Source organism: Centipeda periodontii DSM 2778 (assembly GCF_000213975.1).
In the GTDB taxonomy this organism is placed as follows: Bacteria; Bacillota; Negativicutes; order Selenomonadales; family Selenomonadaceae; genus Centipeda; species Centipeda periodontii.
Genome location: NZ_GL892076.1, coordinates 1,331,923 through 1,377,267, shown reverse-complemented (window position 1 = coordinate 1,377,267; position 45,345 = coordinate 1,331,923). Strand labels below are relative to the sequence as shown.

Sequence of the window (45,345 nt, the reverse complement as noted above, 5' to 3'; positions counted from 1 at the left end):
CCCCCGCCAGAGCGGGGGAAGTGGCGAGCGCAGCGAGCCGATAGGGGCGTTCATGCAACAGCCCCATTGTATTGCGTATTACTGTACGCTCGTAAAGATATCCTTGAACTTGTCGAGCCATGCCTTCTTGTTCTTCTCGACCACCTGCTCCTCATCGTCGATGATCTTGATCTGATCCTTCGGCAGGAGTCCGACCGGCGCATCCACGTCGTCACGCACGGAGCGGCGGTGGAGCTGTGCCGTAATGATGCTCTGCGCCTCCTTGCTCGTGATGAAGTCGATGAACTTCTTCGCGTTCGCCATGTGCTTTGCATTCTTGATGATGTAGATACCGTCGGGCTTTGAGATGACGCCTTCCTTCATGTAGACGAGCTTCACGGGTGCGCCGTCCGCGACGTACTTCGCACCGCCCTCTTCAAACGTAAGACCCACGGCATACTCACCATCCGCAACGCCCTTGTAGACCGCAGACGAGCCGGAGAGCAGCTTGCCGTCGAGGTTGCGGCAGAACTTTTCCACATAGTCCCACCCCTTGTCGGGATCGCCGTTGCCCATTGCATAGAGCATGTTGATGAGGTGCTCGTAGGACGAGGAGGACTTCGACGGATCGGCAAATGCGATCTTTCCCTTGAGTGCAGGGTTCAGGAGATCCTCATAGCCCTCGACCTTCACATCGCCGAGGAGATTCGTATTGATCATGATGACGCTCGGGATGTCCGTGAAGCGCGTCATCGGTCCCTCGGTGTTCTTGAACGCTGCCTGAATGTGATCCTCGTTCACCGAGGTATAGTTCTCGAAGAGATCCGCCTTCGGCTTCATTGTGTTCAGCGAGCCGCCCCAGAAGATATCGCCGAGCGGGTTTGCCTTCTCGGACTCAACGCGCTTTAAGAGTTCGCCCGTGCCCGCCGCGATGACTTCGACCTTCACGCCACTCTGCTTCTCAAACTCCTCGACGAGGGGATTGATGAACGCCAACGGGTGCGGGCAGTAGATGACGAGCGAATTGTCGTCCGCTGCCGCCTGTTTTTCTCCCCCGCCGCAGCCGCTGAGGGCGCCGCCCAGCATCAGCGATGCGGCAAGGACGGCAAACATTTTCTTGAGTTTCATGAAAAGACCTCCTTTGAACAAAAAGACATCTATGCAAAAGGCATTTGCCTGAGAACACCTCGTCTACAATGTGACATCCTTGCTCCCCGACACGCGGAAGAAGATCACCATCGCGACGATCGTCGTGAGCGTGAGGATGGTCGAGAGTGCCGCCGCAGTGCCGTAGCTCGCGCGGATGACCTCGGTGTAGATCGCAACCGACATCGTCTTCGTTGCCCCCGTGAAGAGGATGACCGAGGAACTGAGTTCGTTGATCGCCGTGATCCACGAGAGGATCGCCCCACTCATGACACCGGGCAGCATCATGATCGCCGTCACCTTAAAGAAGGTCTTGAGGGGTGATGCGCCAAGACTGATCGACGCCTCCTCGATGCTCGGACTGATCTGGTAGAGGATCGCCGAGCTCGAGCGCAGCGTGTAGGGCAGACGCCGAATGACAAGCGAGATAATGATGATGAGCGCCGTTCCCGAAAGGAGGATCGGCTCATCATTGAACGCGAGCAGGAGCGTGATGCCAAGCACCGAACCGGGAATAATATACGGAAACATCGTGAGCGTGTCAATGATGTCCGTGAGCACGCTCTTGCGCCGTGTCGTGAGATATGCAACCGTCATGCCAAGGAAGACGATGGCGAGGATCGCAGCCGTACTGTAAAGGTAGGTGTTCGAAATCGCCGTACCGAGGCTGCTGAATATCGTCGTATAGCTATCGAGTGAATAGCCGCCCGTAAAGACCGCGCCGCGTGTTTCAAGAAACGATGTGTAGATAACGACGAGCTGCGGAATCATCGAGAGTGCAACGAGCAGGTAGATCAGGACGTGCATGAGTGTGTTCCCCGCGCCCTTCATCTCCTTCATCTCGATGGGACGCAGCGAGCTCATCGTAAAGGATTTGCGGCTCACAACGTATTTTTGCAGCAGGAAGATCGTCGAGGTGATGACGACCATGATCGCTGCCATCGCCGCCGCAAAGTTCGCCTGATCACCGACCTCATTGATGAACTCCGAGTAGATCATGACCGGCATGACGTTGAAGCCTTCGCCGATCAGCATCGGCGTGCCGAAGTCCGCCATCGCGTTCATAAAGACCATAAGCGCGCCCGCGAGAATCGTCGGCGTGATGAGCGGCACAATGACCGTCACCACCTTGCGGACACCGCTGCACCCGAGGCTTTCCGCCGCCTCGATCAGCGCCGCGTCGATGTTCTTCATCGCGCCTGCCGCATAGAGGTAGATGAATGGATAGAGCTTGAGCGTCAGGACGAGCAGGATGCCCGTGAACCCGTAAATTGACGGGAACTCATACTGAAACGTATTTTGAAGCCACTGCGTCAGGATGCCGCTGCGTCCGCCGATGAGGATCCACGAGTACGCGCCGATAAACGGCGGCGAGAGGAGCGAGATGATAATGCAGATCTCAAGTGCGCTCTTCCCACGCACACGATAGAGCGTCATGAAGTATGCGAGCGCCGTGCCGATCACGATTGCGAGCACGGTCACGCATGCCGTCACGCTGAAGCTGTTGATCATCGACTGGTAGTAGTATTTCCGCTCAAAGAAATGCGTGAAATGCGAGAGTGTGAACTCCCCCGTCACGGCATCCTGAAATGCCGAGGCAAAGAGCGAAAAGAGCGGATAGATGAGAAAGAGTCCGAAGACCGCAATGGAGAGAAGCGTGACGCCCGTCCAGAAATCCCAGCGCAGATTCTTACTCATAGCGCACCACATCCTTCAGGATATTACGCGAACCATCTGCCGTGAAGATATTCACCTTCCATACGTTCGGGCGTAGATGCACTGTGTCCCCGACCTCAAGATGCTGCGTCGCATGACCGAGATCCTGTGAGAACTCGAGCGACGCCTGATGCGGCAGAATCATTTCCTCATCGAAGTCGAGACTGTAGTTGATGTATTTGCCGAGGAAGACCTTCGTCTTCACCTTGCACGGCAGACCGTCGTCCTGAATCGAAAGCTCCTCGGGACGCACGGAGATCACGACCTCCATGCCGTCCTCCGCCTCCTCGCCAAGGTTCGCCATCATCATTTCATAGCCGTTTCGGAAGACGACAGCCGCCTCTCCGCCCGATTTTTTCACGCAGCCGTAGAAAAGGTTCGAGTGTCCGATAAATGTCGAAACAAAGATATTCCACGGACGTTCGTAGATCGTCTGCGGCTGCGCCGTCTGCTGGATCTCGCCCTTGTTCATGACTGCGATGCGGTCGGAGATCGAGAGCGCCTCCTCCTGATCGTGGGTAACATAGACCGTTGTGATGCCGACCTTCTTCTGCACCTCGCGGATCGCGGAGCGCATCTCGATGCGCAGTTTCGCGTCGAGGTTCGAGAGAGGTTCGTCCATCAGCAGCACACTCGGATGAATGACAATCGCACGCGCGAGTGCGACGCGCTGCTGCTGACCGCCCGAGAGGCGTTCGGGCAGACGATCCTGATAGTCCGTGATCTGCACCACATCGAGAATGCGGTCAACCTTCTCCTTCATCTCCGCCTTCGGCACATTGCGCAGCTTCAATCCATACTCCACATTCTGCCGCACCGTCAGATGCGGGAAGATCGCGTAGCTCTGGAACACCATGCCGATGTTCCGCTTGTGCGCGGGGATGTCATTGATCCGCTGCTCGTTGAAGAGGATGTCGCCCCCCTCAATGCTGTTGAATCCCGCGATCATGCGCAGGAGCGTCGTCTTGCCGCAGCCCGACGGTCCGAGCAGGGTAAAGAACTCACCGTTGCGGATATTCTCCGTCAGCCCCGGAATGATCGTGAGATCGCCGTACTTCTTCACGGCATTCTCGATGTGAATCGCTACGCTCATATGATCCCCTCCAAAGTCCATCTATTTCGGATAGCATCGAATCCTTTCGCACTATATTCGTCTGATTATTTATAGTATACGAAAAGAAACAGCAAAAGAATATCCACAAATCTATAAAATTATCCGAAAAACTGAACTGTGGAGGAAATAAAAAGACTGTTGTACGAAACATTTCAGGTTCATACAACAGTCTCAGTCTTTCGTTGTTCTCTGCACCCTTCGGGCTTGCTTCTCAGACAGGTCAGTAAGTGGCGAACGCAGGGAGCCGATGGGGGCACCCCATATCACAGGATCGCTTCTGCCGCCGCCATCACGCCGAGTGCGGCGTGCTCGAAGGTCAGCCCGCCCTGCAGGTAGATGCAGTACGGTTCACGCATGGGGCCATCTGCACTCAGCTCGATCGATGCGCCCTGCACGAACGTCCCCGCCGCCATGATAATCTGATCGGCATAGCCCGGCATATCCCACGGCTCGGGCGCGGCGAACGCATCCACAGGCGACATCGCCTGTATCGCGCGTGCGAACGCCTTCATGCGCTCCGCATCCCCGAGCACAATCGCCTGTATGATATCGCTGCGCGCATCCGTAAAGCGCGGGAATGTATGACATCCCAGCCCCTCGAAGATGCCTGCGGCGAACACCGCGCCCTTGAGTGCCTGTGCGACCACATGCGGCGCGAGGAAGAGCCCCTGAAAGAGCAGACGGTTCGAGATGAGGCTCGCGCCGAGCTCATCCCCCATCCCCGGCGCCGTCAGGCGATAGGACGCCATCTCCACGAGGTCGCTGCGTCCCGCGATGTAGCCGCCCGTCGGTGCAAGTCCGCCGCCCGGGTTCTTGATGAGCGAGCCCGCCATAATATCGACTGTGGGGATTTCCGTTGGCTCGACGATATCCACAAACTCGCCGTAGCAGTTGTCCACAAATACAACACAGCTTGGATTCGCCGCCTTGATGCGCGCGCTGACCGCACGGATGTCCTCGATACTGAGAGGCTCACGCTCACTGTATCCGCGCGAGCGCTGAACGAGCGCCACCTTTGTCCGTGCCGTCACGATGCGGTCGATGCCCGCCAGATCAACGCGCCCGTCCTGCATGGGCAGCTCATCGTAGAGCACGCCGAACTCCTTGAGTGAGCCGACGCTCTCGTGCGCCCAGCCGATGACCGTCTGCATCGTATCGTAGGGCGCTCCCATAATCGAGACAAGCCGATCGCCGGGACGTAGGATGCCGAACAGCACCGTTGCAAGCGCATGCGTCCCCGAAACGAACTGCGTCCGCACGAGTGCACGCTCCGCACCAAAGACACGCGCATAGAGCTCATCCAGCTTCTCACGTCCGAGATCGCTGTATGCATAGCCGGCGCTTACACCGAAGTGCGCATCCGAGACGCGGCATTCCCGCATCGCGTCCAAGACCTTCTTCGTGTTGATCTCAGCGGCTTCGTCCATACACGCAAACATCCCGCGCGCACGCTCAATTACAGACGCGCGCAACACGCCTAACTCATCGCTCTGCAAATCTTACGCCCTTTCCTGTTCGACATTCTTTTCCAACTCCGACTGCTCGCGCGCCGTGCGCAGATAGCGCACGAGATGCAGTTTCAGTCGCTGTTCCAGCTCCTCAAGATCCGCCGCATCAAACGAATAGCTCACATACGGCATATGGTTCACATGATACTCACCAAAAAATTCATTGCGATAACAGTTGTAGTAAATGCCAACGTCATTGCCCCGCGCAAAGTCCACATAGTCAATGATGAGAAAGGAGCCGTTTGTCAGCTCCGCAGGTGCGGCTGGACGAACAAAGAGTTCAAACCCCTCCAATGCCTCCGCCAGTTCCTGCCCGTACGCCCATGCTTCAAGACTCTCGCGCACCGGCAGGAGTTCCTGTGTTGCCAGCGCATCCACGTGCAGCTCTGTCATCACGCGCGGCAGGTTGCGTGTCAGCTCCTTGCCAAACGTTGCTATGTCCCCATAGATAAAGGACGGCAGGGCAAAGCTCACCACACCGATTTCAACACGCAGTTTGTACGATGTCGTCGGTGCATCGTAGAAACCGATGACGGCACGGTGCTCTGCCGCATGATCGTAGCGAAAGAAATCATACTGCGCCTCGTTCACGTGCCGCCCCTTTGAGAGGACAAAGCCCTCAATTTCGGCGGGAAGTTCGTCAAGCACCGTCCACTGGGCAAGCGCCTCGTCAATTTTCTCTGTAAAATCCTCAGCCATCGCCGTTTACTTACCCGTGCGCCCGCGCTTCGTCATCGGAATCCCCTTCGCACAGAGCGGACATGTCTCCGGCGTATAGGTTTCCACATTCATTGTGAGAAGCGCCGCACAGGGCACGTCACCGAATGTCGCCTTGCCTCCGCTGCGGTCAACAAGCATGGAGACCGCCACGGGGACAGCACCCGCCGCCTTGACGACATCGATCACTTCCTTGATCGATCCGCCCGTTGTCACAATGTCCTCGACGATGAGTACGCGCTCCCCCTCATGCAGCGAGAAGCCGCGCCGGAATGTCATTTTTCCATCCACACGCTCGGTGAAAATCGCGCGCGTCCCGAGTGCCTTGCCCGTCTCATGCGCGAGTAGGATGCCGCCCGTCACGGGACCGACCACCGTTTCGATCTCCGCGTCTTTGAACTTCTCCGCCATTGCCTCACAGAGCTGCTGCGTGTATTTCGGATGCTGGAGCACATTGAACTTCTCTACATAATGTGGGCTGTGCAGCCCCGATGTCAGCAAAAAATGACCGTCCATAATCGCACCCGTCTGAACGAGCAGTGCACGCACTTCCTCCTGCGTCATCATACGCTCTCCATCTCCTTCAAAACGTCCTCTGCCGCTGTACGCGGATCGGCTGCCGCATAGATCGCACGCCCCACGACAAGCTGTGATGCTCCCGCACGGATCGCCCCCGCCGGTGTCATCACGCGTCGCTGATCGTCATTGCTGACACCCGCAGGACGGATGCCCGGCGTCACGATGAGGAAATCCTCGCCGCACACACGGCGAATCTCCGCCGTCTCCGCAGGCGACGCCACCACGCCGTCGAGCCCCGCCTCCTGCGCGAGCCTTGCACGCCGCAGGACGGCATCCGCAATCGTGCCCGTATGTCCGAGTCCCGCCCAGTCGTCCGCGTCCATGCTCGTGAGCACCGTCACACCGATCAGCTTCGGACAGGGAATGCCCTCCGCCTCTGCCGCGCTGTGCAGTGCCTCGCTTGCCGTCTTCATCATGCGCAGGCCGCCCGCCGTATGGACATTCAGGATGTCGGGGCGCAGACGTAGCAGTGAACACAATCCATTTCCGACCGTATTCGGAATATCGTGGAGCTTGAGATCGAGAAACACCTTTTTCTCCCGCTCCTTCAGCCATGTGACGATACCTCCGCCAAGCGCATAGAAGAGCTCCATGCCCACCTTGTAGTAACTGACGCTGTCACCAAGACGCGCGACAAGCTGCTCTGCCGACGTACGCGTCGGCACATCGAGCGCCGCAATCAACCGATCATCTGCCACAATCTCACTCCTCTATGATGCGCAACCGCGCATCTCCGCAGCCGCATTGTTCCCGTACAAGGCGCACCGAAAGTCCCGTCGGGTAGCGCAGGACAGGCGCGGCCTCTGCCGTGATCGTCGAGAGCACAAGTTCGCCGCGTGCACCGTCCTCGCGTGAAACTTTCCCCGTCCCATCCACAACCTCGGCAAAGAACAGCCGCTCCTCGAGATGAACCCCATCATCCGCAGAACAACTGCACCCGATGAGCGCCCCCATTTCGGCAAGTGTAAAGATATGCGCAAAACGCGCGCTCATACGTTCTGCCACGACGCGTGAAGATGTCTGCGGTGCAATGTGATTTCCGACGGTAATCAGGCGATTCACACACAGATCACGCAACGTTTCTGCAAGCATGGGCAGCGCGTGCTCCCATGCGATCACGATGTCCGGGACTGCCGCACGCACGATCTGTGCCGCCGTGTCGGAGTCCCTGCACGGCAGGACTGCTGCACCGATGGTATCGAGCGCATATTGCAGATCGAGCATACGGCTGTCCGTAAAAGTCCCCGCAAGGAGCACCACGCTCGCACGGTTCACCCCACATGCAGAAAGCATCGACACAACTGTCTGAACCTGCCGCGCGATATCCCCCTGCGTATAGCAGTGGATCCTTCCGCACTCCGCGTCATCGCGCAGGATACTCATGCGCAGGATGCCCGAAAGCGGCAGTGTGAGCATGAAAAAAGGGGCATCCGCCCCCTCTTTCGCTGCACTCTCCCAATATGGCAGATGCGCCATCTCCGCAAATGACGAAATATCAGCGGCATGGATTCCCGCACGTTCAAACGCCGCACGGCAGAACGCCGACTTTTCTTCCGCCCATTTGATCTGGCGCAGGAGCAGCGAGAGACGTGCTTCCTCCGTGAGTACTGTCCCCGTCATGACTCAAGCGGCCTCTGATAGAAGAACGGCTGGAAGCTCGTATAGCCCATTTTGCGGAAGTTCAGAATCGACTCCGTCGCGCCGACAAAGAGAATGCCGCCGGGTTTGAGCGCCTCAAAGAAATGGCGATAAAGCTGATCCTTTGCCTCGTCCGTGAAGTAGATGACAACGTTGCGGCAGAGAATCAGGTCAAATCCCGTTTCGAACTTATCCTGCAGGAGATTGTGCCGCTTGAACTCGATCATGTTCTTAATCTCGGACTTCACGGCAAAATGATCGTTCTCCTCGTCAAAGTACCTGCGGCGGCGCTCAGGCGCCATGCACTTGATCTCATCCGCCGTGTAGACGCCGCGCTTCGCCTTTGCCAGAATCTCGACATCGAGATCGGATGCAAGGATGCGGTGGCGCGTCCCCGGCGTCATCTCCTTCATGATGATCGCAAGCGAATACGGCTCTGCCCCGATGGAGCAGCCTGCACTCCATATATTGAGCTTTGAGGAACGCTTCAGGAGATCGGGGATGACAGCTGTCTCAAGCTTGCTGAACTTCTCCGGCGTGCGGAAGAACTCCGATACATTGATTGTCAGATACTCAATGAACGCCGCAAAATCGTCCTTGTTCTCACAGACATGATCGAAATACTCGACGTAGCCCTTATACCCCGCACGCGTAATCAGATTGTTGATCCGCCGCTTCATCTGCGGCTCCTTATAGAGGTCGAGATCAATCTCCGTCTTTGCCTTCAGCTTCTTCTTAAACTGCTCCCAATCGCGGTCTTCTGCCATATATTATCCTCCCAAACACATTTCCCTACGGCGATGTCTCACTGGATCGTAAAGACCCGACAGGATTTCTTTACCGCGAGTTTCGGCAGGATCACATGCAAAATCCCCGCCTCATAGGACACGGACACCTCTGCCTCATCCACATCGTCAATGAGGAAGGAGCGCTCGAATACACCCGCCTTGCGCTCATGGCAGAGATACTTTGTTTCGGACTCCTCCGGCACGATACGCTCTGCCTTGATTTTGAGGCGCCCGTCCTCGTTGTACGAAACCTCAATGGCATCCTTCGTGAATCCGGGCAGCTCCGCAAACAGCTCATAGCAGTTTTCACAGTCGATCACATCGACGCGGAACGGGAAGAGCATCCCCCCCACCTTGTCGAATGGGTTAAACGAATGCTCCATTACGGTTTCAAGCGCTTTCCCGAGCATCTCCTGCCCCTTCTCGGCATTTTCTCTCAGATTGAACGGCAATGGACGAAACATAGCGACCACCTCCAACGCTCACAGTTATTATCTACGTTTTTATTATAGCAATAAAGGGCATTCTTTTCAATACACACAAGAAGAAGGAACTGCTGTACAAAGCTTTCACTTCGTACAGCAGCCCCTTAACATAGATTCAATTCATGAGAATACCCATCTCACATGTGCACAGCCGGTGTAACCCTGACGCTTGCCCTGCCAGCCCGTGAAGCGCGGGTCATACGAGAAGCGGATGTCCTTCGGTGCGAGAATTTTTCTGCTATTTGCGTCAAATAAAAAGGTGCTGTTGTACGAAACGAAAAACTTCGTACAACAACACCTTTTCGATTGCTAAGGAAGGAAATTACTTCAGCGCATCGCCGAGCTGTGCATTGACCGCGCGTGCTGCCTCTACGCTCTCTTCGAACTTCGCCTTCTCCTCGCCCTCGAGCTTCACATCGACAACCTTCTCGAAGCCGCCCTTGCCGAGCACGATGGGAACGCCGACGCAAAGTTCCTTCTCGCCATACTCACCCTCAAGGTAAACACAGCACGGAATAACCTTCTTTGCATCGAGGGCAATCGCTTCAACGAGCGTTGCCGCGGATGCACCCGGTGCATACCACGCGGACGTGCCGAGAAGTCCCGTCAGCGTTGCACCGCCGACCTTCGTCTTCTGAACGACATCGGCGAGCACTTCCTTCGAGAGAAGCTGCGTGACAGGGATGCCGCGGAGCGTTGCAATGCTGACGAGAGGAACCATCGTCTTGTCATTGTGTCCGCCGATAACCATGCCGTCGACATCGGACGGGGTTGCGGGATGTCCTGCAGCATTGAGCGCCTCGGAGAGATAATAACGGAAACGGCTGCTGTCGAGCATACCGCCCATGCCGATGACGCGATTGCGCGGCAGTCCCGTGGACTTCAGGGCGAGATAGGTCATTGCATCCATCGGGTTGGAGATGATGATGAAGATCGCGTTCGGGGAATACTTGAGCGCCTGCTCCACCACGCTCTTGACGATCTTAGCGTTGACGCCGACCAGTTCCTCACGCGTCATGCCGGGCTTGCGCGGCAGACCGGAGGTGACGACGACAACGTCGGAGTCCGCCGTAGCAGCATAGTCGTTCGTGACGCCCTTGACTGTAGTGTCAAAGTTCAGAGCGTGCGAGCACTGCATCATGTCCATCGCCTTGCCCTCGGAAACGCCCTCTTTGATATCGATGAGGACGACTTCCTGCGCAAACTTCTTGAGCGCGACGACATTTGCTACGGTAGCGCCTACGTTACCTGCACCAACAACAGTTACCTTCATAAGTACTTCCTCCTTAAAAACTCTCGTGTCACCCATCCCTAGCAATAAGTGACATGATTCGGAACAGGGTATACCAATAGTTCTTAACTATGGAATCATTATAACATTCTCATTCAGAAAAATCAATTAGATTTTGGAGAATTGTTAAAACCTTCGTGGAAAAATATATCCTGTTTATCTGGCATGGATTTGCCCCCAACTATCGCGCACATATAAAAAACTCAGCCGATTATTTCCATCGACTGAGTTCGATTACAATATGGTGGCGGCACAGAGATTTGAACTCCGGACACTGCGGGTATGAACCGCATGCTCTAGCCAACTGAGCTATGCCGCCGGTGGTGGGCAGGGATGGATTCGAACCATCGTAATCCGAAGATGACAGATTTACAGTCTGTTGCCTTTAACCACTCGGCCACCTACCCATGAACCTCGACAAGTATATGCGATAACGCACCCACTTGTCAAGGTGATTCTCAAAATCTTTCCTGCTGCTCCGCCAACGGCTTCATTGTCGGGAAAAGCAGCACGTCACGAATCGACGGGCTGTCGGTCAGCAGCATGACGAGGCGGTCGACACCGATGCCGAGGCCGCCCGTCGGCGGGAGTCCGTACTCGAGTGCCGTGATGAAGTCGCGATCCATGATATGCGCTTCGGCGTCCCCCGCTTCACGCTGCTCAAGCTGATCGAGGAAACGCTGCTCCTGATCGATGGGATCGTTCAGCTCCGTAAAGCCGTTCGCAAGCTCGCGCCCGTAGACGAAGAACTCAAAGCGATCCGTGATGCGCGGATCGTCCGCGTTGCGCTTTGCAAGCGGCGAGATCTCGGTCGGATGCCCCGTGATAAAGGTGGGCTGCATGAGCGAGTCTTCGACCTTTGCTTCGAATGCAGCGTTGAGGATGCCGCCGATGCCGTGGCGCTCCTCAAACGGAACGCCGATCTCACGCGCCATTGCACGCGCCTCATCGACACTCTGACAGGAGAGGAAGTCCTTCCCCGTCGCCTCGCGCACGGCGTCATTCATGCTGATTGTGCGGACATTGTTCAAGTCGATATCAACGCCCTGATATGTGATCTTCGTCGTGCCGAGTACATCCTCGGCGGCCTGACGCACGATCCCTTCCGTGATCGCCATGAGATCGCGATGGTCGGCAAACGCCTGATAGATCTCGATGGAGGTAAACTCCGGATTGTGGCGCACGTCCATGCCCTCGTTGCGGAAGATGCGTCCCATCTCATAGACGCGATCGAGGCCTCCGACGATAAGTCGCTTGAGGCTGAGCTCCGTCGCAATACGAAGATAGAGATCGATATCGAGTGCGTTGTGATGGGTGATGAACGGACGCGCTGCAGCACCACCCGCGAGTGTCGAGAGCACAGGAGTCTCCACCTCGAGGAAGTCACGCTCGTCCAAATAGCGGCGGATGGACTGAATGATCTTCGTCCGCTTGCGGAAGGTCTCGCGCACCTCGAGATTTACCATGAGATCGAGATAGCGCTGACGATAGCGCATGTCTACATCCTTGAGTCCGTGGAACTTCTCGGGCAGCGGACGCAGCGACTTCGAAAGCAGATCGAAGTCCTCCACGCGCACGGTGATCTCTCCGCGCCGCGTCTTGAAGACAACGCCGCGAATCCCGATGATATCACCGATGTCAAGGCGCTTGAACTCTTCCTTGTACTTCTGCTCGCCGAGAACATCCTGCTTAAAGTATATTTGTATGTTCCCCGTGCGATCATTGAGTGTAGAGAAGGAAGCTTTGCCATGCCCACGTATTGCCATCAGTCGTCCGGCAATACGTACTTCTTCCCCTTCTTCATCCTCGGCAAGATAATCGTACTTCTCCTTCAGAGGTGCCGCATAGTCCGTCACCTCGAACCGATGTCCGAATGGTGCAACGCCCATGGAACGGAAAGCATCCATCTTTTCGCGGCGGACGCGCATCATCTCATTGAGATCCTGCTCCGGCGCATTCGCTGTAGTTTCTCTTTCTTCAGCCATCCCTGCTCCTTACTTCTTAATATCCATGATCTTGTACTGAATCAAGCCTGCCGGTGCATTGACATTGACCACATGGTTGATCTTCTGTCCAAGCAGCGCCATGCCGAGGGGGGACTCGTTCGAAATCTTTCCCTCATCCGGATCAGCCTCTGTGGAGCCGACGATGAGGAATGTCTCCTCCTCGTCGAATTCCATATCCTTCACCGTTACACGGCTGCCCATGGTGACGGTCTTGCCGTCCCCTGCCTTGATGATGTCGGAGTTGCGAATCTTCGTCTCGAGCTCCTGAATCTCGCCCTCGAGAAATGCCTGCTCATTCTTCGCGTCATCATACTCGGAGTTCTCGGAGAGGTCACCGAGTGCGATGGCTGCCTTGAGGCGTTCGGCAACCTCGATGCGGCGAACACTTTTGAGATGGTTGAGCTTTTCGACGAGCTTATTATAGCCGTCCTCGGTCAGCATGACCTTCTTCTCTGTCATGAAATAATCCCCTTTATTCTAATTCTGCCGCGTTGACCGCTCCGACCAGCGCAGCTGTTTCTGCATCTTCCTGTCCTGCCCGGATCAACGAAAGCCGTTTCTGACGGCACATCTTCTTGAACTGGCATTCCCTTTTCTGTGCTTCCTCTTTTGTTGCAAAACCTTCCACATAGGCAAGTCGAACAGGTCTGCGCCCACGCGTGTATTTGGCCCCGTTTCCCTCATTGTGTACACGGAGACGCCGCCTCAGATCGTTCGTCCATCCGGCATAAAGACTTCCGTCCGCACACAACAAAAGGTATGCGTAGTTCATTCCGCTGCGTCTTTGATGGTAATTTTCTCAATCACAACATCGTGTACGGGGCGATCACCGTAACCTGTCTTTGTATGACCGATATCGCGCACCACGTCCATGCCCTCGATGACCTTGCCAAAGACCGCATGATGGTTGTCCAGCCACGGGGTCGCTGCAAGCGTGATGAAGAACTGGCTGCCGCCCGTATTGGGTCCCGCATTCGCCATCGACAGGATGCCCTCATCATCGTGCTTTAATGAGGGATCGAACTCATCCGGAATCGTGTAGCCGGGACCTCCTGTCCCATTGCCTTTCGGATCGCCGCCCTGAATCATGAAGCCGTCGATGACACGATGGAAGATCAGCCCGTCATAGAAGCCCTTTTCCACGAGATCAATGAAGTTCTTTGTCGTGACAGGGGCCTTATCCTCGAAAAGTTCCACCTCGAAGGTTCCCTTGTTTGTCGTAAATACTGCAATGCGGTTTGCCACAGATCTGCTCTCTCCTTTGTTTTGATCCTGATCCAAAAGCATGTTGAATGACATCCCGGCACTTCCGCTGTGCGCCATAAATAATACGGCAATGACAGCAACTGTAATCCCGAGTGCCAGAAGATAAAATTTCTTCCTCATTCTACCGAAAGCCCTCCTATATTTCAACTTATATTTCAACTTATATTTCAAAAACTATGCCGTTCACCCGCACGAGTCGGCGACCATACGGGAATCTCACGACCTGCCTCGAAGAATCCCGCAGACGGCTGCCATGCAGGATAACCGACAGAGTGCATGGAAACGAGCGCCTTGGGATTCGTTTCCGCGCAGAACACCTTGGCACCGCGCTCCATCGAGGGACCGAGACGTCCGTCCACGGGAAAGAACGCAAGGTCGAAGGAGCGTCCCGCAAGACGCTTCATCTGCTTACGAAACGCATTTTCTGCGAGCTTCCGATTCTCTGCGGTATCCCCCGTCCAATCCCACCAATTAAAATCACCGGCATGGAAGATCTGCTTCCCGCTTATCTCTACGAGAAAGGATGTCCCCTCATCCGTCGAGGCAAAGGATTTGACCGCGATGCAGTCATCCTGCCACGCGTCATAGAGTCCGATCCAGCTCACCTGCTCCGCCGGCATGCGTGCGGCTCCCGGATTCGACCGTATATCCTCACTCAGAAGATAGCGCTGCGTCTTTTCGGCATAGCGTGCGATCATCGGATTGAAGTGGTCAAAGTGCGCATGAGAAGCAAAAAAATAGAGATGCGTATAATCTTCCCTGCTTACTGTCTGCGGGAGCACGCCTGCAGGGTCATCGAATGCGTCAAAGACAAGCAGAACGTCATCCACACGGACGAGAAATCCACTGTTCAGTAAATAAGTTACCTCCATATTGGTTCATCTCCTTTCCTTATCTTCATCTTCATCGTAATTGTCGTCCGACGCCGAGGCATCGTTCTGGTTGATACGCCCGAATCCGCGCCCCATGACCTCATTGGCGGACATGATGATCACAAAGGCATGGGGATCGACGTTGTGCACAATGAATTTCAGTTTACCGACCTGTGTCGTTCCAACGGCAACAAAGACAACATTTCGTTCACGGCGCGTGTATGCCCCTTGTCCATGCAAAAATGTAACACCACGATGCATTTGATCGATGATGCTCTCGGCAATCTCCTTGTATTTATCCGAGATGATGAGAACTGCCTTGCGGTGGTTGAAGCCTGCAACGACCTTATCCACCACCGTCGCATTGATGAACATATAGATGAGCGTGAACATCGCCGGCGCCATGCCGAACAGAAATGCCGCGATGAGCATGATAAGGCAGTTCATTGAGAAGAGCACGCCGCCCATATGCAGGTCGTAGTATTTCCGAACGATGGCAGCGAGAATATCAAAACCGCCCGTACTCCCGTTCATGCGGAAGACAAGCCCATAGCCGAGCCCCGCGAACACGCCGCCGTATACCGTCGTGAGCATCATATCGCTCACGGGTGCGTAGGCATTCAGCGGCCGCGTCAAATCGAGGAAGAAGGAGAAGATCGCCGTACCGATGATGATGTCGACGGTATATGCCTTCCCCATCAGACGCCATGCCATAAAGAGCAGCGGGATATTATAGATGAATGTCTGCAGACCGATGGGCAGCCCGAAGATATAATAGACGATCATTGCAATGCCAGTTGCACCACCTGTGAGGAGATGCGCCGGAACGAGGAAAAGGTTGATCGCACAGCTTGCAATGAGGCAGCCGAGCGTGATTCCGGCATAGCGCATGACGCGGTGTCCGAGCACGCGCATATGCAGATCATGCGTCATTTAACATAGCCTCCCAGCTGCACCTTGTCATTTTTCGGAAGATCAGACACATCAATCTCCTTGGACGCAATAAAGCCGCTTTTCAGATCAAGTTCGACAAAGGTTTCATCATCGGAAAGCGCCATCTCATCGGCTTCCTCATCCGTGAGCGGAAGCATGGTAATGCGTGCGGACTGCAATGCTCCGTGTTCCGTTTCCAGATTCAGAATAAGGTGCTCATGCGGGTGCTCTGGATGGGAGAACACATAGCAGGTATTGCCGTCGAGAAATTGACGCTCGGTTTTTCCGTACACCTTCGTGAGATAGCTACCCGTAGAGCCGTAGTGCACGTCCTTGCGCAGGCGATACTTCTCTCCAATCAGGTTGATATCCACGACTTTTCCGCTCGTGACCGAGGTCGATACGACAATATCTCCATAGGTAAACGTCCTCAGATGGATCCCCCAGATCACCTGCTCGTTCTGAACATCGGGCTCCCCCCATTTCGCGCGAAGATCTTTCTCGGAATCCCCAAGCGCAATGTTCTGATAGGAAAAGTCCTCGGGTGTGATCTTGCCTGCCGCCTCTCCATTTGCTGCGAACAGAAAGGGAAGAAGGCACAGGAGCATCAATGTGCCGTAAAGAAAATATCTCTGCATATTCTCCGCCCCGTTTCATTAACATTAAAAGGTAAAGTTTCCGTTCTCCATAATGACAACCGACTCACCAGACGGCTTTTGCCCAATGACCGTAAGGTCTGCTGTACCGATCATAAAATCCTCATGAACAAGAGAATGATTGACGCCGTGCTGACGTAGTTCATCCTCTGTCATATCTTCACCGTTCTCTATGCATGTCGGATATGCTTTCCCGAGTGCGAGATGACAGGAGGCGTTTTCATCGAAGAGTGTATTGTAGAAGAGGATGCCGCTCTTCGAGATCGGCGAGTCGTGCGGCACGAGCGCCGCTTCTCCGAGGAAGGAGGCGCCCTCATCCGTATGGAGCAGTTCCTTCAGATGCTCCTCCCCCTGCTGTGCCTTGTACTCCACAACTTTCCCCTCATGAAAACGGAGCGTGAAACCGCTGATCAGGTTGCCATTGTAGTGCAACGGCTTCGAAGCGACGACCGTACCGTTCACGCCGTCCCGCTTCGGCAGGGTATATACCTCCTCTGTCGGGAGATTTGCGGCAAATACCGTGCCCGCCGCCGACTTCTCCGCACCGCCCATCCAGATATGTCCCTTTGGCAGTTCGATGCGAAGATCTGTGCCCAATCCGTTTTGATAGTGCAGTTCCGAAAACGCATGCGCATTGAGAAATGCCGTAGTCTTTTGCAGGCGCGCGATGTGCGTCTGCCATGCCGCAATCGGATCCCCCTCTGCGGAAACCCGCACAGCACTCAGAATCTGTGCCCAAAGCTGCTCCACTGCTTCTGCTTCCGAACAGTTTGGAAACACCTTATGCGCCCATGCAGCTGTCGGTACAGAAACGACACACCACGTATTCTTGTTGCTCATCAGACGCGCGCGATAATCCATGAGCGCTTTTCCGGCTGCCTGATTCGCCTCCGTGAGCCGCTTCGGGTCGATGTCCGAATAGAGATCGGGATCCGACGCCGCGATCGAGATAAACGCTGCGCCCCGCGCGGCGTGATCGTCATAGAAGAGCTTTCGCCATGCAGGAAACTCTTTGAAGCGTTCGCTTGCCGCCTTTTGAAAGCGAATATGGGCAAACTCCTCGTCATTCCAGTTGACGGCGACATCATACGCCCCCGCATCATAGCCTTCCGATGTAAGTGCGTGCACGAAGTCCGCGCAGGTGATGGGGGCATGGATGACGAGGGGCTGATCCTTCTGCAGGTTGACGCCGACGCGAATCACAAGGGCGGCATATTTTTTGAGTAAATCCGTATTCATTTCATACCTCGGTCGTATCAAAGATCAGAGTTACGGGACCGTCATTGACAGAAAGCACCTGCATGTCCGCACCGAACTCCCCTCGTTCGACGTGCACATCGTGCGCCTCGAGCCGCGCCATGAATTCCTCGTACAGCGGAATCGCATGCTCCGGCTTTGCTGCCTTGGAGAATCCCGGCCGCCGTTTTTTGAGGTCGGCAAACAGAGTGAACTGCGAGATGACAAGCACTTCGCCATCGACCTCGGCAAGGGCGCGGTTCATCTTGCCCGCCTCATCGGAGAAGACGCGCAGGTGGACGATTTTCTCCGCAAGACGTGCAGCATCCTCTGCCGTATCCTCGGGCGCAATGCCCAGCAGGATAAGATAGCCGACCTTAATTTGACCGTGCATCTCGCCGTCGATCTCTACGGATGCTTCTTTGACTCGTGTGACTACGGCACGCAAGGAATCCCCTCTTTCTATCCAATATGCGCTATTATAACATGCTTCTCGGTCGATGTCTTTCTCAAGAGGAGAAAAAAGACGTAAGGAGGCGTGTGAGCGCGAACTGATCACGCGCCCCCATCGTCTCGCGTGCGGAGTGCATTCCGAGGATAGGTGCACCGATGTCCATTGTCCGCATGGGGAGCTGTGTGGAGAGAATCGAGCCGAGCGTCGCACCGCCCGCCGCGTCCGAGTGATTCGTAAAGACCTGATAGGGAATATCTGCGTTCTCACAGAGCCCCGCAACAACGGCAAACGCCTCCGGATCTCCGGCGTAGGACTGATTCGCGGCGACCTTGAGTACGGTACCGCTGCCAAGCACGGGTTGATTCGACGGGTCTGCCTTTTCGGGCGCATTCGGGTGCAGGGCATGGGCAACATCCACCGAAAGGCAGAAACCATCCATGATCTTTCCGAGATATTCGTCGCGTGCAATCCCCAGCCCGTGACAGATGCGCTCAAGCACCATGGCAAGTGCCGTCGAGCCCGCCCCCTGCTTTGTGCGGCTCCCAACCTCTTCGTTGTCAAAGAGCGCTGCGACGCGTATGCCGTCCCCGTTCCAGTCATGAAGGGCGTCAACGCACGCCTTGACCGAGGAGAGGTTATCGAGGCGCGGCGCCGAGAGGAACACATCGTCATAGCCCAAGAGACAGCCGCGCTCACAGGGATAGGCATTCAGATCATAGGAGAGGATGTCCTCTGCCGAAACGCCGAGTTCCTCGGAGAGCATTGTGCGCAGTCTGCGCTCGTCATCCTCATCGCCGCCCTCGCTCTGAAAGAAGAGCGGCAGCAGATCCTTCTGCGGCTTCAGCTCCACCCCCTCGTTCACCTTGCGGTTCATGTGAATGGCGAGATTCGGTACAATCATGAGCGGGCGGCGAAAATCCACAAGCCTCAGGTTTGGCGTGAAAGGATCCTCATCGCGCATGGCAACTGCCCCCGCAAGCGACAGCGGACGATCCATCCATGTATTGCGGATGAGCCCGCCGTACACCTCAATATTCAGCTTCCCATATCCATGTTCCTTGAGCACGGGATTCGGCTTGACACGCAGACACGGGAAATCCGTATGCGCGCAGGCAATACGCAGGGGACCTTTTGCTGCATTTTCTCCAATCGCAATGAGAATCGTCCCGGTGTTATAGAGCGAAAACGAATACATCTTCCCTGCCTCAATCCGCTCTTTTCCATCCATGGGGACAGGACAGAGGATTTCGTTGCTCCTCTCCACCACATGATAGGGCGATGCCGCGCGATCAATAAAGCCGATCAGCTCCTCGGCACAGCGTCTTTCCTCAGATGTCATACTTACCTCGCATTCATGTGTGGGAAGCTCGGCTCAGATATTTCCCATGCGTTCCCGTAAACAGAAAAAGACCCGCCCATCGGCTGGTCTTTACAGGTCGAGTAAATGGTCGGGATGACAGGATTCGAACCTGCGGCCTCATCGTCCCGAACGATGCGCTCTACCAAGCTGAGCCACATCCCGACAACGATATGTATTCTATCAACTTTCCACATAAAAAGCAAGTGTTATTTTCCAATGCATTCTATAAGGGCCGCACGCAGTTCCTCCTCCGAATGCACCTCGACGCTCGGATGAATCGCTGCCGTCTCCGGCGCTCTCCGATGACGATGGTTGAACCAGATCGACTGCCAGCCCGCCGCCTCTGCACCGACAATATCGAGATCAAAGGCATCTCCGACATAGAGCAGATGCTCCGGCGCGAGATTCAGACGACGCTCCATCTCGCGAAAGATGCGTACATCGGGCTTGCGGAACGGATAATCTCCTGAGACGATGATTTGCTTCTCCGGTATCCACGGATCAACGTGGAGAGAATGGAGCTTGTTGCGCTGATGGCGGGATTCCCCATTCGTAATGACTCCAATGGAAACGCATTTTCGCAGTTCATTCAAAAGTGCCTGCATAGCGGGAGAAAGATGAATCTGATACTGGAGCTCCATATAGATTCGTTGGAACTCCAACGCTTGCTCATCTGTCACCTCGATGCCGCAATCGCGCAACGTCATGCGCACACGATAGATGTAGAGATCGTTCATCGACATCTTCCCCGTCTGCGAGTCTTCAAACCGCTCATCGCTGTAGTGACGGAAGGCGAGAAAGAGCTCCTGCATCGGCAGGTTATTATGCTGTGCTCCATAGAATTTATGATAGGCGCCGACGAATGGCTGTGCCATATCATAGAGAGTGTCATCGACATCAAATACTACGCCGCGAATATCCATAAGCTCCCCATTTCATATACCTTGCTACTCCTATTATAAGGGAAAGATATGTCCTCCGCAATTACTCCCCCAAAAAATTCTCCGCTGCAAAGGTACTGACCGATAGATGCTCCCCATCTGTGCGAAAGACGATGGCGCCGTCCCTGTCCGTGCGGAGCGTTCGTGCCCCCATATGCTCATATCGTTCCAGAACAGCGGGGCGCGGGTGTCCAAAGGAATTGTCCGCTCCGACACAGTAGACGGCATAGAGCGGATTCACTGCCCGAACGAAATCCTCACAGCTCGACGTATCTGAGCCGTGGTGCGGCACCTTGAGCACCGCCACATGAAGGTCCGTTCCGTGTGCGATCATTTGCTCCTCGTGTTCCTTTACGAGATCGCCGGTAAAGAGAAAGCTTGCATTCCCATAGCGGACGCGATAGACATTCGAAACCTCGTTCCCCGTCGTATGCTCCACACTGTCATAGGCGGGTGCATAGAGAACATCGACCGTCACTCCGTCTAACGTGAAGGACTCCCCCTCCACCGCTCTGCTCAGCTTCATCAGCAGTGGGTTGGCGTCACCGAGGCGCATACTCCGTGCATATGCCGCCGTTCCCTCATCGGCGGTATAGACATGCCTCACCGGCATGCGTGAGAGAATAGCCCCTGCTCCTGCCGTATGATCCTCGTGCGCGTGTGAGAGGAAGATATAGTCCACCTCGCGAATGCCGTAGTGCAGGAGGTATGGAACATCGACACGCGCGCCGATGTCAAAAGCGCCGTCGCGCGTTCCGCCCGTATCAAAGAGCATGGCATGACCGTGCGGCGTCACAATGAGAGCCGCATCTCCTTGTCCGACATCAATAAAATGCACTGCCATCTCACGCGGACGCATTGTCTGCCATGAGAAAAGAAAAATAAGGAGAAAAACAAAAACAATTATGATGTAATTCCGAAAAAAATAAATGAATTCCATTGCTTTTGCACGATATTCCTGCGGAATAAATACGATGGAGAGGATTGCATAGTAGCAAAGCCCCGCAGGCAGCCCCATTGACGGGAGCCAAATACTGGAAAGAGGCAGGGCTGCGATCGCCCGCGTCATCTCGAACGTAATTCCGAGGAGCAGGCTGTCAAAGGCAAATACAATCTGACCGAGGACGGGAACAAGAAATGCTGCAATCCCTCCGGCAAGCCCCAAAATGATGATGAGGTCGACCACAGGAACGACAATGAGATTGGAGAGAAGCGATGACAGTGATATTTGATTAAAATGCCATGCGAGGATGGGCAGAGTTGCCAGCTGTGCCCCCATCGTGATGGAAAGACTCGCCGCAACGACGCGCGGCAGACGTTCCATCCACGTGCGCAGGACAGGCGCGAGAAAGAGCAGCCCTGCCGTCGCCAGAAACGAGAGTTGAAAGCTGATATGAAAGAAGAGAAGCGGCGAAACGAGAAGCATCAAAAGCCCCGTCAGTATGAGCAGATATTGTGCGTCGCGCTCCCGCCCGAGAATCAGCCCCAGAAAAGCAACTGCGCCCATAATGCCGGAGCGCACAGCGGGCGGGACAAGACCCGCGAGAATCACGTAGACGATAATCGCAAGGATCACCGCAGCCGCCGAAATCCAGCGCGGCAGACGAAAGAAGAGCGCCATCCATGCAATGACGGCTGCAAGCAGGCTGATATGGGAACCGGATACGGAGAGAATGTGTACGATTCCCGTAGTCGTAAATGCCTCAAGCAGTTCCGGACGTATCCCTTCATATCCGCCAAAGAGCATGGCGAAGATTGCGGCAGCATCAGCGCGCGGCATAACCTCTGCCATGCGCTCGAAATAGTGGGCGCGCACCTGTGCCGCCCACCGGAGAAAAGCCTGCGCATAGGTCGGCTCTTCATTGGATTCAATCTCTATGCTGTTTTCGCGCGCGGAGAGTCTTGCTGTGATGCCCTCACAGCGCAGGAGATATCGCGTGTTGATCTGCCCCGGATTTTGATAGTATGTAGGGCGGCGAATTTTTCCCTCTGCCGTGATGCGATCCCCAATCTGCCCGACAGGCTCCTCCTCTGCAGAGTCTCGCCTCGTGTAGATATAGATTTTGCCGCTCCCCGCCTGTTCCTCACGCCCCTGTTCAATCCCGCGAATGGTAGCCGTATAGCGTATGTGTTGAATCCCGTCTGCATCCGTTGTCACTCTGGGCGCATCGGTCAGAACTCCGTGGATACGCGTATCTTGCCCCGTCATCTGTGAAATATCATGGGCAGGGAGCTCGTATGCGGCTGAAAAACGAAAGAGCCCCAACATGAAAAAAAGCCCCACAAAGGCGATCCATGTCCGTTCACTCTGTTTCAGAACAAGGATGCCGGAGGCAAGTGCAGCGGTGAGCAAGGGTGCAATCAGATATGGAAAATATGCTGTAAAGGACATATGCAACCATGCACCGCAGAGAATTCCAAGTCCGAACGCCGCGAGGAGACCGCCGAGGAACGAGAGCTGATACTGCCCCATCTTCATATGGTCACCTTGTCTTTCAGTTTTTCAAATTTGGCATTGCCGATGCCGCGCACTTTTTTGATGTCTTCGATATTCTGGAAGGCTCCGTTCGTTTCACGGTATTCGATAATGCGCGCGGACATCGCAGGTCCGATGCCGGGGAGTTCTTGAAGTTCCTTCTCACTCGCCGTATTGAGGTTGATCTGCCCCTCGGCGTTTTTTCCGGTCAACGCATTTTTCGGACGTTCGACATCACCGCCGATGCGCTCGGGCACACGAACCTGCATGCCGTCCTCAAGAAACGCCGCCATATTGATGCGGTCGATATCCGCCGTTTCGATCACGCCGCCCACGGCGTTGACCGCATCGGCGACGCGTTGTCCTTCCGTCAGCATGACCAACCCCGGCTTTTTCACCTCGCCCGTCACATAGACGACGATGGAGCGCGGCGCAGCTGCCTTCTCGGTCGTTCCCTGATCGAGTGCAATTGCCTGCTGCTCCGTATAGTAGCCATACATGGTTCCGCCGAGAACGGCAAGGGCAAGAATGAGCAAAATAAGGAGGGATTTTTTGAACATCGGCATATGACCAGCTCCCTCAAAAAATGGTCGCTATGAGCGGATGAATGCATTCCTTAATACACATTCCGTCCGCTGAAAATCTCGATCATCTCGCGTCTGAGACTCGTGCTGATGAGCAGACGCGTCTTTGGCGGTATCTCATCGACATCGGTATTGAAGAGATAGTTTTGCAGCTGTGGCTCCTTGATCAGCATACGCGTGTGAAAAAGGCTCGCCTGATAGAGGTTAATATCTACGGCATCGTACTCATCGAGAGTTTCCTGCTTGATAAACTCCTGAATGGAGGTCATCTTGCTGTCCATGAACAGCTTGCGCCCCTGTAGATCACGCGTAAAGCCACGCACGCGATAATCCATCGTGATGATATCCGAGTCGAACTGGCTGATGAGATAGTCGAGCGTCTGCAGCGGCGTGATCTCACCACAGGTCGCCACATCGATATCCACGCGGAACGTGGCAATGCTCGTATCGGGATGAAACTCGGGATAGGTGTGCACCGTTACATGGCTCTTATCGAGATGGGCGAGAATCGTCTCCGGTGCATGCGGCTTTGCGTTCACGGGTTTTTTGCTGCCGGAGACGACCGCCGCCTCCTCTGCAATCAGCATAGTGACGCTTGCCCCCTGCGGCTCATAGTCCTGCTTGGCAATGTTGAGAATCCGCGCGCCGATCATATCCGTTACCTGCGAGAGAATCTTCGTGAGTCGATCGGAATTGTATTGTTCATCAATGTATTTAATATAATCCTTCTGCTCACGTGCTGATTTCGCATAGCAAATATCATAGATATTAAAGCTCAACGCCTTAGTGAGGTTGTTAAACCCATATAATTTCAGCTTCCCATCCAATGCCGGAGTTCCTTCCTTTCTCACAGTGACGAGTTCGATCGTCATTAAACGCCTTATTTTTTGTTATTTATCGCGCGTTTATAGTTATTTATAGTTATTTATTTAATTTGTTTTCGGCGGATGTTTTTTCTTCCAGTCTTTGATCCAGTCAAGCCGTTCCCGAAAGCGTCCCTCCATCCCCTGCTCCGTCGGATGATAATAGGATCGACCGACAAGCGCGTCCGGCAGACACTGCATATTGGTGATATGCTCCTCCGTATCATGCGCATACTGATAGCCCTTGCCGTAATCCATATCCTTCATGAGCTTGGTCGGTGCATTGCGAATGACCAACGGCACGGGTTCTGCGAGCATCGTACGTGCATCCGCCGCGGCGGCGAGATATGCTGTTTCCATCGTGTTCGACTTCGGCGCAAGCGACAGATAGATGACCGCCTCGGTCAGGTGGACGTTGCACTCGGGGAACCCGATGTAGTGACATGCCTGATATGCTGCAACAGCGATCTGGAGCGCCCTTGGATCGGCAAGCCCCACATCCTCTGCCGCGAATCGCGTTACCCTCCGTGCTACATAGAGGGGATCCTCTCCTGCCTCGAGCATGCGCGCGAGCCAGTAGACCGCCGCATCCGGATCGGAGTTGCGCATCGATTTGTGCAGAGCAGAGATGAGATTGAAATGCTCCTCCCCGCTCTTGTCATAGAGGAGGGATTTGCGCGAGATACACTGCGCCAGATTCTCCTCGGTCACATAGATTTCTCCATCGCGCTCATCCGCATTCAGAACGAGCATCTCAAGCGTGGAGAGTGCGCTGCGCGCATCGCCGTTTGCAAAGGCAGCGACTGCCATCAGTCCGTCTTCGGAAAGATGGATGCGCTGACTGCCGAGCCCCCGCTCGGAGGAGATGGCGTGCTGAAGCAGACGCTTGATGTCCTCCGTATTGAGTCCCTGGAGTACAAAGACGCGGCAGCGTGACAAGAGTGCACTGTTGATCTCAAACGAGGGATTCTCCGTTGTCGCTCCGATCAGCACAATGCTCCCTTTCTCTACGAAGGGCAGAAAGGCGTCCTGCTGTGCCTTGTTGAAGCGATGGATTTCATCGACAAAGACAATGATGCGTTCGCCGTACATGCGGCGGCGATCCGCCTCCTGCATGACCGTACGGATGTCCTTGATCCCGCTCGTCACCGCAGAGAAATTGATGAATTTTGCCTGCGTCTGCGCTGCGATGATCTGGGCAAGCGTCGTCTTTCCGACACCGGGCGGTCCCCAGAAGATCATGGAGGTGATATGGTCGCTTTCGATGAGGCGGCGCAGCACCTTTCCCTTGCCGAGAAGATGTTCCTGCCCGACAAATTCCGCGAGCGACCGTGGACGAACACGCTCCGCGAGCGGCTGATATGCAGCACGTTCAAAGAGTCCGCCCTGTTCGTCCATCAGCATCGTACCTCCTCCCCATACGCATATTCTCTCACCATGGATTATCGCATAAAAAAGAGACTTAGGCAATTTCTTTTTTCTCATCCACACAAGAAAACGGGATTGCCGCACGAAAGCTTTTCTGTGCGGCGATCCCGTTTCGGTTTGAGTCGTTTATCTATCCGGTTGTATCTCGCTCACGTCCTTGAAGGTGATGGTCACTGTGTTCTTATAGGATAAAGCGTGAAACATCGTGATCGCCCGCAATATCAGCGAGACAGCGGTCGACATAGACAGTATCGATGACGACTTCCTTCTCTTCGAGATCGGGCGCATCGAAGGACAGTTCCTCAAGGAGTTTTTCGAGAAGCGTATAGAGGCGGCGCGCTCCGATGTCCTCGGTCTGCTCGTTGACCGTTTCCGCAAGCTCCGCGAGACGTCCGATGGCATCGTCCGCAAAGCGCAGAGAAACCCCCTCGACGCCAAGGAGCGCACTGTACTGTTTGATGAGCGCGTTTTTCGGCTCTGTGAGGATGCGCTCGAAGTCCTCTTTGACGAGCGACTTGAGTTCTACACGAATCGGGAAACGCCCCTGCAGCTCCGGAATGAGGTCGGAGGGCTTCGCCGTGTGAAACGCACCTGCCGCGATGAAGAGGATGTGATCGGTCTTGACGGGACCGTATTTCGTCATGACGGTAGATCCCTCGACAATCGGCAGGATGTCGCGCTGCACGCCCTCACGCGAGATGTCCGCCCCCGCGCTGCGCCCGTTGCTGACGGCAACCTTGTCAATCTCATCGAGGAATACAATGCCGCTGTACTCGGCGGTATGCACGGCTTCCTCGGCAACCACGTCCATATCGACGAGCTTGTCCGCCTCCTCGGCAGCAAAGATCTTGCGTGCCTGATCGACGGTCACCTTGCGCTTTTTGCGATGCTTCGGCACGAGCTTACCGATCATGGATTGGAGATTATCGCTCATCCCCTCAAGTGATGAACCGGCGAACATATTGCCTGCGGGACGCGCAGACTCCTCGACCTCGATCTCGATTACATCGCTTTCGAGTTCCCCATTTCGCAGGCGTTTCCGCACCCATTCACGCCCCGCCTGATACTTTGGCGGCTCCTCCGCCTCCGCTTTCTCCTCTTGATCGGAAGAGAAAATACTGCTGAGCGGGTTTGTGGATCTTTTTGCCGGGGGGACGAAAACATCGATAAGGCGTTCCTCTGCGTTCTCCTTCGCCTTCTCCTGCACTTCCTCGATCTTCTGTTGGCGCACCATGCGCACGGCGGTTTCGACGAGATCGCGCACGATGGACTCGACATCGCGCCCGACGTAGCCGACCTCCGTGAACTTCGTCGCCTCGACCTTGAGGAATGGTGCACGGACAAGGCGCGCAAGACGGCGCGCAATCTCAGTTTTGCCGACGCCGGTCGAGCCGATCATCAGGATGTTTTTCGGAATGACATCCTCACGCATCTCATCGTCCAGCTGGCGGCTGCGCCAGCGATTGCGGAGTGCGATGGCGACGGAGCGCTTTGCCTCATGCTGCCCCACAATGTATTTGTCCAGTTCGGCAACAATCTCGCGCGGCGTCTGTTCATTGACTCCGATCTGACTCATGATTCCAGTACCTCCACCGTAATGTTATGATTCGTATAGACGCAGATATCCGCCGCAATCGAGAGGGATTCCCTCGCAATCTCGGACGCATCCATTGTGCTATGCGCGACGAGGGCACGCGCCGCAGCAAGGGCGAAAAAGCCGCCCGAGCCAATCGCGGTGCAGTCCCCGTCCGGCTCGATGACCTCACCGTTGCCGGAAATCATAAGAATGCCGTCCTTGTCCGCAACGAGCAGCAGCGCCTCAAGCTTGCGCAGCACCTTGTCCGTGCGCCAGTCCTTTGCCAGTTCCACGGCGGCACGCTGGAGGTTTCCGCTATAGGATTCAAGTTTGACCTCGAATTTCTCGAACAGTGTAAATGCATCCGCAACAGAACCCGCAAACCCCGCGAGAATCTTGCCGTGATAGAGTCGGCGCACCTTGCGGGCATTCGCCTTCATGATGGCGCGCTCACCGAAGGTGACCTGTCCGTCGCCCGCGATGGCAACCTTATCTCCCTTTTTAACGGCAACAATGGTTGTTGCATGAAATGTCATACTGCGTGTACTCCTCTCATATGCTCCGCATGGAAAAGAGCAAGTTCGTCCAATGCGCGCTGTGCAAGCATGCGCTTTTTTTCGGGCTTGCGCGTACGTCTGGGAAGATTCTCGAGCGGAGGCAGAAGTCCGAAATTGATGTTCATGGGCTGAAAATGCGTTGGGTCACAGGATGTGATGTAGTGCGCGAGTGCTCCGTGGCATGTCTTAGTTGGAAACACGAGCGGTTCTCGTTCCACGGCGACGCATACGGCATTCATCCCTGCCATCAGCCCCGATGCCGCCGACTCCACATAGCCCTCGACGCCCGTCATCTGCCCCGCAAAGAAAAGCCGGTCATTTGTCTGAAGCTGGAAGGTTGGACGCAGATGACGCGGTGCGTTCATGAATGTATTCCGGTGCATCACGCCGTAGCGCAGAAACTCCGCGCTCATGAGCCCCGGAATCATCCTGAACACGCGCTGCTGCTCCGGCCATTTGAGCCGTGTCTGGAAGCCGACGATGTTGTAGATCGTCCCCTCCGCATTGTCCTGCCGCAGCTGGACGACGGCGTGGGGACGCTCTCCCGTCTCCGGATGCTCAAGCCCTACGGGCTTCAGCGGTCCATAGAGCAGGGTCGTCTTTCCGCGCAATGCCATGACTTCGACGGGCATACAGCCCTCGAAGAAGATCTCCTTTTCAAAGTCGTGCGCCTGTGCTGTTTCTGCCGTGGTCAGCGCCGTCCAAAAAGCATCATACTGTGCCTCGTCCATCGGGCAGTTGATGTACGCCGCCTCGCCCTTCCCATAGCGGGAGGCACGATACGCTGCACTCATATCAATGCTCGCCGCACTCACCAGCGGCGCTGCGGCATCGTAGAAATAGAGAGAATCATTGCCGAGGAGTCGTGAAATCTCATCGGAGAGCGCGCCATCGGTCAAGGGACCTGAGGCGATGATAACAACGGCATCATCCGTATTCGGAATCTCCGTAATCTCCTCATGATGAACACTGATATGCGGATGCCGCTCAATCTCCTCCGTGACATAGGCGCTGAACTTTTCGCGATCCACAGCGAGTGCCCCGCCCGCAGGAACGGCAGTCGCATCCGCGGCCCGCATAATGAGGGAGTCAAGACGCCGCATCTCCTCCTTGAGGACGCCGACGGCGTTCTCAAGCCCTGCACCGCGCAGAGAGTTGCTGCACACGAGCTCGGCAAAGCCATCTGTCTTATGTGCGGGTGATCTGCGTAGCGGGCGCATCTCAAAGAGCTCCACCTGTGCCCCCGCCTCGGCAGCCTGCCATGCCGCCTCGCTTCCGGCAAGTCCCGCACCAACGACAATGATCTTCATGTACGCGTTCCCTTACGGCGCGTTGTTTTCTTCTTCACGACAGGAGTTTTTTTCTCAGCTGCTGCCTCAGCGCTACCGTTTTCCTTTGCTGCCTGTGCTTGTGCACGTTCCTTCTGCCGTGCCAGCTCCTTTTCAATGGGGCTGCCAATGCGCGAGGAGCACGCTTCATTGCTGCAATAGAGAATGCTGCGCCCCGTGCGATAGCGGTGTTTCTGCATAAATGCGCCGCAGACCTTGCATTTCTCCTGCTGCGGTTCGTCCCACGTCGTATAGTCACAGTCTGGATAGCGATCGCACCCGAAGAAGGCTCGTCCGCGCCGACTCTTGCGCTCAACAATCTTGCCGCCGCATTTCGGACAGGCGACACCCGTATCGCGCAGAAGTGGCTTCGCATTGCGGCAGTCCGGAAAGCCCGGACACGCGAGGAATTTACCGAAGCGCCCCTGCTTGACGACCATCATGCGTCCGCACTTATCACAGGGGATATCTGTGACCTCGTCGGGAAGCTCGACCTCTCCGATAACATCCTCCGCCTTTTTGAGCGTCTCCTCGAACGGATCGTAGAACTTTCGGAGGAGTTCATTCTTGTTGAGCGTGCCGTCCGCAACCTCGTCGAGCTCCCCCTCGAGGTTTGCCGTGAACTTCACGTCCACAATGTCCTTGAAATACTCCTCGAGCATATCGGTCACAATGAAGCCGAGTTCGGTCGGACGGAACTGTTTCTCGCGCCGCTCCACATAGCCGCGCTTCTGGATGGTCTCGATGATCGGGGCATAGGTGCTCGGGCGACCGATGCCCATCTCCTCGAGCGTCTTGACAATCGATGCATCATTATAGCGCGGCGGCGGTTCCGTAAAATGCTGCTCCGGTTTGAGATCGGAGAGTACAAGCACATCCCCCGCCTCGAGTTCCGGCAGAAGGGTGTCCTTCTCCTTCTTTGCAATCTCCGCGCCCACATAGACGGCGGTATAGCCTTTGAACTTCAGCTTCGATCCGTGCGCACGCAGCCGATAGTCCCCCGCCGTAATCTGCGCCGCAATCGTATCATAGACAGCGGAAGACATCTGACTCGCCGCAAAGCGCTGCCAGATGAGTGTATAGAGGCGCAGCTGATCGCGGTTCAGATACTGCTCCACGTCGCTCGGTGTCCGCAGGATGCTCGTCGGACGGATTGCCTCGTGTGCGTCCTGCGCCTTCTTGCCCATCGCATAGATATTGGGGTGCGTCGGAACATAGTCCTTGCCATACTCCTCGCTGATAAAGCTCCGCGCTTCATCGATGGCGAGGTTCGAGATGCGCGTCGAGTCCGTTCTCATGTACGTGATGAGACCGGTCGCTCCATGTCGCCCGAGGACTACGCCCTCATAAAGCTGCTGGGCGATCATCATCGTGCGGCCCGAGGTAAACCCGAGTTTGCGCGCGGCATCCTGCTGGAGCGAGCTAGTCGTAAACGGCGGTGCCGCCTTCTTGCGGCGCTCGCTGCGCTTGACCTCCTTAACGGTGAAATCCTGCCGCGCAAGATCATCGGTCAGCTTTTTCGTCTCTGCCTCACTGTGCAGCGAGAGTTTCTTGCCGTGTGCATGGGTGACATCTGCCGTGAATGCGTTCTTTCCCTTTTTCAGCTTTGCCTCGACCGTCCAATACTCTTCGGACTGGAACGCCTCGATCTCGCGCTCACGGTCGCAGATCAGGCGCACGGTCACGGACTGCACGCGTCCCGCAGAGAGCCCCTTGCGCACCTTGCGCCAAAGGAGCGGAGAGAGCTTATAGCCGACAATGCGGTCGAGCATACGCCGTGCCTGCTGCGCATCGACCTGCTCCATGTGAATCGGGCGCGGGTGCTGCACCGCCTCCTCAATGGCAGGTTTTGTGATCTCATGGAAGACGATCCGACAGTCCTTCTCCGGATCGATATCGAGGATGTGTGCCAGATGCCAAGCGATCGCCTCCCCTTCGCGGTCAGGGTCGCTTGCGAGATAGATCTTGTCCGCATTTTTAGCTTCCTTTTTCAGGGCTCGGATAAGCTCCCCCTTGCCGCGTACATTGATGTACTTCGGAGCAAATTCATTTTCGACATCAATGCCGAACTGACTCTTCGGCAGATCGCGCAGATGCCCCATGGAGGCTCTCACGATATAGTTCTTCCCAAGATGGCGCTCAATGGTCTTTGCCTTCGCCGGCGACTCCACAATCACAAGAATTTTTTTGGTTGATTTCTTTGCTGTTGATGTTGCGTTTTTTGTGCGTTTCACTGATGCTTTCGTTTTGCGTGCAGATGATAGCGTAGCCAATCCATCAGTTCCTTTCAACACGCCGATAGGCGTGCGTTTCATTTTCTGTAATGATTCCCTTCAGCTGCATTTGAAGGAGCAGCAGCGGTATGCTTTCCGTAATATGCTCTGGCAAGCTGTCCATGATTTCATCCATGCTGAGCGCATGGTCAAAGGACAGCACCCGATAGATATGAGCCTCCTCCGGCGTCAGCTGTTCACGCACGGAGTGCTTCGGCGGCTCGACGAGATGCATCTCCTCCAGAATCTCCTGCGGAGACTCCACCAACCGCGCACCCGCACGGATGAGGTTGTGACAGCCGCAGCTCTGCGGTGAGTAGATACTCCCCGGGATCGCATACACGTCACGCCCCTCGCTGAGTGCCATCTCCGCCGTGATCAGAGAACCACTGCGTTTTGCCGCCTCGACCACGAGCGTCCCCTCAGAGAGCCCGCTGATGATGCGGTTGCGCGCGGGGAAAAAGGCGGGCAGCGGCTGCGTACCCGGCGCATACTCGGAGACGACAGCCCCACCTGATTCCACAATCTGTGTGAGCAGGCGTCGGTTCTCGGGCGGATAAGCAATATCGACACCACATCCGAGGACAGCAACCGTCCTGCCGCCGCGCAGCGCGCCGCGATGCGCACGCGTATCGATGCCGCGTGCCGCCCCGCTTACGATGGTGACACCCACCGCCGCAATCCGCTCGGAGAACTCCATCGCCGCCGCTTCCCCATAGGCGGTGAACTTGCGCGCACCGACCACACCGATCCGGCGTGCATCCGGAACAAGTGAACCGCGATAGTAGAGGACGAGCGGCGGATCAAAGATCTCACGCAGGATGATCGGATAGAGATCATCGTCGATCGTAATGAGCTCGATATCCTGTCGTATACAGCTCTCTGCGATTTCCTGCGGCAGATCGGGATGCATATGAATATGCCGCACGAGAGCCTCCACGAGAGCATCCGAAAGAGACCCGAGTGCTCTTAGATGTCCGACATCCATCGACCATATCGCACACGCGGAAGATACGGCTGCATATAGGCGGCGCATCCGCACGCTACCAATCTGCCGACATTGCAGGAGTGCTGCCAGATAATATCGATCCTCCATGATAATACGCTCCCCATATTACATAAATTCATAGCAGATTGCAACCGGTAGTAATAATTTTGTATTTAATGTAGAAATTTCAACGTGGGAATAATTTATCACCAAATACATAGTACAGCATGAGGAAGATAAGAAGACAAAGAAAGAGATCGGACATCGGTCTGCTCCTATAAAAAAAGAGGGGCTATGCCCCTCCCCAGATTCTGTATCATCACATAATGCGGCGTGCACCGATGTAGCACGCACCCCAGTAGCCGCCGTACAGATTGTCAATCGCGACACCACGACTCGACGAGGCATTGATAAAGTTGCCGTTGCCGAGATAGATGCCGACATGCGACGGACCGTATTCATACGTCGAGAAGAATACGAGATCGCCGGGCACCATCTCCGATGACGAAACCGGATAGCCCACATCGTACTGTGCATCTGCCGTGCGCGGGAGATAGATCCCCGCATTCGCAAAGACATAGCGCACAAAGCCGGAGCAGTCAAATCCGGCAGGTGTCGTGCCGCCGAAGGAGTATGGAACCCCGATGTACTGCATGGAGTCCGAGATCACGCGTCGGACAATATAATTGGAACCGCGGCTGACCTGTGGCATCGACTTTCCAAGAAGTGCCTGATACGTCGCGGCACCGACCATCCCGTCGACAGCAAGTCCCTGCGCCGCTTGGAATTCCTTCACCGCTTCTGCCGTTGCAGGACCGAAATCCCCGTCAGCGACAACGTCATAACCAAAACTGGACAGCTGTCCCTGGATCTCAGCAACATCTGTGCCCTGATCGCCAAGCTGGAATGACTCTGCACTCGCAACAGTTACGGAACAGAGAAGCATTGCGGATAATGCAAGAATCTTGATTTTCTTTCGCAAGCAAACACTTCCTTCCACCGATACTCAAGGAGTCCCTGAGTACATCAAAATGTTTCTTTACATAGCATTGGCTGTGAGAAACCAATAAGCCGAGTTCTGTTCCGCCATAGAGGCGGCGACAATCATTTATCTGGGACGCCCGTTGCCGGACGCCTCGAGCGACACTACCCGGAAGGTCGACGGGCCGTCTTAGCCCTTCCCTATTTGGTCTTGCTCCATGTGGGGTTTACCAAAGCCAGCCGGTCACCCGACTGCTGGTGCGCTCTTACCGCACCTTTCCACCCTTACCGATCAGAAATCGGCGGTTTAAATTTCTATAGCACTGTCCCTAAGGTCACCCTCGCCGGAGGTTATCCGGCACACTGCCCTGTGGAGCTCGGACTTTCCTCGCCCATGCAGATGGACGCGATTGTCTCGGTTTCTCATACCAACGAGGGGATTATACCACATATGGGGTATAGGTGTCAAAAGTCACCCTAGCCCTTGTTCTATATGGGATGAACAAGATACCTGCGAACAGAAAATCTCTTTTATAAGAAAATCTTTCATAAAATTTAAGCATATTCCCACGCTTTTGCAATAATCCCTTCGATATTGGAAATCTGATTCTCATGCAGATAGCGACCAAGACCATCACAGATCTTCATGGTGACCATTGGATCAATGAAGTTTGCCGTTCCGACCGCAACGGCAGAAGCACCCGCGAGGAAGAACTCCACGGCATCCTGCCACGAAGCGATCCCCCCCATCCCGATCACGGGAATCTGAACGACGTGCGCCACATCCCAGACCATACGCACGGCAACGGGTTTGACGGCAGGCCCCGAGAGTCCGCCCGTGCGGTTCCCGAGCACGGGACGACGGCGATTGATGTCAATCTGCATACCGATGAGCGTATTGATGAGCGAAATCACATCCGCCCCTGCCGCTTCTACGGCAAGTGCCATCTCCGTGATGCTCGTGACATTCGGCGAGAGTTTGGCGATGACCGGCTTCTCGGATACTGCCGAAACCGCGCGCACGACATCCGCTGCCGCACGCGGATCAGTTCCAAAGACAATACCGCCCTCCTTGACATTCGGGCAGGAAATGTTAATTTCAAGCGCGACAACACCATCGACATTGAGGCGCGTGGCAAGCTCCGCATAGTCCTCCACCGAGCCGCCGGAGATATTGACGATGACGTTCATGCCATACGGCTGAATGCGCGGCAGAATCTCCGTCAGGAAGTGATCTACGCCCGGATTTTCAAGCCCGATGCAGTTGAGCATCCCCTGCGGCGTCTCTGCAATGCGTACACCGTCGTTGCCGCGCCGTGGAGCAAGCGTCGTGCCCTTGACCATGACGCCGCCGAGGCGTGCCAGATCGACAAAGTCCGCGAACTCCTCGCCAAAGCCAAACGTCCCCGATGCCGTGAGCACGGGCGTCCGCATCTCAATGCCCGCAATATTTGTGCGGAGCAGATCGTCATACGGATACGTTGTATCATTATGAGGCATAGTACACCTCCGCAGCGGGGAAAACGGGACCATCCTTGCAGACCTTGCGCCGCCCGCTCTTCGTATCCACGGCGCAGGACAGGCAGGCGCCCAGTCCGCACGCCATGCGCTTCTCGAGCGAAACCTCACAGGGAATCCCGTACTCCGCTGCGATTGCCGCAACGCGTTCCATCATGACGGGCGGCCCGCAGACCGCAACGCCGTCATAGTCGCCCTCCGCGAGAAGTTTTGGTAAAAGCGTCGTCACAACCCCCTGCTCACCATAGGAACCGTCATCCGTCGTCACAAAGCATTCACGCACATGCGGACGGTAGATCTCCTCCCAGAAGACCTCCCCGCGCGTGCGTCCGCCCATCAGGACGGAAACATTCGGATGCTCTGCTGCAAAGAAGAGCAGCGGTGTGAGCCCCATGCCGCCGCCGACAAGAAGAGGATGCTTCAGCGATGTATCGAAACCGCGCCCCAGGGGACCGAGAACAGAAACAGATGTCCCCGTCCACATCGCAGCGAGCCCCTCCGTGCCGCGCCCGACCTCTCGATAGATCAGGCGTATCCAACCGGCTTCGCGCGAAACCTCTGCAACACCGAGGGGACGGCGCAGATAGCCCGCGTCTGCCGGCACGGAGATCTGCACGAACTGCCCCGGCAGAGCAGACCGCGCAATCAGAGGGGACGCAAGCGTCAGTATATCGACGCCCGCGATCGGGGCTTCATGCGAGAGAATCTGTGCCTCCTCGATTACCTTAGGCAAGGTCATCCCCTCCGCCGACATAATCCTGAATCGCAAGTGTATAGACCAGACGGCGATTGCGCATAAACTCAAGCACGCGCAGCACCTCCCATGCCGTATCGAGTGAGGTGAGGCAGGCAATGCCGTGTTCCACTGTAGCGCGGCGGATTTTGAAGCCGTCGCGCGCGGAGTGCTTGCCCTGCGTCAGCGTATTGATAACCATGTTGATCTTGCCGTTCTTAATCATCTCGATGATGTCCGAGCTGCGTTCATGCACCTTGCCGACAACCTCCACGTCGATACCGAGGGAGGCAATCGCCTTCGCCGTCCCTTCCGTCGCAACGATATCGAAGTTGAACTCGGAGAACGCCTTTGCGAGCTGCTTGAGCTCCTCCTTATCCTTGTTCGCGACCGTGAAGAGAAGGCAGCCCTTCGTCGGGATATTCAGCCCCGAGCCGACAATCGCCTTGTAAAGCGCACGCGCATAGTGATAGTCCAGGCCCATGACCTCGCCCGTCGACTTCATCTCGGGACCGAGGGAGATGTCGACATCCGTCATCTTTGCAAACGAGAACACGGGGGCCTTGACCGCAACGTAGGGACGCGGCGGAATGAGCCCAGAGTGGAAGCCGAGCTCCCTCAGCGCCCTCCCCATCGCGACCTGCGTTGCAATGCCGACCATGTTGACGTTCGTGATCTTGGAAAGGAACGGAACGGTGCGGCTCGAGCGCGGGTTGACCTCGATGATAAAGACCTCGTCACGCGCCACCACAAACTGAATGTTGAGCAGCCCCTTGACGTGGAGCGCAACGGCGAGGCGCTTTGTATAGTCGATGATGGTATAGATCACGCGTGCGGGCAGCGTCTGCGGAGGATAGACCGCAATGCTGTCGCCCGAGTGGATGCCGGCACGCTCGATGTGCTCCATGATACCGGGGATGACGACATCCACGCCGTCGGAGATGGCGTCGACCTCGACCTCCGTCCCCTGCATATAGCGGTCGACAAGCACGGGATGATCGGGCGTTACCTTGACCGCACGACTCATGTAGTCGCGCAGTTCCTCCTCGTTGTAGACAATCTCCATCGCGCGACCGCCAAGCACGTAGGAGGGGCGCACCATGACCGGATAGCCGATGCGTGCGGCACCTGCTACGGCATCCTCGAGATTGGTCACACTGATCCCTTCGGGGCGGGAGATGCCCGTCTGCGTCAGCACCTCGTCGAAGCGCTCACGATCTTCGGAGCGGTCGATGTCATTGACGGAGGTACCGTAGACACGGAGTCCGGCGCGCTCGAGTTCTGCCGCGAGATTGATCGCTGTCTGACCGCCGAACTGGACAATGACGCCGTCCGGCTTTTCCTTGTCCACAATGTTCAGTACATCCTCCACAGTCAGCGGCTCGAAATAGAGGCGGTCGGAGATATCAAAGTCCGTACTGACGGTCTCCGGGTTGTTGTTGATGATGATCGCTTCGATGCCCATCTCACGCAGTGCCCAGACCGAGTGCACGGAGCAGTAGTCGAACTCGACGCCCTGCCCGATGCGGATCGGTCCGGAGCCGAGTACAATCACCTTTTTCCGCTCGGAAACAGCAACCTCGTCCTCGGTTCCGCGGAACGTGGAGTAATAGTATGGCGTTATTGCCTCAAATTCTGCGGCACAGGTATCGACCATCTTGTAGCACGGCAGGATGTTGTGCGTGCGGCGCATCGTACGAATCTCATCGCGCGTCTTCTTTGTAAGCTCGGCGATGGATACATCCGCAAGTCCAACCCACTTTGCCGCCGCAAGCAGTTTCGGCGTGAGCGGTGAAGCCATAAGCTGATTCTCCACATCCGTGATGTGCTTGAGCTTATGGATAAACCACCTATCGACCTTCGTGATATCCGAAATTGCATCGACCGTCAGCTTGCCGCGCCGAAGTGCCTCGGCAATGACGAAGATGCGCTCATCGTTGACGAAGGAGAGCTGCTTCTCCACACGATTGTCGTCCCACTCGGCAAAGCGATCGATATAGAGGCGGTTCACGCCGATCTCAAGCGAGCGCACCGCCTTGAGGATGGCACCCTCAAAGCTGCGGTCAATCGACATAACCTCGCCCGTCGCCTTCATCTGTGTACCAAGAGTATGGTCTGCGTAAATAAATTTATCAAACGGCCAGCGTGGAAACTTCACAACGCAGTAGTCGATCGTCGGTTCAAAGCACGCCTTTGTCTTCTTCGTGACGGAGTTGACAATTTCATCGAGCGTGTAGCCGATCGCAATCTTCGAGGAAACCTTTGCGATCGGGTAGCCCGTCGCCTTCGACGCAAGTGCCGAGGAACGACTGACGCGAGGATTAACTTCGATGACATAGTATTTATCGCTCTTCGTATCGAGTGCATACTGGGCGTTGCAGCCGCCCTCAATACCCAGTTCGCGGATGATGCGAAGGCTCGCACTGCGCAGCATCTGATACTCATGATCCGTCAGCGTCTGTGCAGGCGCAACAACAATACTGTCACCCGTATGAACACCAACGGGATCAAAGTTCTCCATACTGCAAACGGTGATGCAGTTGTCATTGCCATCACGGATAACCTCGAATTCGATTTCCTTCCATCCCGCAACACTGCGTTCGATGAGCACCTGACCGATCATCGAGTAATTGAGCCCCTTGATGACAGTGGCGATGAGCTCTTCTTCATTCTCCGCAATACCGCCGCCCGTCCCGCCCATTGTATACGCAGGACGTACAATGACAGGATATCCGATGCTGTTTGCAAAGGATACAGCTGCGTGGACATCCTCAACGATCGTACTCTCCGGAATCGGTTCACCGAGCTTTTCCATCGTTTCCTTGAAGCGCTCACGATCCTCTGCCTTCTCGATTGCCTCGAGCGATGTGCCGAGGAGTTCCACACCGTGTGCTGCCAGAACGCCCTTCTCAGCAAGCTGAACGGCAAGGTTCAGCCCCGCCTGACCGCCGAGTGTCGCGAGCAGTCCATCCGGCTGTTCTTTGGAGATGATCTCCTCCAAGAATTCCACCGTCAGCGGTTCGATATAAACGCGGTCCGCAATATTTGCGTCTGTCATAATGGTCGCGGGATTGCTGTTGACGAGCACCACTTCGATGCCGTCCTCCTGGAGCGCCCGGCATGCCTGCGAACCGGCATAGTCAAACTCTGCTGCCTGTCCAATGATGATGGGACCGGAGCCGATGACCATGACCTTCTTCAAATTTTCCTTGCGCGCCATACGTCACTCCCCCTTCATCAGATTCCAGAACTCATCAAAGAGATACATATTGTCGTCCGGTCCCGGTGCAGCTTCCGGATGATACTGTACGGAGAAAATCGGCAGAGACGTGTGACGCAGACCTTCGATCGTATTGTCATTGACATTTATATGTGTAACAATAAGAGGCGTCCCCTCAAGGGAATCAGGATCAACAGCATAGCCGTGGTTCTGCGCAGAGATATGCACCTTGCCCGTCTTGAGATTCTTGACCGGCTGGTTGCCGCCGCGATGCCCGAACTTCATCTTGTACGTCTTTGCCCCGAACACAAGCGCGAGCAGCTGATGCCCAAGGCAGATGCCGAAGATGGGCTTCTTGCCGGAGAGCTTTCGAACTTCCTCCACAATCTCCGGCACATCCGTCGGATCCCCGGGACCATTTGAGAGAAATACACCGTCGGGATTGAGCGCAAGCACCGCCTCCGCACTCGTATGCGCAGGTACAACGGTCACCTTTGCACCTATGCGGTTGATGTTCTGCAGAATACTGCGCTTGACACCAAAATCCATCGCCACAATATGCGGCGCATCCGGCATATCGGTCTCTAGGGTATAGACCTCCGGCGTCGTGACAATCTCCACGACATTGCGTGGAAGCTCTTCACTTTGCAGTGCCGCAATCTCTCCCTCTGCCATATCCGCAGGAACAATGACGCCCTTCATCGTACCTGCGGAACGAATACGACGGGTAACCGCTCTTGTATCTACATTATAAAGACATGGAATATTGTTCTCTGTCAGAAAGTCGGTCAAACTCTCCTCAGACTGCCAATTATTCGGCGCATCACAGAGCTCACCGATCACGAATCCGCGCACGAAGGACTTGCGGGACTGCATGAACTTTTCAGCAACGCCATAGTTCCCGATCAGTGGATACGTCATCGTGAGAATCTGTCCGCAGAAGGAAGGATCAGTCAGACTCTCCTGATAGCCCGTCATCGTGGTCGTGAATACGACCTCACCCACGGCTTTCGCACCACTGTGGAGCAGTTCGCCCGTATAGACGCTGCCGTCCTCCAGTATCAGTTTTCCTTTCATACGACAATGACCCCATCCTTCATAACAATCTTGCCGTCGACAACGGTGAGCACCGCTTTTCCCTTGAGCTGCCGACCGTTGAATGGAGAATGTCTGCCTCGCGTATAGAACTGATTCACATCGACCGTCCAGACAAAATCAGGATCGATTACCGTGACATCGGCAGGTGCACCTTCTCCGAGTGTTCCCGCATTCAGCTTGAATACGCGCGCGGGTCCGTACGTCATGCGTTCGATCAGCATTTCCAGTGAAATCTTTCCCGTATGGACAAGATCGGTGAGAAGCACGCCGAGCGCCGTCTCAAGACCGGGGAATCCGCTGGGCGCATAGATGTATTCACGATCCTTCTCCTCGGGCGCGTGCGGCGAGTGGTCGGTGACGATCATATCGATCGTTCCGTCAAGCAGCCCCGCAACCATCGCTTCAATATCCTTTGCCGTACGTAGCGGCGGATTGACCTTTGTCGAACTGTCGCGCGGGTCGACACATTCGTCTGTCAGCGTCAGATGGTGCGGCGTAACCTCAGTCGTCGCGCGCACGCCGCGCGCCTTTGCCTCACGTACAAGCTGTACTGCACGTCCCGAGCTGATATGTGCGACGTGCACATGAGCACCCGCGTACTCTGCAAGCATGACATCGCGCGCAACAGCAATGTCCTCCGCCACAGTCGGACGCCCCTTGATACCGAGCATCGCGCTCCGATGGCCCTCATTCATCGCGCCGTCCTCGACGAGGGAGGGATCTTCCTCGTGATTGATGATCGCCTTATCAAAGGGAACAAGATAGTCATAGGCACTGAGCAGCACCTTTGCCGAGGGATCAAAATGCCCGTCATCCGAGAAGGCGACCGCCCCTGCCTCGACCATATCGCCGAGCTCCGCGAGTTCCTTCCCCTCCTGATTCTTCGTCACTGCGCCAATGATACAGATATGGATGACAGAAGCGTCCTCGGCGCGCTTTATGAGGCTTGTGACAAGTGCTGCATCATCCACCACAGGCCTTGTATTCGGCATCGTCGCAATCGTCGTATAGCCGCCCGCCGCACCTGCGCGCGAGCCGGAGGCAAAGTCCTCCTTCGCCTCCTGTCCCGGCTCCCGGAGATGCGTGTGCATATCGATAAAGCCGGGCGTCACAATCTTACCGGAGGCATCATATACTTCAGCGCCGTCTGCGCTCAAATCTTTGCCAACCTGACGAATTACGCCGTCCTCAATGAGAACATCACAGATTTCATTACGCTTTGCGGCGGGATCGATCACACGTCCGCCCTTGAGGAGCAATGCGCTCATTAGGCTTTCCCTCCCATCAGAACCAAGGTAAAGAGCGCCATGCGGATGGCAACTCCGTTTTTCACTTCCTCCTGAATCCGTGACTGCACACCGTAGGCAACGGACTCCGAGATCTCCCAGCCCTTGTTCATGGGACCGGGATGGAGAACGAGAGCATTATTCGCCAGCGCCAGACGCTCGTCATTCAGACCGTAGATGCGGGCATACTCGCGCGTCGATGGGAACATGCCGCCCTTCATGCGCTCGAGCTGGATGCGTAGCACCTCGATCACATCTGCCCCCTCGATCGCATCCTCGATGCGGTCATGGATGGTGATGCCCTCCTCCTCATGCAGAAAACGCGGCATGAGTGAGCGTGGGCCCGCGATATGTACGTCCATCCCCATCTTGCGCATGCCCTGAATATCCGAGCGCGCCACGCGGCTGTGTAGCACATCCCCGAGGATAGCGACCTTCAGCCCAGCGAGTTTCCCTTTGTTCTCCTCGATCGTATAGAGGTTGAGCAGCCCCTGCGACGGATGGGCATGTGCACCGTCCCCCCCATTGATGATAACCGGCGTAACGGCATCGGCAGCGTATGCGGCGGAGCCCTCCGCCTTGTGACGCATGACAATCGCGTCCACGCCCATCGCCTCGACCGTATAGAGCGTGTCGCGCAGGCTCTCGCCCTTTACAATACTCGATGTGCTCGCCGCGATATTCACGACATCCGCACCAAGATACTTGCCCGCAAGCTCGAACGATGTGCGCGTGCGCGTGCTCGGCTCGTAGAACAGAGTGACAATCGCCTTTCCCCTGAGTGCCGGCACCTTCTTAATGTCACGACCGATGATGTTCTTCATCTCGCGCGCCGTGTTCAGAACAAGACGTATCTCCTCCGCCGAAAAATCCTCGAGCGCAAGAACATCCCGTCCCTTGAGTGATATCTCCTGACTCATGTGCATCCCCTTTCAACAATAAAAAAGCTTTCTCATGCCAAAAGAAAGGCATAAGAAAGCTTCGCATTCTAAAATTGGATAGACCGATGACACTGTGTATTTCATTGAAAACTCCCTTAAGGCCTCACAGGACCTCTTAAAAGGTAATATGTTCAGAAGAGCCGATACAACTCTCCCTTTATATTCCACATTATAGCGTTTTCTTCTCAAAAAATCAACAGGGAACGATCATCTCATGTCAGGTCTTCCATGGATCGGGTATATCTGAACACAGCGAATACCACGATCCCTTTGAAAAAACACAATCATACAAATTCGGCGAGAATTACTTCTTTCATGTTATTGGAACATTATCTTGTAAAAGTCTATTGGTTTATGCTATCATCAACGTGCTTTAACGTTTTTCATATAAGGATAACCGTTTCAAGGAGGAGATCGAAGATGAGAAAGAAAGACCTCGCCCGAAAGATCACCGGCTGGATCACGCTCGGCATCTTTGCCGTACAGCCCTCACTGACCTTTGCTGCCGAGATCCTCCCGGACACCTCCGCCCCCATCGAACAGCAGCCGCAGGTTCTTGAGGCGGCAAACGGCGTTCCGCTTGTCCGGATCACAGAGCCCTCTGCGGGCGGCGTCTCCATGAACCTCTACGACTTTTTTAACGTGCCCGAACGCGGCGCGATCCTGAACAACAGCGATCATCTCTCCAATACGGAGCTTGCGGGCTACGTTCAGGGAAACCCGAACCTGATGAACGGCACGGCACAGATTATCGTCAATGAAGTTACAAGCACGAACCCGTCCGAACTGCACGGATTTTTGGAGGTCGCAGGAGACAGGGCCGGCATCGTCATCGCCAATCCGAACGGGATTTTGGCGGACGGTGCCGGCTTTTTGAATACGGCAAGAGTCACCCTCACAACCGGACGCACAGAGATGGATCCTGCGTGAAATCTCACGGCACTGCGCGTGGAGGACGGCAACATCCGCATCACCGGGAACGGTCTGGACACAAAAGGCATGGATACCGCCGAGCTCTACGCACGGGCGATTGAGATCAACGCGGGGCTCTGGGCGGAGCACGCAAAGATTGTCACAGGTGCGAACACCATCGGCTATACGGACGGAGAAATCTCGCCCATCCCTGCGGACAGCAACACGCCCTCCTATGCCCTCGACCTTTCGGCAATCGGCGGCATGTATGCCAACCGCATCGTACTCATCGGAACGGAAAAGGGGCTTGGCGTCAACCTCGCAGGACAGATCACCGGCACACAGGCAGTCTCTCTTGATGTCAACGGCAACCTGAAGACCTCCGGCAACCTCTATACGGACGAAACGGCATCCATTCGTGCCGAACATGCAGAAAACAGCGGTACCGTCTACGGCAGCCGTGGGGTTACGGTTTCCGCCCGTGCACTCCGTAACGACGGCAAAATCATCAGCGGCACGAATGCCGTGCTCCGTGCAGACCGCATTTCCGGCAGCGGAACATTCGGGAGCGGAATCTCCCCTGCCGGTACAGCGAATGCAGACGGTTCGTTGACACTCGATGCAAAAGAAATCATCCAGACCAATGCAAATATCCTCAGCGGAAAAGACATCTCCCTTACGGCAGACAACATTCACACGGAAAACACGACCATCGCAGGGAATGGGGATATTGTCGTTGCCTCGAAAGGACATCTGGGCATTGAAAAATCCGTCCTGCAGAGCGGAAAGAATCTCTCCGTCCGTGCGGAAACAATGCCGCTCACGGGAAATCTGTTCAGCGGTAAAGATATGACCCTTACCCTTCGGGGCGATCTTGACAACACCTCTGCAGCGGACTCCTTCGGCAATCTCCATGCCGGCGGGAACCTCACGGCAGATGTTGGGGGCGATGTACGCAACCAAAAGAAAATCGAGGCGAACGGAACCCTCCGCCTGACTGCCCGCGGAAATCTGTCCCAAATAAAACCGGGCGAAATCAACGGACAGAACCTGCATCTCGTTACGGCAGACCTCTCCAATCAGGGACTCCTGCAGGCGGATGCGTGTGCCGACATCACGGCTGCGCATTTGAAAAACAATGCGACCGGTGGAATCTACGCCGACCGGCTCTCGATTCATGCAAAGAGCATTACAAACGAAAAAAACGCGGCTCTTGAGGCGCGTCTTGCAGCGGAACTTACGGTATTAAAGGAAAAAGCGGCACTTCTCGAAGACGCCCACCTTGCAGACGTGACAAAATTCACCACATGGAGCGAAGTAAATGCCTACAAGGAAAAGATACAGGAAGCGGAAGCGGCATACGATGCACAGCAGACGATCGTAGATACCATCAAGGCAGAACTTGACGCGCTCCCCTCCGGGACCATCGCCGCACGCGAACATCTTTCCCTCACGGCAGACACCATCCGGAACACGGGGAACGCGTTCCTTTACGCCGGTAAGGATATGGAACTCTCCGCCGCAGAGGGGCTTCTGAACCGCGGGGCACGCATGGAGGCGCAGGGAAACATCACCATTACGGCGCCCGTGACCAAAAACGAGAACGCCGCCTTTTCGACAAAGCGCATCATCACGGAGACAAGGAACAATCCCGTAAAGCTGCGTATTGACGATAAGGGGCATATCGAGCGGGGGAAGGCATTTCCCGCCGTGGAGTTCAGCAAGATTGACAACGGATACGGCGCATACCACAGCTATGCCGCGCGGATGGAAATTTTGGAACCTGCGGAGTACAGACCCCTCGAACAGATCTCGGCGGAGGAAGAGGCGGCAGGACAGCAGCGCATTCCGGAGGATCTCATCGGTACCCTCATGCCGACCTATGCGTACGACGACCC

The 45,345-nt window shown here is 55.6% G+C and carries 40 protein-coding genes, 3 tRNA genes and 1 other RNA gene (1 of these 44 only partly in view); 2 read left to right on the top strand and 42 right to left on the bottom strand.

Going from position 1 to position 45,345, the window contains the following annotated elements:
* Window positions 1-78 precede the first annotated feature (78 nt).
* From HMPREF9081_RS06110 to HMPREF9081_RS05910, 42 genes are all read right to left on the bottom strand, one after another.
* On the bottom strand, window positions 79-1,107 hold the full coding sequence (locus tag HMPREF9081_RS06110) for an ABC transporter substrate-binding protein (RefSeq protein WP_006306197.1): 1,029 nt from the start codon (window positions 1,105-1,107) through the stop codon (window positions 79-81).
* Window positions 1,108-1,170: 63 nt separating this feature from the next.
* A complete protein-coding gene (locus tag HMPREF9081_RS06105; protein WP_006306196.1) occupies window positions 1,171-2,823 on the bottom strand; it encodes an ABC transporter permease in 1,653 nt (550 codons plus the stop codon).
* Entirely contained in the window at window positions 2,816-3,934 is a 1,119-nt protein-coding gene (locus HMPREF9081_RS06100) for an ABC transporter ATP-binding protein (RefSeq protein ID WP_006306195.1), read from the bottom strand. Before HMPREF9081_RS06100 ends, HMPREF9081_RS06105 begins: the two co-directional genes overlap by 8 nt.
* Window positions 3,935-4,218: 284 nt before the next feature.
* Window positions 4,219-5,451: a methionine gamma-lyase family protein gene (locus HMPREF9081_RS06095; RefSeq protein ID WP_006306194.1), complete on the bottom strand. Its 1,233-nt coding sequence runs from the start codon at window positions 5,449-5,451 to the stop codon at window positions 4,219-4,221.
* Window positions 5,452-5,454: 3 nt separating this feature from the next.
* Window positions 5,455-6,162, bottom strand: a complete 708-nt coding sequence (locus HMPREF9081_RS06090) for a hypothetical protein (RefSeq protein ID WP_006306193.1) — start codon at window positions 6,160-6,162, stop codon at window positions 5,455-5,457.
* Window positions 6,163-6,168: 6 nt separating this feature from the next.
* Window positions 6,169-6,744 carry an orotate phosphoribosyltransferase gene (gene pyrE, locus HMPREF9081_RS06085; RefSeq protein WP_040395512.1) on the bottom strand — a complete coding sequence of 192 codons (576 nt, stop codon included), beginning with the start codon at window positions 6,742-6,744 and terminating at the stop codon, window positions 6,169-6,171.
* The gene (gene pyrF / locus HMPREF9081_RS06080) at window positions 6,744-7,457 is read right to left on the bottom strand and encodes an orotidine-5'-phosphate decarboxylase (RefSeq protein ID WP_006306191.1); all 714 of its coding nucleotides are present in this window, start codon (window positions 7,455-7,457) and stop codon (window positions 6,744-6,746) included. The genes pyrE and pyrF overlap by 1 nt, the downstream gene beginning before the upstream one ends.
* Window positions 7,458-7,461: 4 nt before the next feature.
* Window positions 7,462-8,379: a phenylacetate--CoA ligase family protein gene (locus tag HMPREF9081_RS06075; protein ID WP_006306190.1), complete on the bottom strand. Its 918-nt coding sequence runs from the start codon at window positions 8,377-8,379 to the stop codon at window positions 7,462-7,464.
* Window positions 8,376-9,164: a CheR family methyltransferase gene (locus tag HMPREF9081_RS06070; RefSeq protein WP_006306189.1), complete on the bottom strand. Its 789-nt coding sequence runs from the start codon at window positions 9,162-9,164 to the stop codon at window positions 8,376-8,378. Before HMPREF9081_RS06070 ends, HMPREF9081_RS06075 begins: the two co-directional genes overlap by 4 nt.
* 38 nt (window positions 9,165-9,202) lie before the next feature.
* Window positions 9,203-9,649, bottom strand: a complete 447-nt coding sequence (locus HMPREF9081_RS06065) for an Hsp20 family protein (protein ID WP_006306188.1) — start codon at window positions 9,647-9,649, stop codon at window positions 9,203-9,205.
* A gap of 343 nt (window positions 9,650-9,992) precedes the next feature.
* On the bottom strand, window positions 9,993-10,943 hold the full coding sequence (locus HMPREF9081_RS06060; protein WP_040394667.1) for a malate dehydrogenase: 951 nt from the start codon (window positions 10,941-10,943) through the stop codon (window positions 9,993-9,995).
* Between the two features lie 260 nt (window positions 10,944-11,203).
* Window positions 11,204-11,280 (bottom strand) — tRNA-Met (locus HMPREF9081_RS06055).
* A gap of 2 nt (window positions 11,281-11,282) precedes the next feature.
* Window positions 11,283-11,368: transfer RNA gene (locus HMPREF9081_RS06050), tRNA-Tyr, on the bottom strand.
* Between the two features lie 51 nt (window positions 11,369-11,419).
* Window positions 11,420-12,946 carry a lysine--tRNA ligase gene (lysS, locus tag HMPREF9081_RS06045; protein ID WP_006306186.1) on the bottom strand — a complete coding sequence of 509 codons (1,527 nt, stop codon included), beginning with the start codon at window positions 12,944-12,946 and terminating at the stop codon, window positions 11,420-11,422.
* A gap of 9 nt (window positions 12,947-12,955) precedes the next feature.
* A complete protein-coding gene (greA, locus tag HMPREF9081_RS06040; RefSeq protein ID WP_006306185.1) occupies window positions 12,956-13,426 on the bottom strand; it encodes a transcription elongation factor GreA in 471 nt (156 codons plus the stop codon).
* Between the two features lie 13 nt (window positions 13,427-13,439).
* Window positions 13,440-13,739 (bottom strand): GIY-YIG nuclease family protein, encoded by a 300-nt coding sequence (locus HMPREF9081_RS06035; RefSeq protein WP_006306184.1) that lies wholly within the window; start codon window positions 13,737-13,739, stop codon window positions 13,440-13,442.
* A complete protein-coding gene (locus HMPREF9081_RS06030; protein WP_040394663.1) occupies window positions 13,736-14,353 on the bottom strand; it encodes a peptidylprolyl isomerase in 618 nt (205 codons plus the stop codon). The genes HMPREF9081_RS06035 and HMPREF9081_RS06030 overlap by 4 nt, the downstream gene beginning before the upstream one ends.
* A gap of 47 nt (window positions 14,354-14,400) precedes the next feature.
* A complete protein-coding gene (locus tag HMPREF9081_RS06025) occupies window positions 14,401-15,105 on the bottom strand; it encodes an MBL fold metallo-hydrolase (RefSeq protein WP_006306182.1) in 705 nt (234 codons plus the stop codon).
* A 6-nt stretch (window positions 15,106-15,111) separates the two neighbouring features.
* On the bottom strand, window positions 15,112-16,038 hold the full coding sequence (locus tag HMPREF9081_RS06020; protein WP_006306181.1) for a YitT family protein: 927 nt from the start codon (window positions 16,036-16,038) through the stop codon (window positions 15,112-15,114).
* A complete protein-coding gene (locus tag HMPREF9081_RS06015) occupies window positions 16,035-16,676 on the bottom strand; it encodes a hypothetical protein (protein ID WP_006306180.1) in 642 nt (213 codons plus the stop codon). Before HMPREF9081_RS06015 ends, HMPREF9081_RS06020 begins: the two co-directional genes overlap by 4 nt.
* Window positions 16,677-16,700: 24 nt before the next feature.
* Window positions 16,701-17,933, bottom strand: coding sequence for an aminopeptidase (locus tag HMPREF9081_RS06010; RefSeq protein ID WP_006306179.1), 1,233 nt, complete (start codon window positions 17,931-17,933; stop codon window positions 16,701-16,703).
* A 1-nt stretch (window position 17,934) separates the two neighbouring features.
* Window positions 17,935-18,378, bottom strand: a complete 444-nt coding sequence (gene dtd / locus HMPREF9081_RS06005) for a D-aminoacyl-tRNA deacylase (protein ID WP_006306178.1) — start codon at window positions 18,376-18,378, stop codon at window positions 17,935-17,937.
* Between the two features lie 61 nt (window positions 18,379-18,439).
* On the bottom strand, window positions 18,440-19,723 hold the full coding sequence (locus HMPREF9081_RS06000) for a M18 family aminopeptidase (protein ID WP_006306177.1): 1,284 nt from the start codon (window positions 19,721-19,723) through the stop codon (window positions 18,440-18,442).
* Between the two features lie 106 nt (window positions 19,724-19,829).
* Window positions 19,830-19,906, bottom strand: a tRNA-Pro gene (locus HMPREF9081_RS05995).
* Between the two features lie 44 nt (window positions 19,907-19,950).
* Window positions 19,951-20,667 (bottom strand): HAD family hydrolase, encoded by a 717-nt coding sequence (locus HMPREF9081_RS05990; RefSeq protein ID WP_006306176.1) that lies wholly within the window; start codon window positions 20,665-20,667, stop codon window positions 19,951-19,953.
* 61 nt (window positions 20,668-20,728) lie between these two features.
* Window positions 20,729-23,164 carry a DNA internalization-related competence protein ComEC/Rec2 gene (locus HMPREF9081_RS05985; RefSeq protein WP_006306175.1) on the bottom strand — a complete coding sequence of 812 codons (2,436 nt, stop codon included), beginning with the start codon at window positions 23,162-23,164 and terminating at the stop codon, window positions 20,729-20,731.
* On the bottom strand, window positions 23,161-23,727 hold the full coding sequence (locus tag HMPREF9081_RS05980; RefSeq protein ID WP_006306174.1) for a helix-hairpin-helix domain-containing protein: 567 nt from the start codon (window positions 23,725-23,727) through the stop codon (window positions 23,161-23,163). Before HMPREF9081_RS05980 ends, HMPREF9081_RS05985 begins: the two co-directional genes overlap by 4 nt.
* Before the next feature lie 50 nt (window positions 23,728-23,777).
* Entirely contained in the window at window positions 23,778-24,572 is a 795-nt protein-coding gene (speD, locus tag HMPREF9081_RS05975; RefSeq protein WP_040394658.1) for an adenosylmethionine decarboxylase, read from the bottom strand.
* A gap of 102 nt (window positions 24,573-24,674) precedes the next feature.
* Window positions 24,675-26,006 carry a replication-associated recombination protein A gene (locus HMPREF9081_RS05970; RefSeq protein ID WP_040395511.1) on the bottom strand — a complete coding sequence of 444 codons (1,332 nt, stop codon included), beginning with the start codon at window positions 26,004-26,006 and terminating at the stop codon, window positions 24,675-24,677.
* A gap of 211 nt (window positions 26,007-26,217) precedes the next feature.
* Complete coding sequence (gene hslU, locus HMPREF9081_RS05965; protein WP_006306170.1) at window positions 26,218-27,612, bottom strand: ATP-dependent protease ATPase subunit HslU; 1,395 nt, start codon at window positions 27,610-27,612, stop codon at window positions 26,218-26,220.
* Complete coding sequence (gene hslV / locus HMPREF9081_RS05960) at window positions 27,609-28,148, bottom strand: ATP-dependent protease subunit HslV (RefSeq protein WP_006306168.1); 540 nt, start codon at window positions 28,146-28,148, stop codon at window positions 27,609-27,611. Before hslV ends, hslU begins: the two co-directional genes overlap by 4 nt.
* Window positions 28,145-29,479, bottom strand: a complete 1,335-nt coding sequence (gene trmFO, locus HMPREF9081_RS05955; RefSeq protein WP_006306166.1) for a methylenetetrahydrofolate--tRNA-(uracil(54)-C(5))-methyltransferase (FADH(2)-oxidizing) TrmFO — start codon at window positions 29,477-29,479, stop codon at window positions 28,145-28,147. The genes hslV and trmFO overlap by 4 nt, the downstream gene beginning before the upstream one ends.
* Window positions 29,476-31,812 (bottom strand): type I DNA topoisomerase, encoded by a 2,337-nt coding sequence (gene topA, locus HMPREF9081_RS05950; RefSeq protein WP_174262944.1) that lies wholly within the window; start codon window positions 31,810-31,812, stop codon window positions 29,476-29,478. The genes trmFO and topA overlap by 4 nt, the downstream gene beginning before the upstream one ends.
* Window positions 31,775-32,866, bottom strand: coding sequence for a DNA-processing protein DprA (gene dprA, locus HMPREF9081_RS05945; protein WP_040394651.1), 1,092 nt, complete (start codon window positions 32,864-32,866; stop codon window positions 31,775-31,777). Before dprA ends, topA begins: the two co-directional genes overlap by 38 nt.
* Before the next feature lie 211 nt (window positions 32,867-33,077).
* The gene (locus HMPREF9081_RS05940) at window positions 33,078-33,740 is read right to left on the bottom strand and encodes a C40 family peptidase (RefSeq protein WP_006306162.1); all 663 of its coding nucleotides are present in this window, start codon (window positions 33,738-33,740) and stop codon (window positions 33,078-33,080) included.
* A gap of 70 nt (window positions 33,741-33,810) precedes the next feature.
* Window positions 33,811-34,165: RNase P RNA component class A (gene rnpB, locus HMPREF9081_RS12850), an RNA gene on the bottom strand.
* Window positions 34,166-34,294: 129 nt separating this feature from the next.
* Entirely contained in the window at window positions 34,295-35,239 is a 945-nt protein-coding gene (locus HMPREF9081_RS05935) for a dihydroorotate dehydrogenase (protein WP_006306161.1), read from the bottom strand.
* Complete coding sequence (locus HMPREF9081_RS05930) at window positions 35,229-36,011, bottom strand: dihydroorotate dehydrogenase electron transfer subunit (protein ID WP_006306160.1); 783 nt, start codon at window positions 36,009-36,011, stop codon at window positions 35,229-35,231. The genes HMPREF9081_RS05935 and HMPREF9081_RS05930 overlap by 11 nt, the downstream gene beginning before the upstream one ends.
* Window positions 35,983-39,210: a carbamoyl-phosphate synthase large subunit gene (carB, locus tag HMPREF9081_RS05925; RefSeq protein ID WP_006306159.1), complete on the bottom strand. Its 3,228-nt coding sequence runs from the start codon at window positions 39,208-39,210 to the stop codon at window positions 35,983-35,985. Before carB ends, HMPREF9081_RS05930 begins: the two co-directional genes overlap by 29 nt.
* Before the next feature lie 3 nt (window positions 39,211-39,213).
* Window positions 39,214-40,287 (bottom strand): glutamine-hydrolyzing carbamoyl-phosphate synthase small subunit, encoded by a 1,074-nt coding sequence (gene carA / locus HMPREF9081_RS05920; RefSeq protein WP_006306158.1) that lies wholly within the window; start codon window positions 40,285-40,287, stop codon window positions 39,214-39,216.
* On the bottom strand, window positions 40,284-41,576 hold the full coding sequence (locus HMPREF9081_RS05915; protein WP_006306157.1) for a dihydroorotase: 1,293 nt from the start codon (window positions 41,574-41,576) through the stop codon (window positions 40,284-40,286). The genes carA and HMPREF9081_RS05915 overlap by 4 nt, the downstream gene beginning before the upstream one ends.
* The gene (locus HMPREF9081_RS05910) at window positions 41,576-42,520 is read right to left on the bottom strand and encodes an aspartate carbamoyltransferase catalytic subunit (protein ID WP_006306156.1); all 945 of its coding nucleotides are present in this window, start codon (window positions 42,518-42,520) and stop codon (window positions 41,576-41,578) included. The genes HMPREF9081_RS05915 and HMPREF9081_RS05910 overlap by 1 nt, the downstream gene beginning before the upstream one ends.
* Before the next feature lie 435 nt (window positions 42,521-42,955).
* On the opposite strand from HMPREF9081_RS05910, the gene HMPREF9081_RS14800 reads away from it, so the two are divergent.
* Complete coding sequence (locus HMPREF9081_RS14800) at window positions 42,956-43,465, top strand: filamentous hemagglutinin N-terminal domain-containing protein (RefSeq protein ID WP_006306155.1); 510 nt, start codon at window positions 42,956-42,958, stop codon at window positions 43,463-43,465.
* Window positions 43,466-43,483: 18 nt separating this feature from the next.
* A protein-coding gene (locus HMPREF9081_RS05900) for a hemagglutinin repeat-containing protein (RefSeq protein ID WP_006306154.1) crosses the window boundary here: on the top strand, window positions 43,484-45,345 show its 5' end (the start). 4,921 nt of this gene lie beyond the right edge of the window; 1,862 of the gene's 6,783 nt are visible here — the first part of the coding sequence; it begins with the start codon at window positions 43,484-43,486; its stop codon lies off the right edge, out of view.

Excerpts from the sequence above, each read along its gene's own strand:
- HMPREF9081_RS06110 (WP_006306197.1), bottom strand. The coding sequence starts at position 1,107 with ATGAAACTCAAGAAAATGTTTGCCGTCCTTGCCGCATCGCTGATGCTG.
- HMPREF9081_RS06105 (WP_006306196.1), bottom strand. The coding sequence starts at position 2,823 with ATGAGTAAGAATCTGCGCTGGGATTTCTGGACGGGCGTCACGCTTCTC.
- HMPREF9081_RS06100 (WP_006306195.1), bottom strand. The coding sequence starts at position 3,934 with ATGAGCGTAGCGATTCACATCGAGAATGCCGTGAAGAAGTACGGCGAT.
- HMPREF9081_RS06090 (WP_006306193.1), bottom strand. The coding sequence starts at position 6,162 with ATGGCTGAGGATTTTACAGAGAAAATTGACGAGGCGCTTGCCCAGTGG.
- pyrE (WP_040395512.1), bottom strand. The coding sequence starts at position 6,744 with ATGACGCAGGAGGAAGTGCGTGCACTGCTCGTTCAGACGGGTGCGATT.
- HMPREF9081_RS06075 (WP_006306190.1), bottom strand. The coding sequence starts at position 8,379 with ATGACGGGGACAGTACTCACGGAGGAAGCACGTCTCTCGCTGCTCCTG.
- HMPREF9081_RS06070 (WP_006306189.1), bottom strand. The coding sequence starts at position 9,164 with ATGGCAGAAGACCGCGATTGGGAGCAGTTTAAGAAGAAGCTGAAGGCA.
- HMPREF9081_RS06065 (WP_006306188.1), bottom strand. The coding sequence starts at position 9,649 with ATGTTTCGTCCATTGCCGTTCAATCTGAGAGAAAATGCCGAGAAGGGG.
- HMPREF9081_RS06060 (WP_040394667.1), bottom strand. The coding sequence starts at position 10,943 with ATGAAGGTAACTGTTGTTGGTGCAGGTAACGTAGGCGCTACCGTAGCA.
- lysS (WP_006306186.1), bottom strand. The coding sequence starts at position 12,946 with ATGGCTGAAGAAAGAGAAACTACAGCGAATGCGCCGGAGCAGGATCTC.
- greA (WP_006306185.1), bottom strand. The coding sequence starts at position 13,426 with ATGACAGAGAAGAAGGTCATGCTGACCGAGGACGGCTATAATAAGCTC.
- HMPREF9081_RS06035 (WP_006306184.1), bottom strand. The coding sequence starts at position 13,739 with ATGAACTACGCATACCTTTTGTTGTGTGCGGACGGAAGTCTTTATGCC.
- HMPREF9081_RS06030 (WP_040394663.1), bottom strand. The coding sequence starts at position 14,353 with ATGAGGAAGAAATTTTATCTTCTGGCACTCGGGATTACAGTTGCTGTC.
- HMPREF9081_RS06025 (WP_006306182.1), bottom strand. The coding sequence starts at position 15,105 with ATGGAGGTAACTTATTTACTGAACAGTGGATTTCTCGTCCGTGTGGAT.
- HMPREF9081_RS06020 (WP_006306181.1), bottom strand. The coding sequence starts at position 16,038 with ATGACGCATGATCTGCATATGCGCGTGCTCGGACACCGCGTCATGCGC.
- HMPREF9081_RS06015 (WP_006306180.1), bottom strand. The coding sequence starts at position 16,676 with ATGCAGAGATATTTTCTTTACGGCACATTGATGCTCCTGTGCCTTCTT.
- HMPREF9081_RS06010 (WP_006306179.1), bottom strand. The coding sequence starts at position 17,933 with ATGAATACGGATTTACTCAAAAAATATGCCGCCCTTGTGATTCGCGTC.
- HMPREF9081_RS06000 (WP_006306177.1), bottom strand. The coding sequence starts at position 19,723 with ATGACATCTGAGGAAAGACGCTGTGCCGAGGAGCTGATCGGCTTTATT.
- HMPREF9081_RS05990 (WP_006306176.1), bottom strand. The coding sequence starts at position 20,667 with ATGGATATTCGCGGCGTAGTATTTGATGTCGATGACACTCTCTATGAT.
- HMPREF9081_RS05985 (WP_006306175.1), bottom strand. The coding sequence starts at position 23,164 with ATGAAGATGGGGCAGTATCAGCTCTCGTTCCTCGGCGGTCTCCTCGCG.
- HMPREF9081_RS05980 (WP_006306174.1), bottom strand. The coding sequence starts at position 23,727 with ATGCCGATGTTCAAAAAATCCCTCCTTATTTTGCTCATTCTTGCCCTT.
- HMPREF9081_RS05970 (WP_040395511.1), bottom strand. The coding sequence starts at position 26,006 with ATGGACGAACAGGGCGGACTCTTTGAACGTGCTGCATATCAGCCGCTC.
- hslU (WP_006306170.1), bottom strand. The coding sequence starts at position 27,612 with ATGAGTCAGATCGGAGTCAATGAACAGACGCCGCGCGAGATTGTTGCC.
- hslV (WP_006306168.1), bottom strand. The coding sequence starts at position 28,148 with ATGACATTTCATGCAACAACCATTGTTGCCGTTAAAAAGGGAGATAAG.
- trmFO (WP_006306166.1), bottom strand. The coding sequence starts at position 29,479 with ATGAAGATCATTGTCGTTGGTGCGGGACTTGCCGGAAGCGAGGCGGCA.
- topA (WP_174262944.1), bottom strand. The coding sequence starts at position 31,812 with ATGAAACGCACGCCTATCGGCGTGTTGAAAGGAACTGATGGATTGGCT.
- dprA (WP_040394651.1), bottom strand. The coding sequence starts at position 32,866 with ATGGAGGATCGATATTATCTGGCAGCACTCCTGCAATGTCGGCAGATT.
- HMPREF9081_RS05935 (WP_006306161.1), bottom strand. The coding sequence starts at position 35,239 with ATGCCTCATAATGATACAACGTATCCGTATGACGATCTGCTCCGCACA.
- HMPREF9081_RS05930 (WP_006306160.1), bottom strand. The coding sequence starts at position 36,011 with ATGTCGGCGGAGGGGATGACCTTGCCTAAGGTAATCGAGGAGGCACAG.
- carB (WP_006306159.1), bottom strand. The coding sequence starts at position 39,210 with ATGGCGCGCAAGGAAAATTTGAAGAAGGTCATGGTCATCGGCTCCGGT.
- carA (WP_006306158.1), bottom strand. The coding sequence starts at position 40,287 with ATGAAAGGAAAACTGATACTGGAGGACGGCAGCGTCTATACGGGCGAA.
- HMPREF9081_RS05915 (WP_006306157.1), bottom strand. The coding sequence starts at position 41,576 with ATGAGCGCATTGCTCCTCAAGGGCGGACGTGTGATCGATCCCGCCGCA.
- HMPREF9081_RS05910 (WP_006306156.1), bottom strand. The coding sequence starts at position 42,520 with ATGCACATGAGTCAGGAGATATCACTCAAGGGACGGGATGTTCTTGCG.
- HMPREF9081_RS14800 (WP_006306155.1), top strand. The coding sequence starts at position 42,956 with ATGAGAAAGAAAGACCTCGCCCGAAAGATCACCGGCTGGATCACGCTC.